Origin of the sequence: Rahnella bonaserana (genome assembly GCF_019049675.1) — a bacterium.
GTDB lineage: Bacteria > Pseudomonadota > Gammaproteobacteria > Enterobacterales > Enterobacteriaceae > Rahnella > Rahnella bonaserana.
The window spans coordinates 1-57,671 of the sequence record NZ_JAFMOW010000054.1; the positions used below are offsets into that span (position 1 = coordinate 1).

53 protein-coding genes (1 of these 53 running past the window's edge) are annotated in these 57,671 nt (G+C 50.5%); 24 read left to right on the top strand and 29 right to left on the bottom strand.

Translation table 11 applies throughout. The annotated features are described in order from the left end of the window. Positions 1-170: 170 nt before the first annotated feature. Together mobB and mobA are read right to left on the bottom strand one after the other, a co-directional pair. The gene (gene mobB, locus J1778_RS04845) at positions 171-701 is read right to left on the bottom strand and encodes a molybdopterin-guanine dinucleotide biosynthesis protein MobB (RefSeq protein ID WP_217172230.1); all 531 of its coding nucleotides are present in this window, start codon (positions 699-701) and stop codon (positions 171-173) included. Further along, a complete protein-coding gene (gene mobA / locus J1778_RS04850) occupies positions 698-1,285 on the bottom strand; it encodes a molybdenum cofactor guanylyltransferase MobA (RefSeq protein ID WP_217172311.1) in 588 nt (195 codons plus the stop codon). Before mobA ends, mobB begins: the two co-directional genes overlap by 4 nt. A gap of 153 nt (positions 1,286-1,438) precedes the next feature. On the opposite strand from mobA, the gene J1778_RS04855 reads away from it, so the two are divergent. From J1778_RS04855 to spfP, 5 genes are all read left to right on the top strand, one after another. Then, positions 1,439-1,708 (top strand): YihD family protein, encoded by a 270-nt coding sequence (locus J1778_RS04855; protein WP_217172231.1) that lies wholly within the window; start codon positions 1,439-1,441, stop codon positions 1,706-1,708. A 92-nt stretch (positions 1,709-1,800) separates the two neighbouring features. After that, positions 1,801-2,787 (top strand): serine/threonine protein kinase, encoded by a 987-nt coding sequence (locus J1778_RS04860; protein ID WP_217172232.1) that lies wholly within the window; start codon positions 1,801-1,803, stop codon positions 2,785-2,787. Positions 2,788-2,833: 46 nt separating this feature from the next. Continuing rightward, positions 2,834-3,457 carry a thiol:disulfide interchange protein DsbA gene (dsbA, locus tag J1778_RS04865; protein ID WP_217172233.1) on the top strand — a complete coding sequence of 208 codons (624 nt, stop codon included), beginning with the start codon at positions 2,834-2,836 and terminating at the stop codon, positions 3,455-3,457. A gap of 388 nt (positions 3,458-3,845) precedes the next feature. Then, positions 3,846-6,650, top strand: a complete 2,805-nt coding sequence (polA, locus tag J1778_RS04870) for a DNA polymerase I (RefSeq protein WP_217172234.1) — start codon at positions 3,846-3,848, stop codon at positions 6,648-6,650. A gap of 164 nt (positions 6,651-6,814) precedes the next feature. Next, the gene (gene spfP, locus J1778_RS24930; RefSeq protein ID WP_071892919.1) at positions 6,815-6,862 is read left to right on the top strand and encodes a small protein SpfP; all 48 of its coding nucleotides are present in this window, start codon (positions 6,815-6,817) and stop codon (positions 6,860-6,862) included. Between the two features lie 172 nt (positions 6,863-7,034). Here the strand turns inward: spfP and yihA are convergent, their stop codons facing one another. Next, entirely contained in the window at positions 7,035-7,685 is a 651-nt protein-coding gene (gene yihA, locus J1778_RS04875) for a ribosome biogenesis GTP-binding protein YihA/YsxC (RefSeq protein WP_112289285.1), read from the bottom strand. Between the two features lie 579 nt (positions 7,686-8,264). Between yihA and yihI the strand changes: the two genes are divergently transcribed. Together yihI and hemN are read left to right on the top strand one after the other, a co-directional pair. Continuing rightward, positions 8,265-8,825: a Der GTPase-activating protein YihI gene (gene yihI / locus J1778_RS04880; RefSeq protein WP_217172235.1), complete on the top strand. Its 561-nt coding sequence runs from the start codon at positions 8,265-8,267 to the stop codon at positions 8,823-8,825. 187 nt (positions 8,826-9,012) lie between these two features. Continuing rightward, a complete protein-coding gene (gene hemN, locus J1778_RS04885; RefSeq protein ID WP_217172236.1) occupies positions 9,013-10,386 on the top strand; it encodes an oxygen-independent coproporphyrinogen III oxidase in 1,374 nt (457 codons plus the stop codon). Positions 10,387-10,478: 92 nt separating this feature from the next. Here the strand turns inward: hemN and glnG are convergent, their stop codons facing one another. From glnG to glnA, 3 genes are all read right to left on the bottom strand, one after another. Further along, positions 10,479-11,891 (bottom strand): nitrogen regulation protein NR(I), encoded by a 1,413-nt coding sequence (glnG, locus tag J1778_RS04890; protein ID WP_217172237.1) that lies wholly within the window; start codon positions 11,889-11,891, stop codon positions 10,479-10,481. Between the two features lie 7 nt (positions 11,892-11,898). Then, entirely contained in the window at positions 11,899-12,948 is a 1,050-nt protein-coding gene (gene glnL / locus J1778_RS04895) for a nitrogen regulation protein NR(II) (RefSeq protein WP_112289289.1), read from the bottom strand. A gap of 250 nt (positions 12,949-13,198) precedes the next feature. Next, positions 13,199-14,608, bottom strand: a complete 1,410-nt coding sequence (gene glnA / locus J1778_RS04900; RefSeq protein ID WP_013577652.1) for a glutamate--ammonia ligase — start codon at positions 14,606-14,608, stop codon at positions 13,199-13,201. Between the two features lie 457 nt (positions 14,609-15,065). Here glnA and typA point away from each other — a divergent pair, with 457 nt between their 5' ends. The 5 genes from typA (at position 15,066) to fabY (ending at position 19,943) form a co-directional block, all read left to right on the top strand. After that, positions 15,066-16,889: a ribosome-dependent GTPase TypA gene (gene typA / locus J1778_RS04905; protein ID WP_217172238.1), complete on the top strand. Its 1,824-nt coding sequence runs from the start codon at positions 15,066-15,068 to the stop codon at positions 16,887-16,889. A gap of 163 nt (positions 16,890-17,052) precedes the next feature. Then, a complete protein-coding gene (yihX, locus tag J1778_RS04910) occupies positions 17,053-17,640 on the top strand; it encodes a glucose-1-phosphatase (RefSeq protein ID WP_217172239.1) in 588 nt (195 codons plus the stop codon). Positions 17,641-17,651: 11 nt separating this feature from the next. Further along, positions 17,652-18,521 carry a virulence factor BrkB family protein gene (locus J1778_RS04915; protein ID WP_112289292.1) on the top strand — a complete coding sequence of 290 codons (870 nt, stop codon included), beginning with the start codon at positions 17,652-17,654 and terminating at the stop codon, positions 18,519-18,521. 18 nt (positions 18,522-18,539) lie between these two features. Further along, complete coding sequence (gene dtd / locus J1778_RS04920; RefSeq protein WP_112289293.1) at positions 18,540-18,977, top strand: D-aminoacyl-tRNA deacylase; 438 nt, start codon at positions 18,540-18,542, stop codon at positions 18,975-18,977. Positions 18,978-19,010: 33 nt separating this feature from the next. After that, the gene (fabY, locus tag J1778_RS04925) at positions 19,011-19,943 is read left to right on the top strand and encodes a fatty acid biosynthesis protein FabY (protein WP_120509396.1); all 933 of its coding nucleotides are present in this window, start codon (positions 19,011-19,013) and stop codon (positions 19,941-19,943) included. Between the two features lie 67 nt (positions 19,944-20,010). On the opposite strand, the gene J1778_RS04930 is transcribed toward fabY, so the two are convergent. Together J1778_RS04930 and J1778_RS04935 are read right to left on the bottom strand one after the other, a co-directional pair. After that, entirely contained in the window at positions 20,011-21,705 is a 1,695-nt protein-coding gene (locus J1778_RS04930) for an AsmA family protein (protein ID WP_217172240.1), read from the bottom strand. A gap of 154 nt (positions 21,706-21,859) precedes the next feature. Next, a complete protein-coding gene (locus J1778_RS04935) occupies positions 21,860-23,251 on the bottom strand; it encodes a nucleobase:cation symporter-2 family protein (protein WP_217172241.1) in 1,392 nt (463 codons plus the stop codon). Between the two features lie 241 nt (positions 23,252-23,492). On the opposite strand from J1778_RS04935, the gene gltS reads away from it, so the two are divergent. Beyond that, positions 23,493-24,704, top strand: a complete 1,212-nt coding sequence (gltS, locus tag J1778_RS04940; protein WP_217172242.1) for a sodium/glutamate symporter — start codon at positions 23,493-23,495, stop codon at positions 24,702-24,704. Positions 24,705-24,760: 56 nt separating this feature from the next. On the opposite strand, the gene J1778_RS04945 is transcribed toward gltS, so the two are convergent. From J1778_RS04945 to gmk, 6 genes are all read right to left on the bottom strand, one after another. After that, on the bottom strand, positions 24,761-26,086 hold the full coding sequence (locus J1778_RS04945; RefSeq protein ID WP_217172243.1) for a PTS sugar transporter subunit IIC: 1,326 nt from the start codon (positions 26,084-26,086) through the stop codon (positions 24,761-24,763). A gap of 230 nt (positions 26,087-26,316) precedes the next feature. Then, the gene (recG, locus tag J1778_RS04950) at positions 26,317-28,398 is read right to left on the bottom strand and encodes an ATP-dependent DNA helicase RecG (protein WP_217172244.1); all 2,082 of its coding nucleotides are present in this window, start codon (positions 28,396-28,398) and stop codon (positions 26,317-26,319) included. Further along, the gene (trmH, locus tag J1778_RS04955) at positions 28,395-29,093 is read right to left on the bottom strand and encodes a tRNA (guanosine(18)-2'-O)-methyltransferase TrmH (protein WP_217172245.1); all 699 of its coding nucleotides are present in this window, start codon (positions 29,091-29,093) and stop codon (positions 28,395-28,397) included. The genes recG and trmH overlap by 4 nt, the downstream gene beginning before the upstream one ends. A 5-nt stretch (positions 29,094-29,098) precedes the next feature. Continuing rightward, the gene (gene spoT / locus J1778_RS04960; protein WP_112289300.1) at positions 29,099-31,207 is read right to left on the bottom strand and encodes a bifunctional GTP diphosphokinase/guanosine-3',5'-bis pyrophosphate 3'-pyrophosphohydrolase; all 2,109 of its coding nucleotides are present in this window, start codon (positions 31,205-31,207) and stop codon (positions 29,099-29,101) included. A 19-nt stretch (positions 31,208-31,226) separates the two neighbouring features. Continuing rightward, positions 31,227-31,502 carry a DNA-directed RNA polymerase subunit omega gene (gene rpoZ, locus J1778_RS04965; RefSeq protein ID WP_015699238.1) on the bottom strand — a complete coding sequence of 92 codons (276 nt, stop codon included), beginning with the start codon at positions 31,500-31,502 and terminating at the stop codon, positions 31,227-31,229. 54 nt (positions 31,503-31,556) lie between these two features. Beyond that, complete coding sequence (gene gmk, locus J1778_RS04970) at positions 31,557-32,180, bottom strand: guanylate kinase (RefSeq protein WP_217172246.1); 624 nt, start codon at positions 32,178-32,180, stop codon at positions 31,557-31,559. A gap of 278 nt (positions 32,181-32,458) precedes the next feature. On the opposite strand from gmk, the gene ligB reads away from it, so the two are divergent. Continuing rightward, entirely contained in the window at positions 32,459-34,153 is a 1,695-nt protein-coding gene (gene ligB, locus J1778_RS04975) for an NAD-dependent DNA ligase LigB (protein WP_217172247.1), read from the top strand. Between the two features lie 16 nt (positions 34,154-34,169). Here ligB and J1778_RS04980 read toward each other — a convergent pair whose 3' ends face one another. Then, on the bottom strand, positions 34,170-34,787 hold the full coding sequence (locus J1778_RS04980; protein WP_217172248.1) for a trimeric intracellular cation channel family protein: 618 nt from the start codon (positions 34,785-34,787) through the stop codon (positions 34,170-34,172). A 352-nt stretch (positions 34,788-35,139) separates the two neighbouring features. Here J1778_RS04980 and J1778_RS04985 point away from each other — a divergent pair, with 352 nt between their 5' ends. Then, complete coding sequence (locus J1778_RS04985) at positions 35,140-35,760, top strand: TetR/AcrR family transcriptional regulator (RefSeq protein WP_217172249.1); 621 nt, start codon at positions 35,140-35,142, stop codon at positions 35,758-35,760. Positions 35,761-35,903: 143 nt separating this feature from the next. Continuing rightward, complete coding sequence (fabF, locus tag J1778_RS04990; RefSeq protein ID WP_217172250.1) at positions 35,904-37,178, top strand: beta-ketoacyl-ACP synthase II; 1,275 nt, start codon at positions 35,904-35,906, stop codon at positions 37,176-37,178. Positions 37,179-37,261: 83 nt separating this feature from the next. Here the strand turns inward: fabF and J1778_RS04995 are convergent, their stop codons facing one another. Next, positions 37,262-38,125, bottom strand: a complete 864-nt coding sequence (locus tag J1778_RS04995) for a YicC/YloC family endoribonuclease (protein ID WP_217172251.1) — start codon at positions 38,123-38,125, stop codon at positions 37,262-37,264. Positions 38,126-38,251: 126 nt separating this feature from the next. Between J1778_RS04995 and rph the strand changes: the two genes are divergently transcribed. From rph to J1778_RS05015, 4 genes are all read left to right on the top strand, one after another. Continuing rightward, positions 38,252-38,968: a ribonuclease PH gene (rph, locus tag J1778_RS05000; RefSeq protein WP_217172252.1), complete on the top strand. Its 717-nt coding sequence runs from the start codon at positions 38,252-38,254 to the stop codon at positions 38,966-38,968. An 83-nt stretch (positions 38,969-39,051) separates the two neighbouring features. Further along, positions 39,052-39,693: an orotate phosphoribosyltransferase gene (pyrE, locus tag J1778_RS05005; protein WP_037035354.1), complete on the top strand. Its 642-nt coding sequence runs from the start codon at positions 39,052-39,054 to the stop codon at positions 39,691-39,693. 32 nt (positions 39,694-39,725) lie between these two features. Beyond that, entirely contained in the window at positions 39,726-41,933 is a 2,208-nt protein-coding gene (locus J1778_RS05010) for a DUF2157 domain-containing protein (protein ID WP_217172253.1), read from the top strand. After that, entirely contained in the window at positions 41,920-42,456 is a 537-nt protein-coding gene (locus J1778_RS05015) for a GDYXXLXY domain-containing protein (RefSeq protein WP_217172254.1), read from the top strand. The genes J1778_RS05010 and J1778_RS05015 overlap by 14 nt, the downstream gene beginning before the upstream one ends. A 64-nt stretch (positions 42,457-42,520) precedes the next feature. Here the strand turns inward: J1778_RS05015 and slmA are convergent, their stop codons facing one another. The 3 genes from slmA to coaBC all read right to left on the bottom strand — a co-directional run bounded on the left by slmA (position 42,521) and on the right by coaBC (position 44,942). Continuing rightward, positions 42,521-43,117, bottom strand: coding sequence for a nucleoid occlusion factor SlmA (gene slmA / locus J1778_RS05020; protein ID WP_013577628.1), 597 nt, complete (start codon positions 43,115-43,117; stop codon positions 42,521-42,523). A gap of 171 nt (positions 43,118-43,288) precedes the next feature. Beyond that, positions 43,289-43,747: a dUTP diphosphatase gene (gene dut / locus J1778_RS05025; protein WP_013577627.1), complete on the bottom strand. Its 459-nt coding sequence runs from the start codon at positions 43,745-43,747 to the stop codon at positions 43,289-43,291. Beyond that, entirely contained in the window at positions 43,725-44,942 is a 1,218-nt protein-coding gene (coaBC, locus tag J1778_RS05030) for a bifunctional phosphopantothenoylcysteine decarboxylase/phosphopantothenate--cysteine ligase CoaBC (RefSeq protein WP_217172255.1), read from the bottom strand. The genes dut and coaBC overlap by 23 nt, the downstream gene beginning before the upstream one ends. A 185-nt stretch (positions 44,943-45,127) precedes the next feature. Between coaBC and radC the strand changes: the two genes are divergently transcribed. From radC to mutM, 4 genes are all read left to right on the top strand, one after another. After that, positions 45,128-45,808, top strand: coding sequence for a RadC family protein (gene radC / locus J1778_RS05035; RefSeq protein ID WP_217172256.1), 681 nt, complete (start codon positions 45,128-45,130; stop codon positions 45,806-45,808). 265 nt (positions 45,809-46,073) lie between these two features. Beyond that, complete coding sequence (gene rpmB / locus J1778_RS05040) at positions 46,074-46,310, top strand: 50S ribosomal protein L28 (RefSeq protein ID WP_004931195.1); 237 nt, start codon at positions 46,074-46,076, stop codon at positions 46,308-46,310. Between the two features lie 11 nt (positions 46,311-46,321). Further along, positions 46,322-46,489 (top strand): 50S ribosomal protein L33, encoded by a 168-nt coding sequence (gene rpmG, locus J1778_RS05045; RefSeq protein WP_004392084.1) that lies wholly within the window; start codon positions 46,322-46,324, stop codon positions 46,487-46,489. Positions 46,490-46,630: 141 nt separating this feature from the next. Further along, entirely contained in the window at positions 46,631-47,440 is an 810-nt protein-coding gene (gene mutM, locus J1778_RS05050; protein WP_217172257.1) for a bifunctional DNA-formamidopyrimidine glycosylase/DNA-(apurinic or apyrimidinic site) lyase, read from the top strand. 8 nt (positions 47,441-47,448) lie between these two features. Here mutM and coaD read toward each other — a convergent pair whose 3' ends face one another. The 10 genes from coaD to rfaC all read right to left on the bottom strand — a co-directional run. Continuing rightward, positions 47,449-47,931: a pantetheine-phosphate adenylyltransferase gene (gene coaD / locus J1778_RS05055; protein ID WP_217172258.1), complete on the bottom strand. Its 483-nt coding sequence runs from the start codon at positions 47,929-47,931 to the stop codon at positions 47,449-47,451. Positions 47,932-47,937: 6 nt separating this feature from the next. Further along, positions 47,938-48,705 carry a glycosyltransferase family 2 protein gene (locus J1778_RS05060; protein ID WP_217172259.1) on the bottom strand — a complete coding sequence of 256 codons (768 nt, stop codon included), beginning with the start codon at positions 48,703-48,705 and terminating at the stop codon, positions 47,938-47,940. Continuing rightward, positions 48,705-49,979 carry a lipid IV(A) 3-deoxy-D-manno-octulosonic acid transferase gene (gene waaA / locus J1778_RS05065; protein WP_217172260.1) on the bottom strand — a complete coding sequence of 425 codons (1,275 nt, stop codon included), beginning with the start codon at positions 49,977-49,979 and terminating at the stop codon, positions 48,705-48,707. The genes J1778_RS05060 and waaA overlap by 1 nt, the downstream gene beginning before the upstream one ends. A 120-nt stretch (positions 49,980-50,099) precedes the next feature. Continuing rightward, the gene (locus J1778_RS05070; protein ID WP_217172261.1) at positions 50,100-51,248 is read right to left on the bottom strand and encodes a glycosyltransferase family 4 protein; all 1,149 of its coding nucleotides are present in this window, start codon (positions 51,246-51,248) and stop codon (positions 50,100-50,102) included. Next, the gene (rfaQ, locus tag J1778_RS05075) at positions 51,241-52,323 is read right to left on the bottom strand and encodes a putative lipopolysaccharide heptosyltransferase III (protein ID WP_217172262.1); all 1,083 of its coding nucleotides are present in this window, start codon (positions 52,321-52,323) and stop codon (positions 51,241-51,243) included. Before rfaQ ends, J1778_RS05070 begins: the two co-directional genes overlap by 8 nt. 151 nt (positions 52,324-52,474) lie before the next feature. Then, positions 52,475-53,491, bottom strand: coding sequence for a glycosyltransferase (locus J1778_RS05080; protein WP_217172263.1), 1,017 nt, complete (start codon positions 53,489-53,491; stop codon positions 52,475-52,477). Positions 53,492-53,557: 66 nt separating this feature from the next. Then, the gene (locus J1778_RS05085) at positions 53,558-54,844 is read right to left on the bottom strand and encodes an O-antigen ligase family protein (protein ID WP_217172264.1); all 1,287 of its coding nucleotides are present in this window, start codon (positions 54,842-54,844) and stop codon (positions 53,558-53,560) included. Beyond that, entirely contained in the window at positions 54,837-55,838 is a 1,002-nt protein-coding gene (locus J1778_RS05090; protein ID WP_217172265.1) for a glycosyltransferase family 8 protein, read from the bottom strand. The genes J1778_RS05085 and J1778_RS05090 overlap by 8 nt, the downstream gene beginning before the upstream one ends. After that, complete coding sequence (locus tag J1778_RS05095; protein ID WP_217172266.1) at positions 55,831-56,928, bottom strand: glycosyltransferase family 9 protein; 1,098 nt, start codon at positions 56,926-56,928, stop codon at positions 55,831-55,833. The genes J1778_RS05090 and J1778_RS05095 overlap by 8 nt, the downstream gene beginning before the upstream one ends. A gap of 2 nt (positions 56,929-56,930) precedes the next feature. After that, positions 56,931-57,671 carry the 3' portion of a lipopolysaccharide heptosyltransferase RfaC gene (gene rfaC, locus J1778_RS05100; protein ID WP_217172267.1) on the bottom strand. It continues 243 nt past the right edge of the window, so the window shows 741 of its 984 coding nt (coding positions 244-984); its start codon lies off the right edge, out of view — the gene reads right to left on this strand; it ends in the stop codon at positions 56,931-56,933.

Below are 57,671 nucleotides of genomic sequence, written 5' to 3' on the forward strand. Positions count from 1 at the left end.
AGAAGAGAGTAGGACAAAAGGCACAGCCTTTTGAACGTTGCGCAGCAACGACCCGAAGGGTGAGCCACGGAGTGGGTCATCAACTGCCAGGCATCAAATAAGTGGAAAGCCCTGTACTGACGTACAGGGCTTTTTGCTATGTGAAATTTGGGAAGAAAAAAAGAAAATCTCTAGTTTTGCTGACTTTCCAGCCACTTAATAACAAATTCACCCACGTTATCGACCTCATTTATATTTAGAATGCTGATAGCACGCGAAACCGGTGCGAACAGATTGTCACTTGCAATAGCAACAACATGAATATCAATCAGACTCTCCAGTGATTTCCCCGTTTCCTTTCTGTGCAGCACGATTTTATCGATCCCTCCATGCTTAAATCCTTCAACTAAAATCATATCCAGATTATTACTGTCGAAACGTGTCGCCAGATACTCAAGACTAAGCTCATCCTGCCCGGGAGTTTCAGTCATCAGCGCCCACCGGCTATTGCTGGCAACCATCGTCTGGTCTGCGCCAGCTTTACGTAGCTCAAAACTGTCCTTCCCCGGCGTATCTACATCCACATCATGATGGGTATGCTTTATCAGACCGGTCCGGATACCACGCTGGCGAAGCCAGGGGATGAGCTGTTTCAGCAATGTGGTTTTCCCCGTTCCGCTATAAGCGACGATCCCAAGTAATGGAGTTTGTTTGTTTATCATCTTGAGAGATCCAGGTTGTGGCTTTTCCAAAGAGCCACATCTTCAGGCGTGTTGAGATTGGAAAAGGCGGTGGGATCACTAAAAAATACTGATTTTGCCCCAATCTTATGAAGAAAAATCAGGAGCTTCCTGTCGCCGTTATCAAGGTACGCCGTCAGTGCCGGGATCAGACTCCGCTTTAACAGGCAAAGTGTTGGATGTTCACGCTCTGTATCTCGTGCATAAGCCGCTTCCTGTCCTGATAGCCCGTCAGATAATGTTTCACTGAGATCGTCTGGGAAAGCGGGTACGTCGCAGGGAACGAAAAGTACCCATTCGGTTTTACTCACCGATAACGCTGCAAGCATACCGGCCAGAGGACCTGAAAAATCTTGTTTGATGTCCGGAACGGTCTGAAAATTCTGCCCATAACGTTCTGAATTCCGATTACAACTGATCAGAATATCTCCGACTTGCGGACGTAATTTTTGGGCGATATGTTCAAATAAAGGCTGGCCATTAATATCAATCAACCCCTTATCTTCGCCCATCCTGCTCGAACGACCGCCTGCCAAAATAACGCCAGTGATGTTACTGCGATCCATAATATCCGCCCGTGAAAACCTCATTATTGCTGCCATTGTAGCGCCTTAATTTAGCCCCGGGCAGGTTAAACTTTCCAGCGGTGAGCTTGTACTTTCCCTGATGAAATAACCCTGTTATTTTTAAGGTCTGAAAACAAATGGAGAAGGATTATCATGAAAGAACATCGCGTAAACGAGTTGATCGAACTACTGCATCCGGCATGGAAAGAGGATTGCGATCTGAACCTGATGGAGTTTATCCAAAAGCTGGCCACAGAATGTGGATACCAGGGGCCTTTAGGCGAACTCAGTGATGACACATTGATTTATCACCTGAAAATGCGTGGTACTGACAGCACGACTGAAATCCCGGGTTTGAAGAAAGATTATGAGGATGACTTTAAAACTGCACTTTTGCGTGCCCGTGGTGTGATTAAAGATTGATGTAAACTTATGTGAACTTCATGCGAACCGCTAAAAATAGATGATACTATTTCCCATTGTCATTTTTCTGTGCGGCCAATCCGAATGAAGTTATGAACAATTCAGCTTTTAATTTTCAGGCATTGTCGCCGGATCTTATCCTTGATGCGTTAGAGAGTGTCGGTCTTATTGCTGAGTCCGGCCTCACTGCATTAAACAGTTATGAAAATCGCGTTTATCAGTTTCTCGGTGAAGACAGAAAACGCTATGTGGTGAAGTTTTACCGTCCTGAGCGATGGACAGAAGAACAAATCCATGAAGAGCATCGGTTTTCCCTTGATATGGCTGATGCTGAAATCCCTGCGGTTGCCCCTCTATCCATCAACGAAAACACACTGCATCACTATCAGGGATATATGTTTACCGTATTTCCCAGCGTAGGTGGTCGGCAGTACGAAATCGATAACCTCGACCAGCTGGAGTGGGTAGGACGTTTTCTCGGGCGGATTCATCAGGTGGGCAGTGAAAGCTTGTTTATCGCACGTCCTACTATCGGGCTTGACGAATATCTGGTCCGGCCGCGCGAAGTTCTCGCGCAATGTCCGCTGATCCCAAAGAGTTTGCGCGAACCTTTTTTATCCGCAACCGACCAGCTGATTCGCACTACAGGCGATTATTGGCATACTGACTGGCAACCTCTACGCTTACATGGCGATTGCCACCCGGGGAATATTCTCTGGCGTGACGGGCCGTTGTTTGTCGATATGGATGATGCCCGTAATGGTCCGGCAATTCAGGATCTCTGGATGCTCCTGCATGGGGATCAAAGTGAGCAAAGGCTCCAGTTAGATATCTTGCTGGAAGCTTACGGAGAGTTTGCTGATTTAGATACCCGCGAACTGTCCTTGATTGAACCACTGCGCGCTATGCGCATGGTTTACTATCTGGCCTGGGTTGCCCGCCGCTGGGAGGATCCTGCATTTCCCAGGAGTTTCCTCTGGATGCAGGATGAAGATTTCTGGCGTAGTCAGATAGCGGCTTTTAGTGAGCAAATAAAGAAATTACAGGCACCTCCTTTACAGCTGATGCCAATGTATTGAGTCATGATTAATGTTCGAATTTTAATTAAATGGAGATAGGCATTATATGAAAAAGATATTCCTGGCACTGATTGGTATGGTTATGGCCTTCAGTGTGTCTGCCGCGCAGTTTTCTGATGGCGCACAGTACGTTACTTTAGATAAAACTGTTGCTAATGAGCCACAGGTACTCGAGTTCTTCTCATTTTATTGCCCGCACTGCTACCAGTTTGAACAAGTCTGGCATGTCTCTGACAACATCCGTAAGAACCTGCCAAAAGATGTCAAATATGCCAAATATCACGTCGAATTCCTGGGGCCGTTGGGTAAACAATTAACTCAAGCCTGGGCTGTAGCCATTGCACTGGGTGTGGAAGACAAAGTGAGTCCGCTGATGTTTGATGCTGTGCAAAAACAGCAATCAGTTCAGAATGCCGATGATATCCGTAAAGTCTTTATTCAGGCGGGTGTGAAAGGCGAAGACTACGATGCTGCACTTAACAGCTTTGTCGTGAAATCTCTGGTTGTTCAACAGGAGAAAGCCGCTGCTGACATGGGCCTGCAAGGTGTTCCTTCTGTATTTGTGAACGGAAAATATATGGTTAAAAATGACGGGCTTGATACCAGCTCAATGGATATGTACGTCAAACAATATTCTGATGTGATCAACTTCTTAGCGACCAAAAAATAAGAATTTCTGAACTCAACGCCAGCTTTCGGGCTGGCGTTATATTTTCTAAGAATTGAGGGAAAGGAAATGTTTGCAGGTGTAAATATAAAAAATCTTCCGCAGAAACTTTTTCAGTAAATATTACTATCCACAATAGCTATTAAACTTCTATTACATCAATATTTCATTAGGCAATCCTATAACCTGATGAAACACGTAGCTAAAATTCTGGTTTGTTTTCGGATTAACATCCCGTATTAATTTCCTATTAAAACTATTCACAAAGTTATCCACAGGATGATCCTTCGAGATCCCTCGCAACTTCTCAATGAATTTCCTTCTCATGGTTCGTCTTTCCCGCTGGCTATGGCATCCTTAGAGCATGTCTGATCACGAATAAAGAAGAGTTATGGCCCAGATAGCAGAAAATCCATTAATCCTGGTGGACGGTTCGTCCTACCTTTATCGCGCTTATCATGCGTTCCCTCCGCTGACCAACTCTGCGGGCGAACCGACCGGTGCGATGTACGGTGTGCTGAATATGTTGCGCAGTCTTTTGCTGCAATACACACCAAGCCATGTTGCGGTGGTTTTTGACGCGAAAGGCAAAACCTTCCGTGATGAACTTTTCGAACAATATAAATCCCATCGTCCTCCGATGCCGGATGATCTGCGCTCTCAAATTGAGCCGCTTCATCAAATGGTGAAAGCGATGGGGCTGCCATTACTGGTGGTATCAGGTGTGGAAGCGGACGACGTGATCGGTACGCTGGCACTTGAAGCCGAGAAAGCGGGACATGCGGTTCTGATCAGCACCGGCGATAAAGACATGGCTCAGCTGGTGACGCCGGCTGTCACCCTTATCAACACCATGAACAATGCGATTCTGGGGCCGGATGAAGTTGTCGAAAAGTACGGTGTTCCACCAGAGCTGATCATCGATTTTCTTGCCCTGATGGGTGACTCCTCGGACAATATTCCGGGCGTACCGGGCGTAGGTGAGAAAACGGCACAGGCACTGTTACAAGGCATTGGTGGCCTTGATGCGTTATATGCCGATCTCGATAAAGTATCGACACTCAGTTTCCGTGGTTCAAAAACCATGGCGGCAAAACTGGCGGATAATAAAGAGGTTGCCTACCTCTCTTATCAGCTGGCGACCATTAAAACTGACGTCAAGCTGGATCTCACTTGTGCCGAGTTAACGGTTTCTGAACCCGATGCCGATGAACTCCACAAGCTGTTTGGCCGTTATGAATTCAAGCGCTGGCTTGCTGATGTTGAATCCGGCACCTGGCTGAGTGCCAAAAAATCTGCAGGTAAAGCAGCGGCAGCCGCGAAGAAAGGCGCTCAGGCAGAAGAAACGACGACAGTATCTGCTGTTGAACCTAACCAGCTTTCGCAGGAAGGATATGTCACCATTCTGGATCAGGCGACTCTCGATGAGTGGATCGGTTATCTGAAAGCATCGGATGTTTTTGCTTTCGATACCGAAACGGATGGTCTGGATACTCTGACCGCCAATCTGATCGGCTTATCTTTTGCTACAGAAGCAGGTAAAGCGGCTTATCTTCCCGTGGCACATGACTATCTGGATGCGCCGGCGCAGTTGGATCGCGATGATGTGCTTAAACAACTTAAGCCGTTACTTGAAGATGAAAAGCAGCTGAAAGTCGGGCAGAACCTCAAATTCGATCGTGGTGTTTTACTGCGTTACGACATTGAATTAAAAGGTATCGCCTTCGATACCATGCTTGAATCCTATGTGCTCGACAGTGTGTCTGGCCGTCATGACATGGACAGCCTGGCCGATCGCTATCTCGGCCATAAAACCGTGGGCTTTGAAGAGATAGCCGGCAAGGGTAAAAACCAGCTGACCTTCAACCAGATTGCGCTTGAGCAGGCAGCGCCTTACGCGGCTGAAGATGCCGATGTCACGCTGCAATTGCATCAGGCTCTCTGGCCACGTATTCAGGAAAGCGAATCCCTGACCAAAGTGTTCACGGATATTGAAATGCCGCTGGTGCCAGTTCTTTCTCATATCGAACGTACGGGGGTGCTGATTGATCAGAACATACTTGCGGCTCACTCGAAAGAGCTGGCGATTCGTCTGAATGAGCTGGAAAACAAAGCGCATGAACTGGCTGAAGAGCCTTTCAACCTCTCTTCGACAAAACAGCTACAAGCCATTCTGTATGAAAAACAGAAATTGCCGATCCTGAAGAAAACGCCGGGTGGTGCGCCATCAACTAACGAAGAGGTTCTGGCTGAGCTGGCACTGGATTACCCGTTGCCGAAAGTTATTCTGGAATATCGTGGTCTGGCAAAACTGAAATCGACTTACACCGACAAACTGCCATTGATGATAAACCCGCAGTCTGGCCGCGTGCATACGTCCTACCATCAGGCGGTGACCGCCACGGGGCGTCTGTCTTCCAGCGATCCCAACCTGCAAAATATTCCGGTGCGTAATGATGAAGGACGCCGTATCCGTCAGGCGTTTATTGCGCCAAAAGACTACATCATTCTGGCGGCAGACTACTCGCAGATTGAACTGCGCATCATGGCGCATTTATCTAAAGATGAAGGCTTGCTGAAAGCCTTTGCTGAAGGTCAGGATATTCACCGCGCTACCGCCGCAGAAGTTTTCGGTACGCCGCTGGAGAAAGTTTCCGGTGAACAACGCCGTAGTGCTAAAGCGATTAACTTTGGTCTGATTTACGGTATGAGCGCCTTTGGCTTGTCGCGTCAGCTCAATATTCCGCGCAAAGAATCCCAGCGTTATATGGATTTGTACTTCGAGCGTTATCCGGGCGTGCTGGAATATATGGAACGTACCCGCACTCAGGCTTCCGGGCAGGGTTATGTTGAAACGCTGGATGGTCGCCGCCTTTATCTGCCGGACATTAAATCCAGCAACGCGATGCGCCGTAAAGGTGCTGAGCGTGCCGCAATCAACGCCCCGATGCAGGGTACCGCGGCTGACATTATCAAACGCGCCATGATCAGCGTCGATGCCTGGCTGAAACAGTCAGACGCTCCGCGTGCCCGTATTATCATGCAGGTACACGATGAACTGGTGTTTGAAGTGCATAAAGATGATGTTGCTGTGGCCAGTGAAAAAATTCGCAACCTGATGGAAGCCAGTATGGCGCTGGCGGTGCCGCTGAAAGTGGACGTCGGTACGGGCGAGAACTGGGATCAGGCTCACTAAGTGAATAGTAATTAAGCTTTTTTTGTAATTAAGCTACAGGATTATGTGCTCAGACCATGAAGGTGATCGCATAATCCGCGATTTTTGTGTAAGTAAACTACAAAAAGTTCTTTTTCCCCGTCATGAAATAGGGTAAAGTTTCTCTCGTAGGGTACAGAGGTAAGATGTTCTATCTTTCAGACCTTTTACTTCACGTAATCGGATTTGGCTGAATATTTTAGCCGCCCCAGGCATTTATGTCTGGGGCGTTTTTTATTGGGTTTTTCACAGGATTACGCCTGTTTTCAGACTACCAGGGACAAAAACCGCCCAAAAAAAAGGGCAGCCTGTTGGCCACCCTCATATGTTCTTTACTTACAGACTTCTTCGTTAAAGCGCCGGGAATTACTCGCCTTCGTCAAAAAGCTCTTCTTCCAGCACTTCCGGTGGGATTTCACTGAACCAGGTGTTCAGTTTGTCACTCAGTTTATCGACGCCCATTTTCTTCGGCGAAGAGAAGGCTTCAACCTGAATATCGCCCATGAATTCTTTCACGGCTTCGCGGACCATTTTAATCTGCGCCTGACGCGCACCGGATGCCAGTTTGTCGGCCTTAGTCAGCAGCAACATCACCGGCGTACCGACATCGACAGCCCACTGAATCATTTGCTGATCGAGATCTTTCAGCGGATGACGGATATCCATCAACACCACCAGACCTTTCAGCGAGTTGCGCATTTGCAGATATTCGCCCAGCGCACGTTGCCACTTACGCTTCATTTCTTCCGGTACTTCAGCGTAGCCATAACCCGGCAAGTCGACCAGACGGATGCCCGGCTTCACTTCGAACAGGTTGATGAGCTGAGTACGTCCAGGCGTTTTACTGGTACGTGCGAGGCTTTTCTGCTGTGTCAGAGTATTCAATGCGCTGGATTTGCCGGCGTTTGAACGACCAGCAAATGCGACTTCAATGCCTGCGTCAGATGGCAAATGCCGGATATCCGGGGCGCTCATGACGAAATGGGTCATATGATAGTTGTAAGTTTGGCTGGTCAAAGCGTGCGTCTCCGTGAGGCATGAGTATCTGGCTGGCGATTATAACTGCAACAGAGCCGAGATGCGTTCGTGTTTTTAAAATCCGAATGATGAGGCGAAGGGACCACAGAGATGAAGGCGGGGGAAATTGCCTTCATGATGTAAGACATTTGCTATTCATGATGCGGGTTATTTCGCTTGTTTTGTCGCCGAATTTTTTAATGTTATTCAATTTCAATAAGATAAAATTAATGTCGTAATGAAATCTACAAGACGGCTGGCGTGTATCTTGAGCCTTTGTGTCAGTCGGGTAAAGTATTTCTTACGCGGTGAAGGCGAGAACGGAAACAAGGACGAATATTGCATTCAGGGATCACGGGAAATGCATCGCGATTTAAGGACGAACAGAGCCGGAGGCTCTGAAAGGCAAAGGAAAAACCGGGACGTTGACGCTATACAGGGAAAGTGTTTGAGGAATATCCTTCTTTTGAAGGAAAGAAAAAGGCAGCAAGGTTAACTTGCTGCCTTTTTTCTTTGTTCGCTTTCTGCTAGATTCCGGCGCAAATCTATACTAAATGTACACACCTAAGAGCAGATGCCATGAAACAGCCAGCGAAAGCCCCGCGCGCCAATACCGCGACAGCTAAAACGAAGAAGAAAAGTCGAGTAGAGCTTGATATCGAAGCGCGCGAACGCAAGCGTGACAATAAGCGCCGTGGCCATAAAGCAGGTTCACGCGCAAATCCGGACGCTGCCCAGAATCAAAGCGGTGCAGGCGCTAAAAAAACCGATCCGCGTATCGGCAGTAAGAAAGCGGTGCCATTGATCGTGGAAACCGTCACGAACAATGCGGCGAAAGCGAAGAAAGCCGCCCAGCCGAAGTCAGAGGCAAAACCAAAGATGTCTCCGCAAGAAGAACTGACATTACTGGAAAATGATGAGCGTCTGGATTCCCTTCTCGATCTTATCGATGACGGCAAAGCGCTGAGTGCAGAAGATCAGGCTTATGTTGATCAGACTCTGGATCGTATTGATGTTCTGATGGAAATCCTCGGCATCGAACTCGGCGACGACGAAGATGACGAAGATGACGAAGAAGAAGAGAAGAACGAAGATATGATGCAGTTGCTCAAACGCGGGAATCCAAAAGAAGGTTTCTAAGCGATGCGCTGGGTCATTCCGGCAATAGCCTTACTCTTTGCATGTTATCTCCTTTGGTTATTCGGTAAACTACGACGGTTATCGAAAACCAAAGCACGTTTGCGCAGAGCGACCTTTGTCAGGCAGGCCAAAAGCCTGCCTGTAAGGGAAACCGGCAGCATCCGACGCCGGAAGGAGTAAGTCACCCATGTCAGAACAGACAACCGTCTGGGATTTAGCGCTGATCCAGAAGTACAACTATTCAGGTCCGCGATACACATCCTATCCAACAGCACTCGAATTCAGCGAAAGCTACGACGATGCGGCTTTTAAAAAAGCGGCTTCCCGCTACCCTGAGCGCTCCCTTTCTCTGTATGTGCATATCCCTTTCTGCCATAAGCTCTGCTATTTCTGTGGCTGCAATAAACTGGTGACCCGTCAGCAGCATAAGGCCGAAGAATATCTCAATGTGCTGGAAAAAGAGATCAGTCACCGTGCGCCGCTCTTTAAGGGCCGTCAGGTCAGTCAGTTACACTGGGGCGGTGGTACTCCGACTTATCTCAATAAAGCGCAGATAAGCCGTCTGATGGGCCTTCTGCGGGCACACTTTGATATTCTCCCCGATGCAGAAATGTCACTGGAAGTGGATCCCCGCGAAATCGAGCTGGATGTGCTCGATCATCTGCGCAGCGAAGGCTTTAATCGTCTGAGCATGGGTGTGCAGGATTTCAATAAAGAAGTGCAGCGTCTGGTGAATCGCGAGCAGGATGAAGACTTCATCTTTGCGCTGATTGAACGTGCCCGGGCGCTGGGTTTCAACTCCACCAATATCGACCTGATTTACGGTCTGCCGAAGCAAACAGCGGAAAGTTTTGCTTATACGCTGCAACGCGTGGCGCAGCTGAATCCTGATCGCCTGAGCGTGTTTAATTACGCGCATATGCCAAAACTGTTTGCCGCTCAGCGCAAAATTAAAGACGCCGATTTGCCCGGCGCAGAAGAGAAACTGAAAATTCTGCAGGAAACTATCGCCTCGCTGACTGCGTCCGGTTACCGCTTTATCGGCATGGATCACTTTGCCCGACCTGACGACGAACTGGCGATTGCCCAGCGCGAAGGCAAACTGCACCGTAATTTCCAGGGTTATACCACGCAGGGCGACAGCGATTTACTGGGAATGGGCGTGTCAGCCATCAGCATGCTGGGCGATACCTACGGGCAAAACGAGAAAGATCTCAAAACCTATTACGCCAGAGTAGAAGAGCAGGGGAATGCGTTATGGCGCGGTCTGGAAATGACCGATGATGATTGCCTGCGCCGCGATGTCATAAAATCGCTGATCTGCCATTTCGAGCTGAATTTCGCGGATATCGAACAGCGTTATGGTATCCGCTTCACCGACTATTTTGCCGATGATCTGGCGCTGCTGAAGCCGCTGGCTGAAGACGGGCTGGTTGAGGTGAGCGATACGCATATACAGGTAACGCCACGCGGGCGATTGCTGATCCGTAATATCTGCATGTGCTTTGATATTTATCTGCGCCGGCAGGTACGTCAGCAGCAATTCTCCCGGGTGATCTGATTTCTTCGCAGTAAATCTATTCACAGCAAAATAAAACAGCCGCATGAGCGGCTGTTTTGTTTTCTGGCGCAGGGCTTTTATTTCAGGCCCGGTTATTCCATACCCAGTTCTTTCAGCTTGCGGGTCAGCGTATTGCGTCCCCAGCCCAGCAAGCGCGCCGCTTCCTGTTTATGTCCCTGCGTGTGACGCAATGCCGTGGTCAGCAAAGTGCGTTCCATTTCAGGCTGCGCTTCTGACAACAGGTTTTGATGACCGGAACGCAGGGCGCGATCGGCCCATTGTGCCAGCAGCGTCGCCCAGCTGTCCGGTAAGCTCTGACCACCGGTTTCCGGGGCAGAGGTTTCAAACAGTTCGCTCGGTAAATCCTGAATCAGTACTTCCTGACCGGCCGCCATCACCGTCAGCCAGCGACAGGTGTTTTCCAGCTGGCGCACGTTGCCCGGCCACGGCAGACGAGTCAGCGCGGTTTCTGTTTCCGGATGCAGGTTTTTCGCCTCCACACCCAGTTCTTTCGCCGCCACTTGCAGGAAATAACGTGCCAGCCGCGGAATATCTTCGCGACGTTCGCGCAGCGGGGGGAGATGGACGCGGATAACGTTCAGGCGGTGGAATAAATCCTCACGAAATTTCCCTTCCTGAACCCGTAATTCCAGATTCTGGTGAGTTGCGGCGATAATACGCACGTCCACTTTCACCGGCGCATAACCGCCCACACGATAGAACTGTCCGTCTGCCAGCACGCGCAGAAGACGGGTTTGCACATCGAGCGGCATATCACCGATTTCATCAAGGAACAGCGTGCCATTATCCGCCTGCTCAAAACGCCCCTGGCGGATGGTGTTTGCACCAGTAAACGCCCCTTTCTCGTGGCCGAATAATTCGGATTCGATCAGGTCTTTAGGGATTGCCGCCATGTTCAGCGCGATAAAAGGCGCTTTAGTGCGCGGGCTGTGGCGATGTAAAGCATGAGCCACAAGCTCTTTACCGGTTCCGGATTCCCCGTTAATCAGTACACTGATTGACGAGCGGGACAAACGACCGATGATGCGAAAGACGTCCTGCATGGCTGGCGCTTCGCCGATAATATCCGCCGTCGGGCCGCTCGCAGGCTGGCTGCGTGCCGGTTGCTGTTGTTCCTGATAATGACTGATGGCGCGTTCAACCAGAGCCACTGCTTCGTCAATGTCGAAAGGTTTTGGCAGATAATCAAATGCGCCTTGCTGATAGGCACTGACCGCCGCATCCAGATCGGAGTGCGCTGTCATTATGATGACCGGAAGCATTGGGTGGCGCTGTTTAATCTGCTTTAACAGCGCTAAACCGTCCATCCCCGGCATACGGATATCTGATAACAAAACGTCAGGGGTTTGAGTCGCAATGGCATCAAGCACTTCATTGCCGCTGTCAAACGTGGTGCAGGTCAAACCGGCTCCAGTGAGCGCACGTTCAAGTACCCAGCGGATGGAGCTATCGTCATCGACGATCCAGACTATCCCTCGTTGCATAAGAACCTCACTGGCGAATAGGCAGGAAAACCGAGAATTCGGTATGTCCTGGCCAACTGTTAAATTCAACTTTACCCGAATGCTGGTCAATCAAACTGCGCGCGATAGAAAGGCCCAGTCCGGTGCCCCCTTCGCGGCCACTGACCATGGGGTAAAAAAGAGTGTCCTGCAAATGTGCCGGTACGCCGGGGCCGTCATCTTCAATATCGATGCGTGCCGCCAGACGATAACGCACGCCGTGTAACGTAATCTGGAAAGCAGTCCGCGTACGCAATGTTATTGTGCCGCCTTCCTCCCCCAGCGCCTGCAAGGCATTGCGGGTGATATTCAATAAAATCTGTTCTATCTGATCGGGGTCGTGTGCCAGTTCTGGCAGGCTCGGGTCATAGTCCCGCACCAGCTGAACGTTATCGGGTTTTTCCATCGACACCAGCTGACAAACGCGCTCTGCAACCTGGTGAATACTTTGTGTCACATGCTGGCTCGGACGTTGCGGGCCCAGCAATCTGTCGACCAGATTACGCAGACGGTCAGCCTGCTCAATAATGACTTTGGTGTATTCCAGCAAGGCAGGATCAGGCAGTGCTCTGGATAACAACTGTGCCGCACCACGCAAACCGCCTAGCGGATTTTTAATTTCATGTGCGAGACCGCGGATTAAGTCGCGGGCTGCAACCTGTTGAGCATGCTGCAATTGTTCCTGGCTCAGACGTCGCTGATTATCCATCGGCGCCAGTTCGACCAGAATAAAACCTTCCGGCAGCATCTGTGCGGTCAGCGACAACACATGAGCGCGGCCATCGACGACTAAAGTCACTTCGCTGTCGGTAAAGCCCTGTCCGGCAGTCAGACTTTCACGCATTAACTCGATGTTCAGCGAAAAATATCCCACCAGCTCTGGCAAAGGGGTGCCAAAAAGTTTACGGGAACTTTGCGCCAGTAATTGCTGGGCCGCCGGATTGGCGTAATGCACAGCCAAATCGTCGTCCAACAGCAGAACGCTGTTGATTAAAGAATTCAGGATCTGCCCAGCATCGGGCAGCTTGCCAGTTGCCATACCGCAGTCTCCCGCACCTGATTGGTGCATTTTATCTCGCTACCCGGCGAAAACACGGGGCTGAGGGGTTAAGCAGGAAAGAGTGTGGAGAAAAAAGCCCATCCGGAGATGGGCTGAAAGTTTCCACGGCAACAAATAAAATCGTCTTACTTAATTTTGACGCTGAAGGGTTTGTTCATGCAGACCTCCAGTCGGGTATTTCTCTCAGCGCCCGTCTTCTGACTGGCGCTGAGTTCAGCAGCTAAATTTATTAGACGCTGTAGTACAGTTCGAACTCAACCGGATGCGGAGTCATACGCACGCGATCCATTTCTTCTTTACGCAGACCGATGTAAGCATCGATAGCGTCGTCAGTGAACACGCCGCCACGGGTCAGGAACTCGCGGTCTTCGTTCAGTGCGTTCAGCGCTTCTTCCAGTGAACCTGCAACTTTTGGAATTTCTGCTTCTTCTTCCGGTGGCAGGTCATACAGGTTTTTGTCCATCGCATCGCCAGGGTGGATCTTGTTGATGATACCGTCCAGGCCAGCCATCATCAGTGCAGCAAACGCCAGGTATGGGTTTGCCGCTGGGTCAGGGAAGCGTGCTTCGATACGCATCGCTTTAGGCGTTGATACGTGTGGAATACGGATGGATGCAGAACGGTTACGCGCAGAGTAAGCCAGCATAACTGGCGCTTCGTAGCCCGGGACCAAACGCTTGTAGGAGTTGGTAGTCGGGTTAGCGTAGGCGTTGATCGCTTTAGCGTGTTTGATGATACCGCCGATGTAGAACAGTGCCATTTCAGACAGGCCGCCGTATTTGTCGCCAGCGAACAGGTTGTTACCGTTCTTGGACAGAGACATGTGGCAGTGCATACCGGAACCGTTATCGCCAAACATTGGTTTTGGCATGAAGGTCGCAGTTTTGCCAAATGCGTGAGCCACGTTGTGAACCACGTATTTGTAGATTTGGATTTCGTCAGCTTTTTTGGTCAGGGTATTGAAGCGGGTTGCCACTTCGTTCTGACCAGCAGTTGCCACTTCGTGGTGGTGAGCTTCAACAACCAGACCCATTTCTTCCATGGTCAGACACATGGTAGAACGCAGATCCTGAGAGGAGTCGACCGGAGGAACCGGGAAGTAACCGCCTTTTACTGCAGGACGGTGGCCTTTGTTGCCGCCTTCGTATTTGGTGCTTGAGTTCCATGCGCCTTCGATATCATCGATAGCCACGTGAGAACCGGAGATGCTGCTGCCGAAGCGCACATCATCAAACAGGAAGAACTCTGGCTCTGGCCCGAACAGAACGGTGTCCGCGATACCGGAAGAGCGCAGGAAATCTTCTGCACGTTTTGCGGTAGAACGTGGGTCGCGGTCATAACCTTGCAGCGTAGTTGGCTCAAGGATGTCGCAACGAATGATCAGCGTGGTTTCTTCGTAGAACGGGTCAAGAACAGCAGTGCTCGCATCTGGCATCAAAACCATGTCAGATTCGTTAATGCCTTTCCAGCCACCGATTGAAGAGCCATCAAACATTTTGCCTTCTTCGAAGAAGTCAGCGCTAACCTGGTGTGCAGGAATGGTGACGTGCTGCTCTTTGCCTTTGGTATCTGTGAAACGTAAATCTACGAATTTCACTTCATGCTCATTCAGCATCGTCAAAACGTGTTCAGCGGACATACTAGTTCTCCCGAATTTCTCATTATCGTCGTGGAACGAATAACCATTTTTGGTCTTTAGTTGGAAATAACAGCTTTACTTGAACTGGCGTGTGGACTGAACAGCGCTATTATTTGACTGGTCAGACGCTTCACCCTGTAAAAACTTTTTTTTACCCTAAAAACTATTAGCGAAAAGTGTGCCAACTTTGAGAAAATGCAAACAACGCCATTTTACAGGGCTCTTGCACTCGATAAGTATGCACCATAACGTAATTTCTGCACTATAATGGTGCTAACTCTGAGATGCATGGCACCAAAACGGTGCGTCATAATGGTTCAGTGGTCTTTTTGCACCGTGAAAGGGATCACAAAGTAACCATCCACAAGTTGTTTCATCAAGATCCTTGTGATCTTGTTTAGAACCTCGCTTAATACGTGTACAATAGCGCGCTATTTCTAATGCCTGAGGCAAAGCTGTGATCGAAAATTTGCGTAACATCGCCATTATTGCCCACGTTGACCATGGTAAAACCACCCTGGTCGACAAGCTGCTGCAACAATCCGGTACTTTCGGAGAGCGTGTAGAAGCCACTGAACGCGTAATGGACTCCAACGATTTGGAGAAAGAGCGTGGGATTACCATCCTCGCAAAAAACACCGCCATTAATTGGAAAGACTACCGCATCAACATCGTGGATACCCCAGGACACGCCGACTTCGGCGGTGAGGTAGAGCGTGTGATGTCAATGGTCGACTCGGTGCTGCTGGTTGTGGATGCAATGGATGGCCCAATGCCGCAAACCCGTTTCGTGACCAAAAAAGCATTCGCTAATGGTCTGAAACCGATCGTGGTAATCAACAAGGTTGACCGCCCTGGCGCGCGTCCTGACTGGGTTGTTGATCAGGTCTTTGACCTGTTCGTAAACCTGGACGCAACCGACGAACAACTCGATTTCCCAATCATCTATGCATCAGCATTGATGGGTATCGCGGGTAACGACCATAACGATATGGCCGAAGACATGACCCCGCTGTACCAGGCGATCGTTGACCACGTATCTCCGCCACAAGTTGAGATGGATGCACCTTTCCAGATGCAGATCTCTCAACTGGACTACAACAACTATGTTGGCGTCATCGGCATCGGCCGCATCAAACGCGGTACCGTTAAGCCTAACCAGCAAATCACTGTCATCGACAGCGAAGGCAAAACCCGTAACGGTAAAGTCGGTAAAGTTCTGACCCACATGGGTCTTGAGCGTATCGAAGCCACCGTTGCTGAAGCGGGCGACATCATCGCAATCACCGGCCTGGGCGAACTGAACATCTCCGACACAATCTGTGATCCGGCGAATGTTGAAGCTCTGCCAGCGCTGAGCGTTGATGAACCAACAGTGACCATGTACTTCAACGTAAACACCTCTCCGTTCTGTGGTAAAGAAGGTAAGTATGTGACTTCACGTCAGATCCTTGACCGTCTGAACAAAGAACTGGTGCACAACGTTGCATTGCGTGTTGAAGAAACTGAAGATGCTGATGCATTCCGCGTTTCAGGCCGTGGTGAACTTCACCTGTCGGTTCTGATCGAAAACATGCGTCGTGAAGGTTTCGAGCTGGCGGTTTCCCGTCCTAAAGTAATCAACCGTAAAATCGATGGCCGCATGCAAGAGCCATTCGAGAACGTGACACTGGATATCGAAGAGCAACACCAGGGTTCTGTAATGCAGGCCATGGGTGAGCGTAAAGGCGATGTCAAAGACATGATCCCAGACGGCAAAGGTCGTATCCGTCTTGATTACCTGATCCCTGCACGTGGCCTGATCGGCTTCCGTACAGAATTCATGACCATGACTTCTGGTACCGGTCTGCTGTACTCCACGTTCAGCCATTACGATGACGTTCGTCCAGGCGAAATCGGCCAGCGTCAGAACGGCGTGCTGATCTCCAACGGTCAGGGTAAAGCAGTTGCGTTCGCACTGTTCAGCCTGCAAGACCGCGGTAAATTGTTCCTGGGCCACGGCGCAGAAGTGTATGAAGGCCAGATCATCGGTATTCACTCACGTTCTAACGACCTGACCGTGAACTGCCTGACCGGTAAGAAACTGACCAACATGCGTGCGTCCGGTACTGACGAAGCCACAACTCTGGTTCCTGCTATCAAAATGTCTCTGGAGCAAGCTCTGGAATTCATCGATGATGACGAACTGGTCGAAGTGACTCCTCTGTCCGTGCGTATCCGTAAACGTCACCTGACCGAGAACGATCGTAAACGTGCTATGCGTGGTCCTAAAGAAGGTTAATCTTCTTTAACGCTTGCCGTTACACAGAAACAGGGTGCCTTTGGGTACCCTGTTTTTTTTTGTCTTTTTTCTAACGCTGAGGTAAACGCCGCAACTCTGTCACTGTTCAGGTGTACGTTTTACCGCTAAAGTTAAAAGTCATCTTTGAAATCAGGAGCGTGCAATGCTGTACATTTTTGATATGGGAAACGTCATTATTGATATTGATTTCAAACGTGTCCTTGGCGTGTGGAGCCATCTCAGCGGAACGCCGCTGGCAACGCTGACCGAGCGTTTCAAAATGGGCGAGGTGTTCCAGCAGCACGAGCGGGGTGAAATCAGCGATGAGCAGTTTGCCGCCGATCTGTGTAATGAAATGGGCATAGCGCTCAGCTTTGAGCAGTTCAGTGCGGGCTGGCACGCCGTTTTCGTCGGTTTGCGTCCTGAAGTCATCACTTTATTCCAGAAGCTGCGCGAAGAAGGTCATCGCGTTGTCGTGCTCTCAAATACTAACCGCTTACATCTGGATTTCTGGCCGCAGCACTATCCGGAAATCGAAGCCAATACCGATGCGATGTATCTCTCGCAAAATCTGGGTATGCGCAAACCTGAACCGGAAATTTTCCAGCATGTACTGGAGAAAGAAGGATTCACCGCCGATCAGGCCGTGTTCTTTGATGATGTTGCCGAAAACATCGAGGCTGCCCGGGCTGCAGGCATAGAGTCTGTATGGGTGGAAGATAACCAGACGGTACCGAAATACTTTTCCTGAAGGATGTACGGATGCACAAAAGGGCATTGAGCCACTACCCAAAATCATTATGGAAATTCACAGTCCTGCTCTTAAAGCGCTCAGATAAGGATGGCCTGACGCTTCTGGCGGGCCATTTAGCCTATGTTTCTTTGCTTTCTCTGGTTCCGCTAATCGCCGTGGTATTTTCGCTGTTCGCGCTATTTCCGGTGTTTTCGGATATCAGTGCACAGCTGAAAACTTTCATTTTTTCTAACTTCATGCCGGCAACGGGCAATACCATTCAGCGCTATCTCGAACAGTTTGTTGCCAACTCCAGCAAAATGACGGCGGTGGGTACCTGTGGATTAATTGTCACCGCATTGCTCCTGATAGCGTCAGTGGACAGCGTGCTGAACAAAATTTGGGACAGTAAAACCAAGCGCCCGATTGTGTTCTCATTCGCGGTGTACTGGATGGTACTAACGCTCGGGCCCATTCTTCTGGTGGCCAGCGTGGCGGTCAGTTCTTATCTGCTCTCCCTGAACTGGCTTAACCTCAGCGGCGTGCATTCCCTCATCGACCATGCGCTGCGGATCCTGCCTTTGCTGATTTCCTGGGTGACGTTCTGGCTCTTATATCAGGTCGTGCCCACGGTGAGAGTTCCGGCAAAGGATGCACTGGTTGGCGCCCTGGTTTCCGGTGCCTTATTTGAGCTGAGTAAAAAAATCTTCACCTTGTATATTCAGCTTTTCCCATCGTATCAGTTGATTTACGGTGTACTGGCTGTGATCCCCATTTTATTTCTCTGGGTCTATGTCAGCTGGTGTATCGTGCTTCTTGGCGCAGAAATTACCGTCACGCTTGGCGAGTTTCGTTCTGTGAGAAAATTGCAGTCTGCTCAATACAAGGCAGAAGAATAATCAGTCCGAAGGATTTGTATGATTGCGTTAATTCAGCGGGTATTGAATGCCAGCGTGACTATCGATGGCGACGTTTGCGGCCAGATAGGGCCGGGATTACTGGTTTTACTGGGTGTTGAACAGGGCGATGACGAGCAAAAAGCCAAACGCCTTTGCGAACGGGTGATCGGGTACCGAATTTTCGGTGACGAAAATGACAAAATGAACCTTAACGTGCAGCAGGCTGGCGGCAGCCTGCTGGTTGTGTCGCAGTTCACACTGGCGGCTGATACACAAAAAGGCATGCGTCCGGGTTTTTCTCGTGGCGCTGAACCCCAGGAAGCCGACCGGTTGTATCAGTATTTTTGCGGGCAGTGTCGTGAGAAAGGCATTGTGACAGAAACCGGGCGTTTCGCTGCGGATATGAAAGTGGCACTGGTGAACGACGGACCGGTGACCTTCTGGCTACAAGTCTGATCGATAAGGCATAACGCCGGAGAGAAAGCATCTATGTATCACCTTAGAGTACCGACGACCGAAAAAGAGCTGGCCGCCTATTACCGATTCCGCTGGGAAATGCTGCGCAAACCACTGCGTCAGCCTGAAGGTTCAGAACGTGATGCCTACGATTCTATTGCGCATCATCAGATGGTCGTGGATGAAAGCGGCGAGCCGGTCGCTGTTGGCCGTTTATATATTAATGCCGATAATGAAGCCTCAATCCGCTTCCTGGCCGTTGACCCGAATGTACAGGACAAAGGGTTAGGAACGCTGGTGGCGATGACTCTGGAGTCTGTGGCGCGTCAGGAGGGGGTAAAGCGCGTGGTCTGTAGCGCCCGCGAAGACGCAGTGGAGTTTTTTGCCAAACTGGGCTTTGTGAATCAGGGTGAAATTACCACGCCGCAAACTACACCAGTTCGCCATTTCCTGATGATTAAACCGATCGAAACACTCGATGACATTCTTCATCGCCCCGACTGGTGCGGGCAACTGCAACAAGCCTGGTATGACCATATTCCACTGAGTGAGAAAATGGGTGTGCGGATCAGCCAGTATACCGGGCAGCGTTTTGTGACCACGATGCCGGAGACGGGTAACCAGAATCCGCACCATACGTTATTTGCCGGGAGTTTATTCTCGCTGGCAACGCTGACCGGCTGGGGTTTGATATGGTTGCTGTTGCGTGAACGGCATCTGGGCGGCACCATCGTGCTGGCGGATGCACATATCCGCTACAGTTCGCCGGTAACCGGCAGGCCGCGTGCGGTGGCTGATTTAGGCTCCGTCAGCGGTGACCTCGATCGACTGGCTCGCGGGCGTAAGGCGCGCGTGCAACTCGAAGTGAATTTATACGGTGATGAGGTAGACGGTGCGGTATTTGAAGGTACCTATCTGGTGCTTCCTGCCGCACCCGGTGCACCGCTGGAGCCTGAAATTAACTGATTTACTTCAGACCAAAACAAAAGACACCGCAATTGCGGTGTCTTTTTGCATTTAAGGGGCAGGGGGACTACGGGGCAGCAGGTGCTGGCGCGCCAGTTACCAGTCCGTTTACCATTCTCTGATCAATCGTCTGGCTGCCGTTTATCTGTAATGTGCCGTTCAGCGTTGGTTTGTAATCGACATTGGCCGGCATTTGCCCTTGCAGATTGAGCTGCATATTGGCGTTACCCTCCAGCGGCACATGTGGCCATCCCCAGTTTTCCAGCTGATTTGCCGGCACGGAACGACCGGTCATTTTCACAGAGAAATGGCGTTGCGGTTGCTGATCAACGGTCGCACTGGCTTCCAGTAAACCTTCTTTGGTAAAGGCGCTGAGCTCGGAAATATTCACCTGACTGTCGTTCGCATTCAGCGTAATAGAAGGACGACGCACATCATTGCGATTAAATGTGGCTTCGCTGGCATTCAGATTTAGCGTGCCGCTCCAGATCCCCCATTGATGATTACGTGCCAGCAAAAGGTTATTGCCCAGACCATCAAGCGCGGTCAGCTGGAACGGGAACTGCGGGTTAATATCAATAATCAGGTTTCGGTTGGCAATGAAGCGGCTGATAAAGACTTCAGAAAGCGAATCCGGCAGCGCCTGATCCCAGAGCTGTTTCCAGTTTTCCGGCAACGTATATTCCAGGCCAGCGACGGAAACTTCATCAAGTTGCAGGCGTTTGTTGGCGCGCAACCAGTTACCGGTGGTGCGTAGCAAACTACGCTCCCAGCGCGCCGTCGCCTGTTTGATGGCAATGCCCTGCGGCGAAAGGTCGAGACTGATAATAGGATCCTGAATATGCAGATTTCCATCAATCATATCGGTCGCATTGAGGGTGATTTCACCGTCATCGCTTTGCCAGTCGCCTTTTTCCAGGGTCAGATCTTGTACAGACAAATCAACGTCGCTGAATGCCCAGTCCGTTCCCTGCAAACGGGCGTCGATCAGGTCAAGACGCTGGATAGTCACTTTGGGCAATGTCTGGTAATCATCGAAGAAAGCCGAAAGTGATTTAGAGGTTTGCAGGCGTACATTGCTCAGGCGCAGGTTTTCAATGTTCCAGCTACCGTCAGCGGCCTGTGTGGCTTTACCGGTCAGCTGACCGCGCGCCATATCGCCGCCAAAATTACTCAGCGTCAGATTTTTATTATTGATATTGCCCTGAATCAGCACATTCTCGGTCGGCAGTCCGTTGACCGTCAGGCTGGCAGCGCTCAGCTGAAAATCGGCTTTATCGCCCAGAAGCTGATTAGGTTCTGGCTGCCACGGCGAAATACCGGCATTAATCTGCTGCCCCTGAATATCTAATCCGGCTGTATGCCCGGTGAGCGCCATTTTGCTCAGTTGCAGGGTATCGGCCTGTAACGGCAAATTGACAGAGGAAGGGCTGACGTTGAGGCGTCCGTTAGCCAGAACCACGCGATCGAAATAGCGCGGCTCGGTTATCTGACGCCAGCTTAAATCCAGATCGACTTCTCCGGCGTTCAGGATTTCCGGCTGATTCTTTTGCCCGAAAACGACGTTGTTTAATGTTATACGGCCCGGAGAAGACCAGTTATGGTCAATTTTCTCAACGGAGACGCGGTACTCGCTGTTATCGCTGATCCAGCGGCTGACCCAGCCAGCGGCCCAGCGGGTTTGTAATAGGACGTACACCAGCACGATCGCCAGCACCAGAAGTAAGGCGAACGTCAGCAAAATTTTACCGATAAATCTCATCGTCTGGAGCCCTGTAACGGGAAAGCGGAAAAAAGATTCTTTGTTTATGCCGCAAACAGCGACTTTTCTCAACATGTTAGCAGGATGGAGACAATAAAAAGCGGCAGGGGTTCCAGACCCACTGCCGCTGTTGCACGCCGATTACATCCGGTAATTACTTTTCGTGAGGGAATACCAGATTCAGAACAATCGCAGTAATACCACCGGCAGCAATTCCCGAAGACAGAAGGGTTTTCAGCCAGTCTGGCGCAAATTGCAGGATCAGCGGTTGCTGGGATACGCCCATCCCGACGGCCAGTGAAAGCGCCATGATCATGATTGCGCGGCGGTTAAGGCGTTCGCGGGAAACAATACGCACGCCGGAAGCCGCGATTGTACCGAACATCACGATGGTTGCGCCGCCCAGCACCGGCTCAGGAATATGCTGCACAAAACCCGCTACGGCAGGGAACAGGCCAAGGATGATCAGCATCAGTGCGACGACAAAACCGACGTAGCGGCTGGCAACCCCGGTCAGCTGAATGACGCCGTTGTTCTGTCCGAAGCAGGAGTTCGGGAAGGTGTTAAACACCGCAGACAGCATTGAGTTCAGACCATTAGCCAGTACACCGCCTTTGATGCGCTTCATATAGAGCGGGCCGCTGACCGGCTGCTCCGAAACGTCTGAGGTCGCGGTAATATCACCGATAGTTTCCAGCGACGTGACCATGAAAATCAGCATCAGCGGGATCAGCAGGTTCCAGTCGAAGCCCAGACCGTAATACAGCGGCGTAGGTAGGGTTATCCAGTTTGTCTGGGTGGCTGGCGCGACAGCGGGCAACATCCCCATCATCCAGGCTGCCAGGTAACCCACGGCCATAGCGATCACCAGAGATGCCACGCGCAGATAAGGGTTGCGCTGACGGTTCAGCAGAACAATCACCACCAGCACGACGGCGGCCAGCAACAGATTTTTCGGCGCGCCGAAAGTGTGATCACTCATGGCAGAGTAACCGCCGCCAATAGACGTCAGTCCGACCTGAATCAGTGACAGCCCGATAATCATCACCACGATGCCGGAAACCAGCGGTGTAATGATGCGGCGTGCGAGATGCAGGAAACGGGAAAGAATGATTTCAGTACAGGAAGCCAGCATCAGTGTGCCGAACAGCGCCGCCATCATGGTCGGTACATCGGCACCCCCATTTTTAAGCGCCATTCCGCCCATGATAAGCGGTGCCACAAAGTTAAAACTGGTGCCCTGAATGGAGAGTAAGCCTGAACCGACCGGTCCCCAGGTTTTAATCTGCAAAATGGAGGCGAGGCCAGAGGCGAACAGGGACATGCTGATGATGTGCTGCGTGTCCTGCGCGGGTAAACCCAGCGCCTGACAAATCAGCAATGCCGGTGTGATCACCGCAACAAACATCGCCAGCAAATGCTGACAGGCAGCAAATAATGTCTGAGGAAGGGGCGGACGGTCTTCGAGCCGGTAAATCAGTTCACTTTTTTGCTGGCGAGAGAGGTCAGGTTGTTGTGTTTCTTGTTCTGCTGTTTGCGAACTCATGTTGTGGCATTCCAATAAGCGGCAAAGCGGGCATTTTTATGGAAATCACTGATAAAAGCAATCGTTTGCTATCGGCAATATTTGACGGGATGTTTGGGTTAAGGAGAGGTTTACGAACTGTTTTTCTTGCTTATCGCAGCTTTAATGACTTCTAATTCAGCTTCTGGGGAAATGACACTTAAATGAGATGTTTATAACTCAATAATATTTCTGGATATTTTTTTAAAAATGGAGTTTTTCAATGATTCAACTCGATACCTACGGCACGCTCGTTGCCGCCACGTTGGTACTCCTTTTAGGACGAAAATGCGTCCAGTCGGTCAAATTTCTTAAGAAATACACCATTCCTGAACCCGTTGCCGGCGGGTTACTGGTCGCTTTGCTATTGCTGATCGCCAATCAGATGTTCGGCTGGGAAATCGGATTTGATATGTCCCTCAAAGAGCCCCTGATGCTGGCGTTCTTTGCGACAATTGGGTTGAACGCCAATCTTTCCAGCTTGCGTGCAGGCGGCAAGTCTCTGTTTCTTCTGGTCTTTGTCGTTATCGGCCTGTTGCTGATGCAAAACGCCATTGGTATCGGGATGGCGAAAATGCTGGGACTTGATCCGCTGATGGGGCTGCTGGCCGGTTCGATTACACTTTCTGGCGGCCACGGAACGGGTGCAGCCTGGAGTAAGTTGTTTATCGAGCGTTATGGCTTTGAAAATGCAACGGAAGTCGCGATGGCTTGCGCAACTTTCGGCCTGGTATTAGGCGGAATTATCGGCGGGCCGGTGGCGCGTTATCTGGTCAGCCATTCTTCTACGCCAAACGGCACGCCGGAAGATGCCGCCGATCCCAGCGCATTTGAAAAACCGACCATCGGGAGGATGATCACGCCGCTGGTGATGGTGGAAACTATCGCGCTGATCGCGATATGTCTGATGGCCGGAACTCACTTTGCCAGCCTGCTACAGGGTTCTGCTTTCGAAATTCCGACATTTGTCTGCGTTCTGTTCGTGGGTGTGATCCTGAGTAACGTCATGGCGTGGCTCGGTTTTTATCGTGTTTTTGACCGGGCCGTTTCAATACTGGGTAATGTCAGTCTGTCGTTGTTCCTGGCGATGGCACTGATGAGCCTCAGGCTCTGGGAAATGGCGTCACTGGCTTTGCCGATGATGGCAATTCTCATCGTACAGACCATTGCGATGGCACTTTATGCGATTTTCGTAACGTATCGCGTAATGGGCAAAAACTACGATGCCGCAGTACTGGCTGCCGGACATTGTGGTTTCGGACTGGGTGCAACGCCGACAGCGATTGCGAATATGCAGGCGATCACCAACCAGTTTGGTCCTTCGCATCTGGCCTTCCTGGTTGTGCCAATGGTCGGGGCATTCTTCATTGATATTGCCAATGCGATCGTCATTAAACTGTATCTGATGCTGCCAATATTTCCGGCTTTTAGTTAAAAAAACAGGCGCAGAAGTTTCGCTTCTGTGCCTGCCTTTCCCTTCTGATTTATCGCTTATTGTGCCGCATCAGCCTTTTCCGTAAATACCTCTTCTGGTTCAGCGGCTTTCTCCTGCGTGAGCAGCTGTTTTTCATAAACCTTGAAGAACGGATAGTAAATCACCATCGAAAGCGCCATCAGCATGACGACCAGAATCGACACTTTGAAATCCCAGCCCATTGCCCAGGCTGCGCCAATCGGTGCCGGGGATGTCCAGGGAACCAGTGAAATCATATGCGGCAGAAGATCGGTTTTTACCGCAGTGTAGGCAATGACGGCATTCACCATCGGTGCCAGAAGGAAGGGGATGAAAAATACCGGGTTCATAACAATTGGCGTGCCGAAGATCACCGGTTCATTGATGTTAAAGCAGCTGGGAACCAGACTGAGTTTACCCATTGTACGCAGATGCGCCGATTTGCTGCGACAGAACAGCAACACCAGTCCGATGGTTGCGCCAGAGCCGCCGATAACGATCAGGAAATTCCAGAAAGCCTCGGTCATGATGTGCGTCATCGGTAAACCTGCGGCGAGATCTGTCTGATTCAGGCCGAGGTTGGTTAACCAGAAAGCCTGCAACATGCCAGAAACGATGGCTGAGCCATGAATGCCCGCAAACCACAGCAGGTGGCAAATCAGCACGGCGAGAAGTACAGCGGGCAGTGAGTCAGCGGCGGAAATCAGCGGTTCGAACAACGCCATAATCGCCTGAGGGAGCAGCATGTCAAACCCTGACTGCACCAGCAAACTCAGCGGAAAAAGTGTCACAACCACCGCAATAATCGGGATCAGCAAATCGAATGAATGCTTGATGTTGGAAGGAACCTGTTCAGGTAAGCGTATGCCAATATTGTATTTTTTCAGCAGCCGCGTCAGTTCTGTCACATATATCGCCACCAAAATGGCGGTAAATATCCCTACGCCACCCAGCGCGACGGTCGACATTTTCTCATCAACCTGCGGTGCAGCCACCAGCAGGAAAGACATCAGCGCCAGCATCGCCGTCATGAACGGGTCAAGTTTGTAACTTCTTGCCAGATTGTAGGCAATCGATGCCGCGATGTAGATCGACATAATTCCCATCGTCATATTGAATGGCGTCAAAATCTGCACTTCATATTTGGCCGAAAGCGCCAGCCAGCTTCTGGCGAAACCCCACGAAGATTCAGGCGAGAATGGCGGGTGGACAAAAACCAGTAAAAATGAGCCGACAATCATAAACGGCATTGCTGAAATGAAACCGTCACGTACCGCCATGACGTGCCGTTGCGAGGAAAGCCGGGCAGCAAAAGGGCTGATTTTTTGTTCTATAAAGTTAAAGAGGGATTGGCTGATACTCATGATGATTTGACCTTATGGTGAGGACATCAGACAGGGTTGCCTTAATTATCATCAGTGTAGTGGCGGGGTGTGAAACCGGTTACCGACTTTGCCTCAGTCTGTGAAGGTCATCAAATAACCACCGAAGAAAGCGGTTATGCTGCGGTTACATTAAAATTCGCATGAATTCGAAGGCGCCAAAACATCATTTATAATAATGTTTCGACGATAGATAAGAGTGGTGAAGGGGGTCAGGCGTTGGTGTATCTGACTCTTTCCGGCAGCCAGCGTTCGATCAATGCTTTGGCGTGGTCCGGGAACTGCTGTTGCAGATAGCGCGCTATACGCTGAACGTCGGGGATCATCCCCTGGTCGCGCAGCAAGTCTGCAACTTTGAACTCGGCACTGCCGGTCTGACGGGTACCGAGCAACTCGCCCGGCCCGCGGATCTCTAAATCCTGCTGAGCAATGACAAAGCCATCGTTGCTGTCACGCAGTACCTGTAAACGCTTCTGTGCGGTTTTGCTCAGCGGAGTTTTGTAGAGCAGCACACAGTGCGAGGCCACTGCGCCACGTCCAACGCGTCCGCGCAACTGGTGTAATTGCGCCAGTCCTAAACGTTCCGGGTTTTCGATAATCATCAGGCTGGCATTGGGTACGTCAACACCGACTTCAATAACGGTCGTCGCGACCAGAAGTTGCACGTCGCCTTGTTTAAACGCCTGCATAACGGCCTGTTTTTCCTGCGCTTTCATTCGGCCATGCACCAGCCCGATATTGAGCGCCGGAAGTGCTTCTTTCAGTCCTTCCCAGGTCGCTTCTGCCGCCTGAGCTTCTAGCATTTCTGATTCTTCAATCAGCGTACAAACCCAATAGGCCTGACGATTTTCCTGCTCACAGGCACTTTTGACGCGGCTGATAATGTCACTGCGGCGGGTGTCAGGAATAGCAACAGTGGTCACTGGCGTACGGCCAGGCGGCAGTTCGTCGATCACTGACGTATCAAGATCCGCATAGGCAGTCATGGCCAGCGTACGCGGGATCGGCGTCGCCGTCATGATCAGCTGATGAGGATGGAACCCTTGTTGCAGGCCTTTTTCCCACAGCGCCAGACGCTGATGCACACCGAAACGGTGCTGCTCATCAATGATCACCAGAGACAGCGACGAGAACAAAACCTGCTCCTGGAAGATGGCATGTGTGCCTACCACCATTGAAACCTGACCGCTGGCAATCGCGTCTTGCTGCGCCAGACGGGCTTTACCTTTTTGTTTTCCGGCCAGCCAGCCGACCTGAATTCCCAGCGGCTCAAACCACTGCCGGAAATTATTGGCATGCTGTTCAGCCAGCAATTCTGTCGGCGCCATTAATCCGACCTGCTGCCCCTGAGCGATAGCGCAGAGTGCGGCGAGAGCTGCCACCAGTGTTTTGCCCGAACCCACATCGCCCTGAACCAGACGCATCATCGGGTAGCTTTTCGCTAAATCCTGTTCGATTTCAGCCACCACGCGCTGCTGCGCACCGGTAGGGCTGAAAGGAAGGGAGGCGAGAAATTGATTTTTCAGGCGCTCGTCACGGTGCAACGGCATTGCCTTATAGCTTTGTGTACCGGCGCGAACGGCCAGCATACTCAGATTGTGCGCCAGCAACTCTTCCATAATCAGACGTCTCTGAGCCGGATGATGGCCTTTTTCAAGATCGGCAAGCTGGATATCTGGCGGCGGGCGATGCAATAAATGCAGCGCCTGAGGAAGCGGGATCAGCGAACGGCTCAGTTCTTCCGGCAGCAATTCGGCGATAGGAACGGTATCGAGTAATTCCAGAGCCTGATCGGTCAGCTTGCGCAGTGTTGCCTGACGGATTCCTTCCGTTGTCGGATAGACCGGCGTCAGCGATTCCTGCAAAACCACTTCACTGTTTTCACCCTGAATGCGGTATTCGGGATGAATGATTTCTGCGCCGATGGTGCCACGTTTAATTTCACCATACGCGGTGACACGACGGCCTGCGGCCAGACTGTTTTTCATCGCGGCGTTAAAATTGAAGAAACGCAATGTCACCATGCCGGTACCGTCGCTTATCTGACAGGTCAGCATTCTGCGGCGGCCAAAACTGATATCACTGCGCAACACTTCGCCTTCTATGGTCGCGAAAATGCCGGGCTGTAAATCATTGATGGTATAAAGGCGGGTGCGGTCTTCATAACGCAAAGGCAGGTGAAGCAGTAAATCTTGAATAGTTTCAAGACCGAGTTTAGCGAGTTTGTCTGCCTGACTGGCTCCGACGCCGGAAAGCGACGTCAGCGGGATGGCGTCGAGCAGGCGGCCTTTCATCTTTTTTTAACCGTCATTTGCATAGCAGACCACCATTCGTCATCGGCTACAATCTGACCGTGATCGTCAATGAAAGGGCGTCGGAGTTTTTTTCGCTTCGCCACATTCGACAGTACCGGATAACCACCTTCAAACAGCAATCGCTGTTGCTCTTTTTCGCTCAACAGGCTGGTGTCTCGGCGATACATACCTGCGTTTTCCCGCTGGCGCTGCGCTTCGTACAGGATAAGCGCCGAGGCGACAGACACGTTCAGGGATTGCACCATACCGATCATCGGAATGATGATATCGCTGTCTGCGAGAGCTAAAGCTTCTGGAGTGATACCGGTTTTTTCTTGTCCGAGCAAGATACAGGTCGGACGGGTGTAATCAATGGCACGGAAATCAACGGCTTTTTCAGAAAGATTCGTAGCGAGTATTTGCATACCCTTCGCCTTCATTTTGGCGACAGCATCCTGAATGGTTTTGTGTGTTTTGACCTGAACCCAGCTGTTGCTGCCTGCCGCCGAAGAGACCAGCGTCTTCATTCGGGTGGTAGGCCAGACGGCGTGGATTTCATGAACGCCGACGGCGTCTGCTGTGCGAATGACGGCAGAAACGTTATGCGGTTTATGCACCTGTTCCATACAGACTGTCAGGTCTGGCTGTCGGGCCGCAAGCATTTCGCGGATACGCGCATAACGTTCTGGGGTCATAACAATCAGTTTCGGTTACGGGTAACTTTAATGACGTCCGGCATGATACGAATTTTACGCATGATATTCGCCAGATGAACGCGGTCGCGAGTCGTCAGGCGGATAAAGGCGCTGTAGACGCGACCGTCTTTTTCTTCGGTGCTCAGACTCTGAATGTTCGACTGAGCAGCATTAATTGCTGCTGTCAGGTTCGCCAGCGCGCCCTGATGGTTGAACATATCGACTTTGATTTCGGCGATAAATTCCTGATCCGTTTCCTGATGGTCATCCCAGTCAACGGCCATGAATTTCTCAGGCTCTTTCTGATAGCCACGAATATTACGGCAAGATTCATGGTGGATAACCAGGCCTTTGCCCGGACTGACGTGCGCAATAATCGGGTCACCCGGGATCGGACGGCAGCATTTTGCGAACGTGATCAGCACACCGTCTGCGCCTTTAATCGGCAGATTACGCGTGCCTGACGATGCCATTGATGACTGATCGCCCATCAGATTTTTAGCTACCACAACGCTCATCGCGTTGCCGAGACCAATTTCAGCCAGCAGATCATCCATAGCCACGAGCTTCATGCGATCCAGCTCGTTTTTAATATTTTCTGGCGGAATATCTGACAGTTTTTTACCGGCACCCAGCGCGTGATTCAGCAGACGACGACCCAGCGAAACGGAATCATCACGTTTCAGATTTTTAAGCATCTGGCGGATTTTGGCGCGAGCGCGTGAGCTGACGACAAAGTTCAGCCAGGCAGCATTCGGGCGGGCACCCGGTGCGGTAATGATTTCGATAGTCTGGCCGCTGGTCAGCGGCTGTGAAAGCGGATAAGGCTGGCGGTCAACGCGGGCACCGACACAGGCATGGCCGATATCGGTATGCACGGCGTAAGCAAAGTCGACCGGTGTCGCGCCCGCAGGCAATTCGACGATACGGCCTTCCGGCGTAAAGACATAAATCTCATCCGGGAACAGATCCGATTTCACGCTTTCGATGAATTCAAAGGAGTTGCCTGCGCTTTGTTGCAACTCGAGCAAACTCTGTAACCAGCGTTGTGCGCGGATCTGCGCCGTGGTGCTGGTTTCACTGTTCTCTTTATAAGCCCAGTGAGCCGCAACCCCCATCTCTGCCATCTGATCCATATCTTCTGTACGGATCTGCACTTCAACCGGTACGCCATGCGGGCCGATAAGCGAGGTATGCAAAGATTGATAGCCGTTGGCTTTTGGGATTGCGATGTAATCTTTGACCCGACCCGGACGCGGTTTGTACAGGCTGTGAGCCTGCCCTAACACGCGATAACAGGTATCGAGGTCTTTAACGATCACCCGGAAGGCGTAGATATCCATAATGGAATGGAAACGCTGTTCCTTGAGGTGCATTTTGCAATAGATAGAATACAGGTGTTTCTCACGACCACTCACGCGGCACTGAATACCGGCTTCGGTTAAACGGCCTTCTATCTCAGAAAGGATTTTTTGAATCATCTCTTTACGGTTACCACGCGCGGCTTTCACCACTTCTTTAATGACGCGATAACGGTTTGGATAGAGTGCTTCGAAGCCCAGCTCTTCGAGCTCGGTTTTCAGATGGTGAATACCCAAACGGTGTGCCAGCGGACTGTAGATTTCCAGTGTTTCGCGGGCAATACGGCGACGTTTATCCGGGCGCAAAGAGCCCAGTGTGCGCATGTTGTGGGTACGGTCAGCGAGTTTGATCAAGATGACGCGGATGTCTTGCACCATCGCCATGACCATTTTGCGGAAGTTTTCCGCCTGCGCTTCTTTCTTATCGCGGAACTTCAGCTTGTCTAACTTTGAAACGCCTTCAACCAGCTCAGCAACGCTCTTGCCAAACAGTTGTTCCATATCCTGGTAAGTTGCAGGCGTGTCTTCGATAACGTCGTGTAATAACGCCGCCATCAGAGTCTCATGATCGAGCCTCATTTCAGCCAAAATACATGCCACGGCCACCGGGTGAGTGATATAAGGCTCACCGCTGGAACGTGTTTGCCCCTCGTGCGCATCCCGCGCCACGAGGTAAGCCTGCACGAGGCGCTTAATTTGCTCCTCCGGCAGGTATTTTTGAATCAGTTGATTCAGGCTTTCAAAGATATACAAGTGAGATCCGTTTCGTTAATTAACGACGGCCTTCAGCGATGGCAGTCACTGCCTGAATCTCTGCGGCTTCCTGCTCTTGTTGCTCCTGACGGTCACGAACGTCGAGGATCTGATTAGTGATCAGGCCTTCTTCGATTTCGCGCAGGGCAATAACGGTGAATTTATCGTTTTCTTCAGCGACCAGTGGATCTTTACCACCAGATTGCAGCTGGCGTGCGCGACGAGCAGCCACCAACACCAGGTCAAAACGGTTACCAATTTTCTCAACAGCGTCTTGAACAGTTACGCGTGCCATATATGTGCTACTCCACAGGGTGACGAAAGACTGGGCATAATACTGAAAGTGACTTCAGTCTGCCAATAGTTTGGTGATTAATCCGTCATGACGGAGCCGCTGACGGCTCAGACGCAGACGTTCGGCGCGAATAATGGTTTTTAAATCCGATAACGCCAGATCAAAATCATCATTCACAATTAAATAGTCGTATTCAGCAAAGTGCGTCATTTCAGCCACGGCTTGGGCCATACGCTTTGCAATAACTTCTTCACTGTCCTGACCACGGCCACGCAGGCGGCGGTCAAGTTCATCTTTTGATGGCGGCAATACAAAAATACTGCGTGCCTGAGGCATTTTTTTCCGGATTTGCTGAGCGCCCTGCCAGTCGATATCCAGGAAAACATCCACCCCAGAAGCTAAAACCTGCTCAATGGTTTCACGTGAAGTGCCGTAGTAATTACCGAAAACTTCTGCGTGTTCTAAAAAGGCATCACGTTCAATCATCTCGCGAAACTCTTCTTTAGAGACAAAGAAGTAATGTTCGCTGTGTTTCTCGCCCGGACGCATTGAACGGGTGGTATGAGAAATAGAAACCTGTGTGTCGTAGAGCGGTTGTGTTTTAAGTAAAGCCTGAATCAGACTTGATTTACCTGCTCCACTAGGGGCGGAGACAATATATAGCGTGCCTTGAACCATGATGACGTTTCAACTGAATGGGTTGATAGGAAGTATGCGAAGAGTGATCTCTCGCACAGTATACACGCTCGCCGCATTCGGTGCAGCGCCCAGACGTATTTCATCGCAACTTCGTACGGGAAAATAGCCTTTCTTTGTAGATTTACGTGCTGCCTTCCAAAATTTCTTTTCGTTACAGCAACTCACTAAATAACGGTGAAGGCATCTCGCAGCAATCAAAAATGAGACTGGCGGAAGCTATCCCCGCGGCGTTTACTGGCGTCCACAAGGAGGTGCTTATGCGCCAGTTAATCATTATCAGTCTGTTATTTATCCATTTTTCTTCTCTGAGCGCCGCGTTGCCTGAGCGCACATGTCCTGCCTGGCCGGCGACATATCTGGAAAAGGAAACGCGTCAGCTCACTGCCCAACTCGCGCAATGGGACAGTGCTTATCATCAGTCAGGCATCAGTCCGATAGAAGATTCGGTCTATGACAATTTACGGCAGAAACAGAGTTTTTGGCTGAAATGTGCCGGTCAGCCCTTGTCCGCACCGCTTATTCCCCGCGCGGATGATGCCATTTCTGTTCATCCTGTTTCTCATACCGGGCTGAATAAAATGAGAGATAAACAAGCTGTTGCAGACTGGATGAAGGGGCGTAAAAACCTTTGGGTGCAGCCCAAAATAGATGGCGTAGCGGTGACGCTGATTTACCGGTACGGGAAATTCGCTGCGTTGTTAAGCCGCGGTGATGGTGAAAAAGGACAAAGCTGGACAGCAAAAGCGGCATTGATTCCGGCTATACCTCTCACTATTCCTGATATGGCGCCCCAACGGGTATTACAGGGCGAGCTTTATCTGAAGATGACCGGTCATCAGCAAAGTACGGATGGCGGCGTGAATGCGCGATCGAAAGTTGCGGGTGCAATGTTACGCACTTCCGCCTCTGACATATTGAAACAGGTGGGTATTTTCATCTGGTCGTGGCCAGATGGTCCTCTCAGTATGCCCTCTCATCTCGAGAAACTCAGCCAGTTCGGCTTTCCTGTGGTTTCTCAATACACCTTGCCCGTGAAATCTGTTGATGAAGTCGCTAAATGGCGTGATACCTGGTTTCTCCGGCCACTGCCTTTTGCGACCGACGGCGTCGTCATCCGTCAGGAAGAGGAACCTGCGGGAAAGTACTGGAAAAATAAGCCCGCGAACTGGGCCGTGGCGTGGAAATATCCTCCGGCCAAACAACTCACAGAAGTCTCTGGCATCACGACGACTATCGGGAGAAGCGGTAAAGTCACCGTCATTCTGAATCTGAAAAGTCTCAGGCTTGATGATAAATGGGTGAATAAGGTGAGTGTGGGGTCCGTGAGTCGTTTCAGAAAATGGGATGTGCTCCCCGGCGATCAGGTAGCCATTACACTGGCCGGGCAGGGGATACCGCGTCTTGATGAAGTCGTGTGGCGCGTGAGTAAGCGCACGGAGCCGCAACTGCCAGACCCGCAGCAATACAACGCGCTTTCTTGCTTCACGCCTGAGCCCGGCTGCGCGCAGCAGTTCCTTTCCCGTCTCGTCTGGCTAAGCGGCCCGGAAGGACTGGATATGGCCGGCTTTGGCGGGGCAACGTGGCAAAAGTTACTCGATGCTCTTCCTGCTGATTCACTGGTCGGCTGGTTAAATATCACCGAAAAAGAAATGGGCGCTATTCCGGGGATCGGTGCCAAACAGGCTCAGAAACTGTTGGCCCAGATTTCCCTCACGCGGGAAAAAGATTTTCGCCACTGGCTCTCTGCAATCGGCTTTCCTTCATTTGCACTGAAATTTGCAGAGCGCCAGCATTCCTGGAACCAGTTGAAAGCACTGACCTCGCAGGAGTGGGAGGCGACGGCAGGAATAGGAAAAATGCGGGCGGATAAGATCGTTGAATTTATTCATCATCCGCAGGTGATGGCAATCGCTGGGGCATTAAGGCAGGCGCAGTTGCCTGCCTTTCAGTGACGGATTAAAGCCAGGACTAATGGTCTGAATGTGGATAATTGAAGACAGGCAATCCAAGACGGAACCGCAGCGCGATCAAGCGGGCAATAAAACCGACCAGCAGGGTAATGATGACCACCAGATTGTGCGGCAACGAGAAATATTGCAGGCCGATATACACCCAGGCAGAGGCAAATGAGACGCCTGCATATATCTCTTTCTGGAAGACCAGTGGGATCTGATTACACATCATGTCCCTCAGGACGCCCCCGAAAACGCCGGTGATAACTGCGCATACGGAAGCGATGATAGGGCCATGTCCCATATCGAGCGCCACTTGTGTCCCGATAATAGAAAACACCACCAATCCCAACGCATCAAGCACTAAAAAGAGCCGGCGCAGGTGTAGCATCAGCGGTGCGAGCCAGGTGGTCATTAGTGCGGCGACGGCCACAATGACAATGTATTCCGGGTGTTTAACCCACCCCAAAGGATAGTGCCCCAGCAGCATATCGCGGACAGAGCCACCACCAATTGCTGTGGCTGCTGCGATAATAATGACGCCAAAGGAGTCCATTTTACGCCGGCCGGCAGCAAGAGCACCTGTCATGGCCTCTGCGGTGATCCCAATAATATAAAGAACAGTGAGTAACATCGATGTGCGCCAGACGAATCAGTAATGAGAAAGCGGTAGCCGCGTAGAGTAATGAGTTTCCCATTGTCTCTCGACTGAGTTTTTCTTTTACATTGATTTTGAAATTACTAAATCTAATGCGAATACCCCTGAAACTTGCCTGTGTAAAAGGGTAGGTAAGAATATTGGGGCATTTTAGATTAGAAAAATCGCAATTGCTCGTTACTTTAGCCCTCCTCTTACTCTTTATGTACACCCAGGACATCCCCTTTTTCTGATCAAAGGTGAATTTTCACTGTTTATAAGTTACGATTATTTAAAATCGTCACTTAATGACGAACTGCATAATAGTTTTATTTGCCCGGAGGCGTGTATGAAACCCGATATTCCGGTTGCGTTAACACAGCGTGGACCTGCCGGGCACGAACGGCGTGAGCAAATCATTGATGCTGCTTTCGAGCACTTTCGCCTTTATGGGTTTGCCAAAACCTCGGTTGCCGATCTGGCAAAATCGATTGGCGTTTCAAGTGCTTATATTTATAAGTTTTTTGAGTCTAAACAGGCTATTGGCGAAGCCATTTGCTCGCAACGTGTTGGGCAGATAGATGAAGCACTCATGCTGATTGCACAAAGTGACCAAAGTGCGACTCTGCGCTTGAGATCTATTTTTAAAACCTTGCTGACACGTAGTCTGGATCTCTTTTTTCAGGACCGGAAATTACATGATCTGGCCGCGACAGCTGCGGCTCAGCAATGGAAATCGACACTAAATCACCGGGCTATGATGTACAGCATTATTGAGAAAGTGGTTACAGACGGGCGTGAATCTGGTGAGTTTGAGCGTAAAACCCCACTGGATGAGGTTTGCATGGCGATTACCAGCGTGACCACGCCGTTTTCCCACCCGTTGTTGCTGGAGCAAAAAACGCCGGAACAGCTGGAAGAGCGCGTCCAGGCTATTACCAGCCTGGTTCTGCGCAGTCTGGCAAAATAGTCATAACGAAATTTTTGGTTACGGGTTTACAAAACCGTAATTCGTCACATACTGTCAGCCTTATTATCAGAAACCCGTTTCTGGCCGGTTCATCAAAGCGCCCGCAGAAACTTAAGTCCTAAACAGACAGAGAGGAATGTTTTATGTCTCATCGTCGAGTAGTTATAACCGGCATGGGGGCTGTGAGTCCTCTGGGCTGTGATATCGAAACGATCTGGAAGCGCCTGCTGGCCGGTCAGTCCGGTATCCGTGTTTTACCGGAAGAGATTGTTGAAACCCTGTCCGTGAAAATTGGTGGTCAGGTACAAACCAAAGAACAGGACCCTGAGTCAGGATTCGATCCGGATCAGTTCGTGGTGCCTAAAGACCAGAAAAAAATGGACCGTTTCATTCTTTTCGCAATGGCTGCTGCGGATATGGCCGTTGCTGATGCGGGCTGGAAAGCAGAAACGCAGGAACAGCAGGAACGTACCGCTACCGTAATCGGTTCTGGTATTGGTGGTTTCCCGGCGATTGCCCATGCTGTACGTACTAACGACAGCCGTGGCGCTAAACGTTTGTCCCCGTTTACGATCCCTTCATTCCTGGTGAATCTGGCATCTGGTCAGGTTTCCATTAAACACCAGTTCAAAGGTCCGATTGGGGCGCCGGTCACGGCTTGCGCGGCAGGTGTTCAGGCGATTGGCGATGCGGTTCGTCTCATTCGTAATGACGAAGCGGATGTTGCGCTTTGTGGCGGTGCAGAAGCGGCTATCGATACCGTCAGTCTGGGTGGTTTTGCTGCGGCGAAAGCCATGTCTACCGGTCATGAAGATCATCCGGAAAAAGCCTCCCGCCCGTTCGACAGCGCACGTGATGGTTTCATCATGGGCGAAGGCGCCGGTATGCTGGTGATTGAAGAACTGGAACACGCGAAGGCTCGTGGCGCCAAAATCCTGGCTGAGATTGTCGGTTACGGTACCAGCGGTGACGCTTATCATATGACTTCCGGTGCCGAAGATGGCAACGGTGCCGGACGTGCGATGAAAATCGCTTTGCGTCAGGCGGGTATCCAGCCTTCAGATGTGCAGCACCTGAATGCTCATGCCACCTCTACGCCGGTGGGTGACCTGGGGGAAATCAATGCGATTAAAACCCTGTTCGGCACTGACGGTAAGCTGGCGGTGACTTCCACCAAATCTGCGACCGGGCACTTACTGGGCGCTGCAGGCGGTCTGGAAACCATCTTCACCATTCTGGCCGTACGCGACCAGATTGTTCCTCCGACGCTGAATCTGGAAAACAAAGATGAAGCGGCAGCAGGTCTTAATATCGTTGGTAATACCGCGCAGAAACATGACATTACCTATGCCCTGTCAAACGGCTTCGGTTTTGGTGGCGTGAATGCCTGCGTACTGCTGAAACGCTGGGAAAATTAATTTCTCTTCTCCGTAAAGCATAAAAAAACGCCTCCGGTTGTAATGACCTGAGGCGTTTTTTATTGTGCGGGAGAGAAGAAAATTTACTCGATATTCTGGATCTGCTCGCGCATTTGCTCGATCAGCACTTTCAGCTCGATGGCGGAAGTAGTGACATCGGCGTTGATGGATTTAGACGCCAGCGTATTCGACTCGCGGTTAAATTCCTGCATCATGAAGTCAAGACGACGGCCAACGGCTTCTTCTTTCTTCATGATTTTGTGTGTTTCTTTGACGTGCGCTTCCAGACGGTCCAGCTCTTCTGCAACATCAACACGCTGCGCCATCAGCACCAGTTCCTGCTCGAGACGGGTGTTTTCCAGCTGTACCTGGGCATCTTCCAGCTTGCTGACCAGACGCTCGCGCTGCCATTGCAAAATGTTTGGCATCTGGGCACGGACCTTGATCACTTCAGCACTGACGCCGTCGAGACGTTGTTCGATCATGGCTTTCAGCGCGGCACCCTCGCTTTCACGGGCGCTGATGAAATCGTCCAGCGCAGTGTCCAGAGCCAGCAACAATTCGTTGCTGATAGCGTCCAGATCCTGTTCTTCGGCCAGCATGACACCCGGCCAGCGCAGAACTTCCAGCGGATTAATTTCGCCTTCATCACTTTGCATTTTTACCCATTGCGCTGCTTCAACCAGCTGTTTCGCCAGTTTTTCATTGAGCTGAAGGGTGCTCTGTGCGCCCGGATCGAGATCGAAGCGCAGATTACATTCGACTTTACCGCGGGTCAGCCGGGCGCGAATGCGCTCACGAACAACCGGCTCCAGGCTGCGGAATTGCTCTGGCAGACGGATGTAAGTTTCGAGATAACGTTGGTTTACCGAGCGGAGTTCCCACGCTGCGCTGCCCCAGTCACCCTTAATTTCGCGTCGGGCATAAGCGGTCATACTACGGATCATGTATGCGTACCTGTTAATGTAAAGATGCAGCGATTATAGCCTCCACGCGCGGGTCATGATAGGCATTACCTCGCGAAGTCCGTATAATGCGCAGCCAAACATGATTCGCGACCCGGAGAACTATCCATGCGTCCAGCAGGCCGAAATGCACAACAAGTGCGCCCCGTAACACTGACCCGCCATTACACTAAACACGCTGAAGGTTCCGTGCTGGTGGAGTTTGGTGATACCAAAGTGCTGTGTACCGCAACGGTGGAAGAGGGTGTTCCGCGTTTTCTGAAAGGTCAGGGACAAGGTTGGATCACCGCAGAGTACGGCATGTTGCCGCGATCTACCCACACGCGTAATGCGCGTGAAGCCGCAAAAGGCAAGCAAGGCGGCCGTACGCTGGAGATTCAGCGTCTGATTGCCCGCTCCCTGCGTGCTGCTGTGGATCTGAAAAAGCTGGGTGAGTTCACCATTACCCTCGACTGCGATGTGTTGCAGGCTGACGGTGGCACGCGTACAGCGTCTATTTCCGGTGCTTGTGTGGCTCTGGCCGATGCGCTGAATGCGCTGGTGGCAGCGGGCAAACTGAAAGCTAACCCGATGAAAGGCATGGTGGCCGCGGTTTCTGTCGGTATTGTTAAAGGCGAAGCGCTGTGTGACCTTGAGTATGTCGAGGACTCTGCAGCTGAAACCGATATGAACGTCGTGATGATGGAAGATGGCCGCATGATTGAGGTGCAGGGCACCGCAGAAGGTGAGCCGTTCAGTCATGAGGAGTTGCTCGGTTTACTTGCCCTCGCCAGAGGGGGCATCGACACTATCTTCCAGGCGCAGAAAGAGGCGCTGGCGGAATAATTTTTTAAGGCGACTGAAAAGTCGCCTTTTTTATGGCCTGCGGGCCGACAATTAGAAATAAGACATTATCGAGGAGACCATCAATGAAAGCCTATCAGCGCCAGTTTATTGAGTTCGCACTGAACAAACAGGTTTTGAAATTCGGCGAATTTACCCTGAAGTCTGGACGCATCAGCCCTTACTTCTTCAATGCCGGTTTGTTTAATACCGGCCGTGATCTGGCGTTACTGGGACGTTTTTATGCCGAAGCATTGGTGGATTCTAAAATTGATTTCGATTTAGTGTTTGGCCCGGCTTATAAAGGGATCCCAATCGCGACGACCACTGCGGTAGCACTGGCTGAGCATCATGAGCGCGATGTGCCATACTGCTTTAACCGCAAAGAAGCCAAAGACCACGGTGAAGGCGGTTTGCTGGTCGGCAGTCCGTTGCAGGGGCGCGTCATGCTGGTGGATGATGTGATCACTGCCGGTACCGCCATCCGTGAATCGATGGAAATCATCAATGCCAATAAAGCCACTCTGGCTGGTGTGCTGATTTCACTGGATCGTCAGGAACGTGGGCGTGCAGATATCTCTGCTATTCAGGAAGTTGAACGCGACTATCATTGCAAAGTGATTTCAATTATTACGCTGGCTGACCTTATTGAGTATCTGGAAGAAAAAGCGGAAATGGCTGACCATCTGGCTGCTGTGCGGGCTTACCGGCAGGAGTATGGCGTTTAATATCGGGTAAAACTTCATAAGGCAGGGATGTCATGACACAAATTGAAGCGGGCAGCAAAGAATGGATGCCTTCCCGGGCGGCAGAGTTTCTCTGTCGCCAGACGGAGCGGTTGGTTAAAGGCCGAAGCCTGACACCAGCGGAATGCCAGCGTATTTATGATTTTTGTGGTGTCCGGCCGGGCTATTTGCAATGGCAGAAGTTTCTTGTCCCCTTACTTTCGTTACTGGGTTTGTTGTCGCTGGTCGCGGGTGCCGTATTTTTTGTCGCCTGGAACTGGGCAAATATGCCGAAGATGGCAAAATTTGCGCTGGCAGAGTTGTTGGTCGTTGCGCTTGCCGTCTTAGTCTGGTGGCGCTGGTATGACGGACTTGCGCGCAGTGCCTTACTGGCGACAGGTCTAAGCTTTGGTGCGCTGTTTGCCCTGTATGGACAGATTTATCAGACGGGCGCCGACAGCTGGGAGCTGTTCAGAGCCTGGTTGTTTGTTTTCCTGCCTTTAGCCCTTATCGCCCGTCAGAACAGCCTGTGGTTCTGCACCTGGCTGCTTGCCAGCCTTACATTTCAGCTTTATTACGCCACGGTGTCTATGTCCATGCTGGACAGCACGGTATTTGATGGTCTCGACTATTTTCCCACAACGGCTCTCTATGGTTACCTGATTGTGCAGGTGCTGTGTCTGGTCACGCGTGAAGTTCTTGCCCTGCGTGCAATTAAACACAATCCGCAGTCCTGGCTTGCCAGTCGCTGGTTTTCGCGTGTGATGGCCGCTTTCCTGTTATTGATGCTGACTTCCATCGTCGCCGGAAATGTGTCCGGCTGGCGCTACGGTAACCCTCATCCCTTTGTTACCGCGTTATGGCTGGTGGTTTTACTGGCGGGTTACTTCTTCTACCGCTATCGCCATCCTGACCTTTGCATGCTGACACTGGGGACAGTCAGTTTAGCCGCCGTTGGATGCGTGCTAATCATGCAGATGTTCGACAGCTCTTATGATTTGGGCGGCCTCTTTATGCTGGGCTGCCTGATGGCCTTATGGCTGGCAGGATGTGGCGCCCTGATGCTCTACTGGCGGCGTAAACTCTATGAACGCCAGCCGGTCGAGGTTTCTTCCACGGAAATGGCAGTGCTGACGGAACAGTTACGTCGGCATAATTTGCTTACTCAGACGCAAACTGAAGAGATTCAGCAATTCGACCATTCCTCTCATCTTCCCTGGTACTTGCGGCTGACGTTGGGTATCGGTGGCTGGGTCGCGGCGATGATTATTTTACTTCTGCTGGTTCTGGTGCTTTATGTTATCGGCCTGCTCAATGATCCCAGCGCTGCTACGGTGATTATCCCAGCGCTAATCCTTGCCTTTATTGCGGGCGGACTTTTGCGCGTGCAGGGCGTGAGTAAGCATCATATCGGACTCGCATGGGCGATAGCGGCAACCTGTGGCCTGTGTTTTGGTTTCTATATTCTCTTTGATCCTGGTTGGGAAATGTCTTTCCTGGTGGGCTCGCTCTGTTCATTGCCGGTTCTTGCAGTGATGGCGCTGGCAATGCCTGATCGTACTTTTCGTTTTATGGCGATAACGGCGCTGACATTTTTGCTGATCCTTTCCGGTAATTTGCTGGCCGGGATGTATTTACCACCGGTCATCCGTTTTTGGGCGGTATCAGCGCTGGTTGCTGTCATTGTGATTTTCTGGCTATGGATTATCAGAGAACAAATTAACTTAAAAGCCACGTCATGGGCTGAGGCTGTTTTCCCTCTCCTCTGGGGTATTCCTTCCGGCCTGATATTGCAGTGTTTTTCTGGTATTAACACCGCGCTTCTCTTTGATTTCTTCTGGCGGCCAGAAGGATATTTCACTCTTTCGCTGGGAACTGGCGCAGGTATCGCCGCAGGTTTAATGCTGGGATGTCTGTATCAGACTGTGGTGAAAAAGACGGCAACAGCTTCGCTGTTTCTGGTGGCGGCGGTTTTGTGTGGCGCAGCAGCCTTCTATGCACCGGGAATCGGTCTGGGCATGTGGTTGTTACTGATGGCACGTTATCAGGGAAGTCAGGGAGTTTTAGCCGCGAGCGGCTGTTTTTTAGCACTGTATGTCATCGACTGGTATTACTTCCTCGGCGTCAGCTTATTGCATAAATCCCTTCTGATGTTTGTCACTGGCCTGGTGTTGCTGGCGCTGGCATTTACAGCCAAAAAACTGATCCCCGCGCATAAGGAGGACGCTTATGCAAACCGGTAACCTGAGAAAATGGCTGGCAGGAGTCGTGATACTGCTGGCGCTGATCGCAGTGAATGCGGGTATCTGGCAAAAAGAACAAATGCTTAACCAGGGCGCAGTAATGATATTGGAGCTTGCGCCGGTTGATCCGCGATCTTTGATGCAGGGGGATTATATGGCGCTCAATTATGCCATCACGCGATCTTTACAAGAGCAGTTATACCAGCAACGTCAGGGTTGTCATTCTGTTCCAGAGACGCCATGTTTTCCTGTCCGTGGCAACATTATTGTGGCAGTGAATGAACACCGGCTGGTCACTCAGGCACGGTTTGACAGCGGTGAGCCGCTGAAGCCCGATGAATTGCGGGTTAACTATCATATGAAGGCCGGAACGCTGACAGTGGGAACGGATGCTTACTTTTTCCAGGAAGATCACGGTGAGCGTTTCGCCAGCGCACGTTATGGAGCATTTCGTGTAGGGGAAGACGGTACGGCATTACTGACCGCTATGCTGGATGAAAATGGGAAAGTGATTCAGCCGTAGCGGAAAAAACAAAAGGGCCTTTCGGCCCTTTTTGATATCTGACGTTTGTCACTGCTTCGTGTTTCTATTGTAACTGAGCGGAGATAAGCGGCCAGCGGGTATCGAAGTCCTGCGTCGGCTTGTACTTGAATTCGGAGCGTACAAAGCGTGACAGCATCCCTTCGCAAAAGGCCAGTAGCTGGCTGGCAAGCAGGGTTTCATCACTGATAAACCCGCTGCCTTCGCGCATTTTCTTTTCCCGCAAAACCTGACGCAATTGCGCTTCGATTCGCTCGAACAGCTGGTTGATGCGACCTTGCAGACGGTCCTGTTCAAACATCAGGGCATGACCGGTCATGATGCGGGTTAGCCCCGGATTCCGTTCGGCAAAACCTAAAATCAGCAGCAGAATCAGACGTATTCTGTTTAGCGTATCTTTTTCATCCTGCAGGATGAGATTGATACGAGTGATCAGACTGTCTTCGATAAACTCAATTAAGCTGTCAAACATCCGCGTTTTACTGGGAAAATGACGATAAAGAGCTGCTTCTGAAACACCTACACTGGCGGCAAGCTTTGCCGTTGTGATCCGCTGGCTGCCATCGCTGGACTGAAGCATTTGCGCTAACGCCTGCAAAATCTCTTCGCGCCTGTTCCTTTTTGTCGTTTCTTTCTCTGCCATGTCTGAATAGACCCTTGCTAAAAAACGGCTAAAACCATGGAGAAACCGCACAACTGCCGCATGAATCGCTGTGATCCTGCGGCTTATTTCGTTCCCTTCGCGTTGTTACGGTCTGATAGTGATAAGGATCTGTTCAATATCGCGTCAAAATCTGCGGTGCTGAACAGGTTCTTATTGGCGACCTGAGTGGCCAAAGCCCCCTTCGCCGCGTTCACTGGCGTCGAAATCTTCCACCAGATTGAATTCTGCCTGAACGACGGGTACAAACACCATCTGAGCAATGCGCTCGCCCGGTTCGATTACAAATGTCGTCTGACCGCGGTTCCATACAGACACCATCAGCTGGCCCTGATAATCAGAGTCGATAAGACCGACCAGATTCCCCAGCACGACGCCGTGTTTATGGCCCAGACCGGAGCGCGGCAAAATCACCGCCGCCAGATTAGCATCACCAATATGGATAGCCAGACCGGTTGGCAGCAGCGTAGTTTCGCCCGGTTTCAGTTCTACGGACGCGTCCAGACAGGCGCGTAAATCCAGACCCGCAGACCCTGGTGTCGCGTAAGCCGGTAAAGGGAAAGTCGAACCGATGCGCGGGTCGAGAATTTTAATGTCGATTTTTTTCATCATAACGGCTGACAATCTCTTCTAATAAACGTTGACCAAGCAGGGACTTATCGCTGAGCGGTAAGATTTTATCCCCGTCCTGCCAAAAAAGATGCAGAGCATTGGAATCACTGTTGAAACCCTGCCCGGCAAGTGAAACATCGTTAGCGCAGATCAGATCCAGATTCTTGCGGATCCTTTTTTGCCGCGCGTATTCTTCCACATTCTGGGTTTCAGCAGCAAACCCCACGACGTAAGGCCGGTTTTCTGTCATGGCCGCAACGCCCGCGACAATGTCGGGGTTTTTCACCATTTTTACAGTGATTTCATCGCCTTGCTTTTTGATTTTCTCATCAGCAATATTTTCAGCGCGGTAATCAGCCACGGCAGCGCAGGAAATAAAAATATGCTGAGAACCCGCAGACAGTTGCACCGCTTTCTGCATTTCCAGCGCACTTTCCACATCAATCCGGCGGACGTCAGGCGGCGTCGGCTGGGTGACCGGTCCGGCGATCAGCGTAACCTGCGCGCCACGTTCTGCGGCGGCTTTAGCAATGGCAAAGCCCATTTTGCCGGAACTGTGATTACTGATGAAGCGGACAGGATCCAGCGGCTCACGGGTCGGACCTGCGGTCACCATAATGTTCAGATGCGCCAGATCGTTGCGCGAAGAGAAGTGCGCGTTTGCCATATCAACAATCACCAGCGGATCGAGCATGCGTCCCGGACCTACGTCGCCACAAGCCTGACTGCCGCTGTCAGGGCCCCACAACAACGTGCCCCGTGCCGCCAGGCTTTGCAGATTTTCCTGCGTGACGGCAGCGCGATACATTTGCTGATTCATCGCCGGCAGCACCGCGACCGGCGCGGCGGTCGCCAGACATACCGTTGTCAGCAGATCATTCGCCATACCGGCATTCATGCGGGCCAGCAAATCCGCCGTGGCGGGGGCGATAATCACTAAATCAGCCCATTTGCCTAACTCAATATGGCCCATTGCCGCTTCAGCGGCGGGATCAAGCAGGTCGTCAGAAACCTGATAGCCAGAAACAGCCTGCAGGCTCAGCGGAGTCACAAAGGATTTCGCCGCTTCTGTCATGACGACGCGAACTTCAGCGCCTCTTTCACGTAAGCGACGTACCAGTTCTGGTGCTTTATAGGCAGCGATACCACCGCTGATACCGAGCACAATATGTTTGCCGGAAAGTCCCGTCATCATCATTGTCCGATTGGTTGAAAGCTGGAAGAAGCGACATTTTAGCATAACGCGCAATGATGACAGCTATTGGCGATGCTCCCTTACCGGAGCAATAAAAATTCTGCGTAATGTCTCGCAAGCTGACCAGGTGAAGATCACGACGGCGATGCCCTTATGCGACAATCTTTGTCAATTAAGGAGTCAGGATGACGAAACGACAAGACCTCTGGCCGGGCGTGACGCCGCCACGGGAGAAATTATTGCAGCAAGGGGCAAAAGAGTTGTCGGATCAGGAGCTGCTGGCTATTTACCTGCGCACAGGATGCCGGGGATTGCATGTCATGGAACTGGCAAAGAACCTGCTGGATGAGTTCGGTTCATTGCATCAGTTGCTGATGGCAGATTTTGACGCGATGGCTCGCACGAAAGGAATGGGCGTCGCCAAGTTTTCCCAGCTGGTCGCTGTGTCCGAATTATCACGCCGTGCCTATTTGCGTCACTTAAGCGCTGAAAATGCGATGCTCAGTCCGCAGGTTATCAGAGAATATTTGCAGAATTTGCTCGTTTTTCGGGAAAGAGAGGTTTTTCTGGTACTTTTTCTCGACAACCAGCATCGCGTTATTCGCCATGAGGAGATGTTTGCTGGTACTATTGGGCACGTAGAAGTGTATCCCCGCGAAATTGTTCGTGGTGCGATGAAGGTTAATGCGGCAGCCCTAATTCTGGCGCATAATCACCCATCCGGTCGGGCTGAGCCCAGCCTGATGGACAGAAAAGTGACTGAACAGATTATTCGAGCGTGCCAGCTGCTTGAGATTCGTGTCCTTGACCATTTGGTCGTAGGTCACGGAGAAACGGTATCTTTTGCCGAGCGCGGTTGGATTTAGCCTCGTTTTTTGAAGATCCTTTGGGATCTTTAGCTGTTCGGGACTTGAGCACTTACGCTACAGAGCGTATACTACGCCACCTTTGAGAATCTTGGGTTTGGCGATAAGAGCCTATCTCAGCAGGTTTCTGACCTGATGAATTGGTTTTTACCCGACGACAGTGAGTCGGTTCTCAGTGGAGTTTGCTGAGATGGGCTCTAAAAGCCTGACGAGGCGGCCATACCCTATACGAAGCTCGAGCTGATTTGATTTTTGGAGAATAGACATGTCCCGAGTCTGCCAAGTTACTGGCAAGCGCCCGGTGAGCGGTAACAACCGTTCCCACGCAATGAACGCGACCAAACGCCGTTTTCTGCCGAACCTGCACTCCCACCGTTTTTGGGTTGAGGCTGAGAAGCGCTTTGTAACTCTGCGTGTATCTGCTAAAGGTATGCGTGTTATTGATAAGAAGGGTATTGAGACGGTCTTGGCCGATCTGCGTGCCCGCGGTGAGAAGTATTAAGGAACTGCATCATGGCTAAAGGTGTTCGCGAGAAGATCAAGCTGGTTTCTTCTGCTGGTACTGGTCACTTCTATACCACCACGAAGAACAAGCGTACTAAGCCGGAAAAATTGGAACTGAAGAAATTCGATCCAGTTGTCCGTCAACACGTGATCTACAAAGAAGCTAAAATTAAATAATTTTAGTGGATTGCTAAAAACCCGGCTCCGGCCGGGTTTTTTATTGCCTGAATTTCACGATTTTCATTCTCAGCGACTTTTATTTGCCTGATGTCGGTGTCTGCGACACACTCTGAACACGATTCTGCTAAGGGAGAAATTATGCCGGAATTACCTGAGGTTGAAACCAGCCGCAGAGGGATTGAACCCTATTTGAAAGGTCACACCATACTCCATGCTGTCGTACGCAATCCGCGTTTACGCTGGCCTGTCTCGGCGGAGATCTTAGCGTTAAGCGATCAGCCTGTTCTGAGTGTTCAGCGCCGCGCAAAATATCTTCTGGTGGAGCTGAAAACCGGCTGGATTATCATTCATCTGGGCATGTCTGGCAGCCTGCGGGTATTGCCGGAAGAAACAGAGCCGGGCAAACATGATCACGTCGATCTGGTCATGGATACCGGCCATGTGCTGCGTTATACCGATCCGCGCCGTTTTGGCGCCTGGTTATGGTCTTCTGATCTGGCAGCCAGCAATGTCCTGGCCCATCTCGGCCCTGAACCGCTGAGCGAAGATTTCACGGCGGATTACCTGTTTGAGAAATGCCGCACGAAGAAATCACCGATCAAACCCTGGCTGATGGACAACAAACTGGTGGTCGGCGTGGGGAATATCTATGCCAGCGAATCCTTGTTTGTTGCCGGCATTTCACCTGACAGACCCGCCCATTCGCTCAAACGTGATGAAGCGGAGTTGCTGGTCAGAACCATCAAAGCAGTATTATTGCGTTCTATTGAACAGGGCGGGACGACGCTGAAGGACTTTTTACAGTCAGACGGAAAACCGGGATATTTCGCGCAGGAATTGCAAGTCTATGGAAGGGCTGGTGAGCCTTGCCGGGCATGTGGTACGCCCATTGAGAGTAAGAAACACGCTCAGCGCACCACGTTTTTCTGCCCGAACTGCCAGCGCTAACGCGTGATTCAGGCGCTGATTTTTTCCATCAGTGCCTGAGTGATAACCTGTGGCAGGAAAGGCGTGATGTCGCCACCGTGGCGCGCCACTTCTTTGACCAGAGAAGATGAGATAAACGACCATTCTTTCGATGGCATCATGAATACGCTTTCCAGCGTTGGCAGCAAATGCCGGTTCATGTTCGCCAGTTGCATCTCATATTCAAAATCAGACACAGCACGTAATCCGCGAACCAGCACGTTAGCCCCCTGTGCTTTAGCGAAATTCGCCATCAGATCGCTGAAACCAATGACTTCAACATTATCCAGATGCGACGTCACTTGTGTCGCCAGCGCCACGCGCTCATCCAGCGAGAACATCGGTTTTTTGCCTGGGCTGGCCGCAATCGCAAGAATAACATGGTCAAACATCAGCGCCGCACGGGTGACGATATCGAGATGCCCGTTGGTCATCGGGTCGAACGTACCTGGATAAATTGCTTTAGTGCTCATGACGTCTCACTTTTGCAGTTGATGGCTGAGCGCCCACAGGGCGGCATACTTATTGAAGGTATATTGTGCATTGACGCCTGCCAGGATCAACCCCTGCTTACCATCCAGAAAGCCAGCGCGGAGGATCCAGGTTTTAATGAATGCACCCAGTGTATGCGAAATAATCGAGAAGAAACTGCACTTACGCCCTTGCTGATGGCGTTGTTCTGCCCATGCCTGCGCATAGCTGAGCTGTTTTCGCTGGAAAGCGAAAAGGTCACGACAAGTGAGATGCTGGAGATCGCCTTGTAACGGCACCAACGCGGCATTACCGGTGTTCAGTGATTCATGAACCAGATCGTCGTTATAACTGAATGTGGAAGGGTACAACCGGTTGACGCGATCGGGATACCAGCCGCTGTGGCGCATGAATCTGCCGAGAAAAAGATTACTTCGCCCGAGGCTATAAACGGCGTTTTCCTGAGGAGTATTCAAAACGTTTTCAATAGACTTGCGCAGTTCTGGCGTCACACGCTCGTCGGCATCGATCATCAAAATATAGTCGCCGGTAGCATAGCTTTGTGCCAGCTGGCGTTGTTTGCCGAATCCCGGCCAGTCTTTATTTTGAAATACTTTAGCGCCATAGCTTCGGGCAACGTCAGCGGTGGCATCTTTGCTGCCGGAGTCGAGCAGAATAATTTCATCTGCCCATGCAACTGATTCAAGGCATTCCGGCAATAAATCGGCTTCATTACGTGCAATCAGTACAACGGATAAACGTTTTTTATCAGCCATCAATGACTCCGCACAGGCAGATAAGGCTCCAGTAAATGCAGCAGACGTTGTAACGCCCCCTGATTTTGATGCAGAACTTCGACGGCATGACGCCCGTAATACAAACGATAGTCTTCGTCAGTCAGCAGTGTGGAAATTTCTTTCACCAGCGATGCAGTATCCGTCACAGTAATGAGACCGTCGTCCTGAGCCAGCTTGGCGCAGATGTCTTTGAAATTGAAGGTGTGCGGCCCCATCAGTACCGGGATGGCGTGTGCGGCGGCTTCAAGCGGGTTATGACCACCGCGATCGACCAGACTGCCGCCGACAAATGCCAGATCGGCAATGCCGTACAGCAGCATTAATTCGCCCATGGTATCGCCGATCACCACCTGAGTGGTCGAGGACGGCACTTCCCCTGAGCTACGCTGAATGAATGAAAGTCCTGCTTTACGCGTCAGTTCACATGCCACCGGGAAACGTTCCGGATGACGGGGAACCAGAATCAGCAGCAAGTTCGGATGTGCTTTCAGCAGCTCTTTATGTGCTTCCAGCAACAGAGTTTCTTCACCCTCATGCGTGCTGGTGGCTATCCAGACCTGACGGCGTGATGCCCACTGACTGCGTAACGCAATGGCTTTTGCCGCCAGTTCGGGTGTCACGGAGATATCGAATTTCAGGCTACCGGTGACCGCGAGCTGATTTCGTTTCAGGCCTAACGAGAGGAAACGTTCACCATCCTCCTGGTTTTGCGCGGCAATCAGCGTGATACGCTGCAAAATGGTACGAATGAATTTACCCAGTTTCTGATATCCCTTCGCCGAACGGGCTGAAAGGCGCGCATTGGCGATGACCAGAGGGATCTGGCGACGGTGCAGGGCACTGATCAGATTCGGCCACAATTCGGTTTCCATGATGATAACCAGCTTAGGGTTTACCTCATCAAGAAAGCGATTTACTGATCCTGCCAGATCATAAGGCAGATAGACGTGATGCACGCCTTTGCCGAAAGCCGACTGAACGCGCTCAGAACCTGTAGGTGTCATTGTGGTGACGGTAATCGGCAAGGAAGGATAACGATGACGTAAAGCGCGGACTAAAGGAATGGCTGCCAGTGTTTCACCCACGGAAACGGAATGGAGCATAATGCCACCGGAGACAACCTTCCCTTTGCAGAAGCCATAACGTTCAGCCCAGCGTTTACGGTATGCAGGAGACTTCCGGCTGCGCAACAGTAAACGGATCCAAATCAATGGCTGAATTAAATATATGATTATATTATAAAAAATATTCATCTTTTATCAGGCGTTGCATTAGGGAAAGTCAATTTCATATAGCGAAAATAGTCCCGGCGGATAGATGGGCACATGTTATCAGATAAGTGTGATCGACTCATCATGTCAGCGCGAATGGCATCAGGCCAGCAACGAGTAATAAAGTGCAACTAATTGTTGTGAAAGGTTTTTGGGACTGCAGGGGAGAATACGCTCTCTGGCGGCATTTCCCATCTCAGCATTTTCCAACCGGGAAGGGATTTTCTTCACGAATTCACTGAGTTTTGCCACATCCAGCGCATCACAAACAAACCCTTCACGTCCTTCCCGGATAAATTCAGCGCCGCCACATGTCTGGCTGGTGATCACCGGAAGGCCGCAGGCCATCGCTTCAAGAATGACATTAGGAAACGGGTCATACAACGTCGGTAAAATCATTCCATCAGCCGCGTGATAGAAAGGCAGAACATTGTTTTGTACGCCAGCGAAACGGACTCTTTCCAGGCAGCCAGCCTGCTTTGCCAGTGATTCATACTTCTTCTGGTCTTTATCTTGTCCGACAACGATGAGATAGCGGTCACTGGATGCAATGGCTTCTATCGCGGGTTTAAGCCCTTTACGCTCAAAACCTGAGCCCACGTAAATCAGTGCAACAGCGCCGGCTGGAATAGAAAGCGTTTCGCGCGAGGCATGGCGTTGTTCGTCAGTTGCCGGAGTAAATTTTTGCGAGTCGATCGCATTATAAATAACCGCGAACCGGCTCTCATCGACCCCGTAACAACGCATGATGTCGCGTTTTACCATCTCAGAATTACAGATGATTTTTTTCAATTCCGGCGAATGGAACATCGCTTCTTCGGCTTGCAGGACATAACGGTGGTAGGGACTGATTTGGGTAAGCAAACGCTGAAAAGGGGAAATAACGCGTGCCCGTTGTTCCAGCCAGACGCGATGTGCGCCGTCTCCTGCACGGAAAATATCGCAACCCGGGATGCGCTCATGACTTTGAACTATATCGAAATGTTCCTGCTTCCAGCATTGCTGCGCGGCTGCGGCAAAGCCTTTTTCCCTTGAAACCCGACCGTATTTAGCCGGATTACAAAGATGAATTTTCCATTTCGGATTAGGCTTGCCTTCCCACTGACGGGTGATGATGTTCAGGTCGATATTCTGATCGTCCAGTGCTTCCAGGGCGCGGGATATAAAACGTTCTGCGCCGCCATCCGGGCGATACTTTTGTCTGACAATCGCTAAACGAATACTTTTTGCCTGATCAGCAGAATTAGTCATGCAGATAACTCCTGGCGGCATCAATGACATCGCTGACCGGAATGGCATGCAAATAACGCTGTTGGGTTTTTGTGTCGATAGAATCCGGGGCAGGCAGCGGAGCGTAATCTCCGGCCCAGAGGGTCGTATTGTTATTGCCCCATGGACGCCAGTGCTGCATTTTTGTCGGGCCAAATAAAGCCACGCAAGGCGTATTCAGGGCAGCTGCCATGTGCATGGGCGCGGAATCAACACCGATAAAAAGTTTTGCGCCGTCAATCATGGCGGCCAGTTGCGTTAGCGACAATTGCCCCGCCACCGAAATAACCTGTGGATTGTGAGTGAGATCCTGGATTTTACGCACCATGTCCCGCTCTTTTTTATCAGGACCCGCGGTCATAACGATCGTCAGCCCTGTATCTGCGAGGCCATCAATGACGCTGGCAAATTTGTCATCATCCCAGCATTTGAAGGTCCAGCGTGAGGTCGGCTGAATCGCAATGTATCCGCCTGTCACCTGATGTTTGAGAAGCAATTGCTGGCAAAAAGCCTTATCACTTTCTGAATAATGCATCGAGGTTTGGGCATTCTCCACTGGGATCCCCAGCGGAGACAAAATCGACATATTCTGTTCCACGGTATGCAAAACACCGTGATTTTCAGTCGTCACTAACTCTGTATGGCCAGCCCGCCAGACCGGAGAACGGCGTTTTTTATAGTCAAAACCCAGCCGGACTTTTGCCCCGGAGAACAACGAAAGTAGCGCACTGCGCCACTGATCAGCCAGGTTGATCACCAGATCATAATGCCGTGCGCGAACGGCTTTCAGCAGCCGATATTCTTGTTGTAACTGATAGCGGATCCCTTGCTTTTTCCATGTTCTGTCAATGACATGGATATGGGAAAGTGCCGGATGCTCGCTCAGAATCGGGCGGGTTTCTTTATAGAGAAGCACATCAATTTCAGCATCAGGGTAATGCTGGCGCAGTCTGTTTATCACTGGTGTTGTGAGCACCATATCTCCGTGATGACGGAGTTTCACCAGCAAAATTCGTCTGGGGATAAAGGCTGCGTACTTGGCTTCTGAGTTAGGCATTCTATTATCTGATATTAGAATATAGTGAATTGATTTTAGGTGAAGAATCCTAAGCTGTGAAGTTATTTATCTGCCTGATATAGAAAGGTAAATAACTTCGTTTAGGAAATAGTTATAAAGGAATTATGTGGGTAATAAAATCATCTCTTTCTTAAAGGTCTCGGGCGAGTTTTTTGCGTAAGTTATGCAGGCGCTTTAACCACAATAATAGCTGCCACCATTGCTTCGGACCGCGGGCATTTCGGAGCATTATTTTGCGTGTGCCGGAGGTATAAATATCCTCAATCATGGCTTTTTGAGCGGCAGGATCAGGCTCACGACGAACAGAGTGGCATACCGTCAGCGCTTCACGTGTAACCTGCCGTGGAAACTCAGGATAAATTTTTATCCGGTCTTTATATCGCTCATTCAGCTCATCAAGCATTTTGGCAATTTTCAGATAATGTCTTTGATATTCAACGTTCTTCATTCCGGTACGTTTTTGATTACTGATTGACTGACCGTGAATGTAGTAGCGGTAAAGGATCGTTTGGGTGTATCTCACACGGCGGGCATTGAACATGAATTCGGTCGTCCAGGGAATATCCTGATGATGTAAACCAGGTTCAAAATACAGCCCCTGTTTTTTAATCAACTCGAGACGATAAACGCCAAGCCAGACAACATGCAAATACCGGTTCGTCGCCAGTGCCGTTTTCAACCACACCGGTCCATCCAGTACACCCGTTGAGGTTAAACGATCCTCAGGAATGAGCGGTTTTACTTTTTCTGAGCCGACAAAATAGCGTTCGCCATTGCACTGGGCGGCATCCAGATCATCCTGCTCACACATCTCTATCAGCGTTTTGTACATATCCGCAGAGACAATGTCATCGGCATCCGGAAAGGTCACATACTTGCCCCGGGCAATATTCAGACCGGCATTACGCGCGCGCGAAACGCCGCCGTTTTCCTGAGTAATCACATGAATATGGGGATATTTTGCGGCGTACTCTTGTGCAGTCTGCTCTGACCCGTCCGTAGAGCCATCGTTAACAATGATAATTTCGAGGCTATCCAGCGTTTGCGCGACGAGTGAATCCATAAAATTTCGGAACATCGCCCCTGCGTTGTACATAGGGATGATTGCGCTGAGCTTAATGGTTTCGGATGGTGTTGTTAGGGTCATGACACAAAATTTCCACGGATAAGGAGAGCAGACAACCGGGCCGGGCGCTGTGCCCGGTCCGTAAAATCATTGTTTTTCAGTGACTGAAGGGGTCTTCATCCGCAGCATCAGCAGATAACCCACTATCAGAACGACAAAATACGGCGTCTCGCGATTATAGAACTGAGAATCGCCCTGACTGAAATAAATGACTGGCACTGAAAGCAGCAGGAATTCGTAGCCTTTAGGGACGAGTTTAAAGGGATATAACAATAATACGGCGAAGAACATTACGATAATAATCCCGCCGAAAATGCCCTGTAATGACAAGGTATCAATAATGTCATTGTGCAAATGGAAAGGCAGATTACGTAAGGCTTCCGGATTTCCTCCTTCATGCTGATTGATGAAGGCTGTCGCCAGCGCATTACGGCTGTCTGCTGACTGTCCGAAAGGGTGCTGTTCAAAAGCATCGATACCCGCGCGCCACATTGAGAACCGTGCGCCTACGGAAGTATTACGGTTTCCGGCATCGTAGGATGCGACTTCATTGTGCAGATTCTCGATCCGGTCGACGACTTTGTTGTAATAAGGGTGGCCGGATAAAACAGTCGCAATGATTAGCCCTGAAATGGCAAAGCCATAAATCATTTTTGATGTATGTGAACTCTTCACGAAATCATAGAGCACGCTGCATGCGCTGATTAAGGTAAAAAGCATTACCGCTGACCGGGTTTCTGTTGCTGCCAGCACGCCAAATGTCATGGTCATGACCATCAGACAAATGAACCTGTAATGTTTTAGTCCGTGAAATTTCAGGCTATACATCAACAGTAACGAGAAAATAGTAAATGTGTAAGCACCGGAAGTCGGGGCATCGGAGTTAATTCGGATACGCTCGCCAGTCTTCAGGTAAAACGCGATATGCATGATGGAAATAATCATAAATAACAATGTCATAATCGCAATGCCCGTGCGGACAGTCACTGTCGATATCTTCCATCTGTGCAAATTATGCTCTATGGCATAAAGAATAAAGGCCGCCAGGATAAGTCGCTTGCCGCTTATCTGATAATGGTAAGCAATCAGCGGATATTGATCATTGGTCGTCAATGCGACCCACAGTACTTTGCTAATACCGAGCAGCAATACAATCCATGAAAAAACGTAAAAATGGACTTTCTTATCTTTTTTAAACGTGATGTACACGAAATAGATAACAGCGATATATGTCGTGATATAGAAAAAGTTTCGGGTGACTTCTCCGGACAGCATAAAAAAAGAAATCGAGAGGGTGGTGAATAAGAAAAATAGTGCAGCAAGCTTATCGTCAAATGACGATTTTTTGATTGCGGTTAACCAAGGGTTAATCATGTGTTCTTTTCCTGAATACTTTTGTGTTCATATATTTCGCCATCCATTTCACGCTGCTTAAATAGTCTCCTTTGAACCACAGGACACGAGCATAGCGTTTCATTTCTTTATAACTTACTGGCATGTCGAGCGAAATGCCTCTCCATGGAGAGCGCTCGTAATATGAGTAATAGAGATCAGCCACTTTACTTCCTCCCCACGAATGCCAGGGTTTACATTTTCCTGTGTAATGAATCAGGATCACACCGCCAGGAAGTGTTTTCTCATGGCCTACACGTTTGTAAATAATATCAACGATATAGTTATATTCTTTAGGGAGTAGCAGGGTTTCATGTTCCAGCACGACATTCAGGGCTTCCTGATCCGGGAATTTAAATTTATCTCCGTTTTCGCGAAGCTCATTAATCACCCGGTTGGTGGTGTCTCTGGCAACCCATTTTTCGATATTGATGTAAAGAAATCCGGAGTTGAAGTAATTACCGGAGGTCAGTTTAAGCACCGGACAAAGTTTAGCTCGCGCCCGTTTTTCATCGTTCACTGCACATAACGTATATTGACTGATATCCAGTTTGATCAGGTCATTGTAGCGGCCGACGCATAACGTATCAGCATCCAGATAAATCACTTTATCGGTGATATCAGCGAGGATGAGCGGAATAAATAACCGGTAATAGATGGCGTGTGTGTAACGGCCAACCATCGGCAATCCCTGGAATGCCTCATCCTTGAAGGTATAGGTGGTGACGGCAAGGGGAAACATCTTCGCTAACTCAATGATTCGGCTGATGCTCTCATTGCTTAGTGCGGTACCGAATAAATGAACATGAAAGCGCAGATCGGGGTTGTTTTCCAGAACGGAGAACACAGCAATGCCCATTCCCCGAGCATAACTGTCATTGATACCGAAAGAGAGATGCACCACATCTTTTTCAGTTCCCAGAGAGTTAACAATCTCTTCCCTATTCTTAATCGATGAATGCAAGATATTAGCCATAATGGCGCTCCTGACCTCTGCTGTCAGTAATGAACTCGTGAATCGCTTTTAATTTATGTTCGTTTAGCGCAAACAATTGTTCTGGCGTCAGGCTAAAACGGGTTCTGGTTTCAAAAACAAACGAAGCAGGTTCAAAGTTTTCAGGCTCTATAAACAGCACCTTACCTAACGGACGCTGTTCTTCCTTACAACATGGGCCGGTAAAGCAGATGATAGGCGTTTTTTGTGAATCTGCTATATAGGCATTTCCTGAATCTGAGGCGATATAAGCATCAAGTTGACCTAGCGCAAAAGGCACATCTTCTAACGGCATCTGACCGATGAGGCTCACGACGCGTGATTTTTCCTCTTCACTTAAAATTTCAAGTAAAGCATCAAGATAAGGCTGCTCATTGGCCGGACCGAACACGATGAACTGACAGTTCAGATTCGACAGATTTTGTATGATCTGCTGCCAGACTTCACGGGGGATAGTTTTTGCACGATTACCTGCAGAAATACTGATCCCAATTTTGATTTCACCGGTTTTATCCAGCACAGGGTAATGGGTTTTCGGGATCCATAACGGCAGAGTGGCATGCGAGTGATAACTGTCAGCCGTCAGAGCCGGATCAGCCAGTTTCAGGTAATTCTCTAACGCGAGATCATACTTACCGTGCTGCCGGACCACGTTGGCTGTGGCAAAGAAAATCCGGTGATACCACTTGCGCACATAGGTTTCTAAAAAGGCTTTGTAATTCGCATTACAAAACGCAGCGTAGAAAGCATTAATGCTGTTAGGTTGCAGCAAATAGACATTGTCGTAGTGGTTAAGCAGCCTGAACGCCAGACGGATTTTGCTGAAGAGAGACTTTTTGTGTTCTTCAATCAGGAAGATCGACTCAATCGTTGTATCGCGCCCGGCCAGTGGCAGCACCGTTTTACTGATTAACACATCCGATTTTTTCAGATGTTTGAGTAACGGCGTAATGTTAACAAAATCGCCAATTTTGGCGGTCTGGATGACCAGATTTCGTCCTTTGCCCTGATGAAAAGGTTTCATCAGCATTTTGAATGGCCACAGCAAAATGAAAATAATCACATAGCTCATGGTCAGTTCATTCCCTTATTCGCAGAAATTACATCGTTGAGTTGCTCAAAAACGCGTTCCGCCGGCAGAGTCTCAAGCGAGTTGTTCTCTGCTTTCAGGACAAACTGATTCTTCCCGTATCCGCCAATCAAACCCGGATCGGTCGGGCCATAAAGGGTGATATTCGGGCGATCCAGCGCCGCAGTCAGATGACTGAGTCCGGTATCTACCGAAATCACGGCTTCAGCACCGGCTAAAACCTCAGCCACTTCCCCGAGACTCAATTTAGGCAAGACTTCCACATAAGGAAAACCTTCAGCCAGGCGCATTGCGCGCTGATATTCATGTTCGGCGCCCCACGGCAGTTTGATGCGAAGATTGGCAGCACTCAGCATCCCGAGCAGTTCACGCCACTTTTCTTCCGGCCAGTGTTTGTCTGCACGGGTGGTTGCATGAAGAAAGACCAGATACTGACCGGCATCGGCAGGCAGATGTGAAAGGAAACGCGCCGCAATGGCGTAGTCGCCCCGGGCCGCAGGTTTTTCATAGCCGAGACTTTTGGCAAACAGTTCCCGGGTGCGTTCCACGGCATGCTGTTTTTTATCAATTTCGTGGCGCTGATTGTAGAACCAGCTGGCGAAAGGTTCACGGGCGCTTTTGCAGTCTTGCCCATGTTTTTCACCTTTGGCAACACGGGTGATCAGCGCTGCACTTTTGATTAATCCCTGAGCGTCAATGATGGCGTCATAGGAGGTGGACTGAAC

Coding starts and splice junctions, on each gene's coding strand:
- mobB (WP_217172230.1), bottom strand. CDS start 701: ATGATAAACAAACAAACTCCATTACTTGGGATCGTCGCTTATAGCGGA.
- mobA (WP_217172311.1), bottom strand. CDS start 1,285: ATGGATCGCAGTAACATCACTGGCGTTATTTTGGCAGGCGGTCGTTCG.
- J1778_RS04855 (WP_217172231.1), top strand. CDS start 1,439: ATGAAAGAACATCGCGTAAACGAGTTGATCGAACTACTGCATCCGGCA.
- J1778_RS04860 (WP_217172232.1), top strand. CDS start 1,801: ATGAACAATTCAGCTTTTAATTTTCAGGCATTGTCGCCGGATCTTATC.
- dsbA (WP_217172233.1), top strand. CDS start 2,834: ATGAAAAAGATATTCCTGGCACTGATTGGTATGGTTATGGCCTTCAGT.
- polA (WP_217172234.1), top strand. CDS start 3,846: ATGGCCCAGATAGCAGAAAATCCATTAATCCTGGTGGACGGTTCGTCC.
- yihI (WP_217172235.1), top strand. CDS start 8,265: ATGAAACAGCCAGCGAAAGCCCCGCGCGCCAATACCGCGACAGCTAAA.
- hemN (WP_217172236.1), top strand. CDS start 9,013: ATGTCAGAACAGACAACCGTCTGGGATTTAGCGCTGATCCAGAAGTAC.
- glnG (WP_217172237.1), bottom strand. CDS start 11,891: ATGCAACGAGGGATAGTCTGGATCGTCGATGACGATAGCTCCATCCGC.
- glnL (WP_112289289.1), bottom strand. CDS start 12,948: ATGGCAACTGGCAAGCTGCCCGATGCTGGGCAGATCCTGAATTCTTTA.
- glnA (WP_013577652.1), bottom strand. CDS start 14,608: ATGTCCGCTGAACACGTTTTGACGATGCTGAATGAGCATGAAGTGAAA.
- yihX (WP_217172239.1), top strand. CDS start 17,053: ATGCTGTACATTTTTGATATGGGAAACGTCATTATTGATATTGATTTC.
- J1778_RS04915 (WP_112289292.1), top strand. CDS start 17,652: ATGCACAAAAGGGCATTGAGCCACTACCCAAAATCATTATGGAAATTC.
- dtd (WP_112289293.1), top strand. CDS start 18,540: ATGATTGCGTTAATTCAGCGGGTATTGAATGCCAGCGTGACTATCGAT.
- fabY (WP_120509396.1), top strand. CDS start 19,011: ATGTATCACCTTAGAGTACCGACGACCGAAAAAGAGCTGGCCGCCTAT.
- J1778_RS04930 (WP_217172240.1), bottom strand. CDS start 21,705: ATGAGATTTATCGGTAAAATTTTGCTGACGTTCGCCTTACTTCTGGTG.
- J1778_RS04935 (WP_217172241.1), bottom strand. CDS start 23,251: ATGAGTTCGCAAACAGCAGAACAAGAAACACAACAACCTGACCTCTCT.
- gltS (WP_217172242.1), top strand. CDS start 23,493: ATGATTCAACTCGATACCTACGGCACGCTCGTTGCCGCCACGTTGGTA.
- J1778_RS04945 (WP_217172243.1), bottom strand. CDS start 26,086: ATGAGTATCAGCCAATCCCTCTTTAACTTTATAGAACAAAAAATCAGC.
- recG (WP_217172244.1), bottom strand. CDS start 28,398: ATGAAAGGCCGCCTGCTCGACGCCATCCCGCTGACGTCGCTTTCCGGC.
- trmH (WP_217172245.1), bottom strand. CDS start 29,093: ATGACCCCAGAACGTTATGCGCGTATCCGCGAAATGCTTGCGGCCCGA.
- rpoZ (WP_015699238.1), bottom strand. CDS start 31,502: ATGGCACGCGTAACTGTTCAAGACGCTGTTGAGAAAATTGGTAACCGT.
- gmk (WP_217172246.1), bottom strand. CDS start 32,180: ATGGTTCAAGGCACGCTATATATTGTCTCCGCCCCTAGTGGAGCAGGT.
- ligB (WP_217172247.1), top strand. CDS start 32,459: ATGCGCCAGTTAATCATTATCAGTCTGTTATTTATCCATTTTTCTTCT.
- J1778_RS04980 (WP_217172248.1), bottom strand. CDS start 34,787: ATGTTACTCACTGTTCTTTATATTATTGGGATCACCGCAGAGGCCATG.
- J1778_RS04985 (WP_217172249.1), top strand. CDS start 35,140: ATGAAACCCGATATTCCGGTTGCGTTAACACAGCGTGGACCTGCCGGG.
- fabF (WP_217172250.1), top strand. CDS start 35,904: ATGTCTCATCGTCGAGTAGTTATAACCGGCATGGGGGCTGTGAGTCCT.
- J1778_RS04995 (WP_217172251.1), bottom strand. CDS start 38,125: ATGATCCGTAGTATGACCGCTTATGCCCGACGCGAAATTAAGGGTGAC.
- rph (WP_217172252.1), top strand. CDS start 38,252: ATGCGTCCAGCAGGCCGAAATGCACAACAAGTGCGCCCCGTAACACTG.
- pyrE (WP_037035354.1), top strand. CDS start 39,052: ATGAAAGCCTATCAGCGCCAGTTTATTGAGTTCGCACTGAACAAACAG.
- J1778_RS05010 (WP_217172253.1), top strand. CDS start 39,726: ATGACACAAATTGAAGCGGGCAGCAAAGAATGGATGCCTTCCCGGGCG.
- J1778_RS05015 (WP_217172254.1), top strand. CDS start 41,920: ATGCAAACCGGTAACCTGAGAAAATGGCTGGCAGGAGTCGTGATACTG.
- slmA (WP_013577628.1), bottom strand. CDS start 43,117: ATGGCAGAGAAAGAAACGACAAAAAGGAACAGGCGCGAAGAGATTTTG.
- dut (WP_013577627.1), bottom strand. CDS start 43,747: ATGATGAAAAAAATCGACATTAAAATTCTCGACCCGCGCATCGGTTCG.
- coaBC (WP_217172255.1), bottom strand. CDS start 44,942: ATGATGACGGGACTTTCCGGCAAACATATTGTGCTCGGTATCAGCGGT.
- radC (WP_217172256.1), top strand. CDS start 45,128: ATGACGAAACGACAAGACCTCTGGCCGGGCGTGACGCCGCCACGGGAG.
- rpmB (WP_004931195.1), top strand. CDS start 46,074: ATGTCCCGAGTCTGCCAAGTTACTGGCAAGCGCCCGGTGAGCGGTAAC.
- rpmG (WP_004392084.1), top strand. CDS start 46,322: ATGGCTAAAGGTGTTCGCGAGAAGATCAAGCTGGTTTCTTCTGCTGGT.
- mutM (WP_217172257.1), top strand. CDS start 46,631: ATGCCGGAATTACCTGAGGTTGAAACCAGCCGCAGAGGGATTGAACCC.
- coaD (WP_217172258.1), bottom strand. CDS start 47,931: ATGAGCACTAAAGCAATTTATCCAGGTACGTTCGACCCGATGACCAAC.
- J1778_RS05060 (WP_217172259.1), bottom strand. CDS start 48,705: ATGGCTGATAAAAAACGTTTATCCGTTGTACTGATTGCACGTAATGAA.
- waaA (WP_217172260.1), bottom strand. CDS start 49,979: ATGAATATTTTTTATAATATAATCATATATTTAATTCAGCCATTGATT.
- J1778_RS05070 (WP_217172261.1), bottom strand. CDS start 51,248: ATGACTAATTCTGCTGATCAGGCAAAAAGTATTCGTTTAGCGATTGTC.
- rfaQ (WP_217172262.1), bottom strand. CDS start 52,323: ATGCCTAACTCAGAAGCCAAGTACGCAGCCTTTATCCCCAGACGAATT.
- J1778_RS05080 (WP_217172263.1), bottom strand. CDS start 53,491: ATGACCCTAACAACACCATCCGAAACCATTAAGCTCAGCGCAATCATC.
- J1778_RS05085 (WP_217172264.1), bottom strand. CDS start 54,844: ATGATTAACCCTTGGTTAACCGCAATCAAAAAATCGTCATTTGACGAT.
- J1778_RS05090 (WP_217172265.1), bottom strand. CDS start 55,838: ATGGCTAATATCTTGCATTCATCGATTAAGAATAGGGAAGAGATTGTT.
- J1778_RS05095 (WP_217172266.1), bottom strand. CDS start 56,928: ATGAGCTATGTGATTATTTTCATTTTGCTGTGGCCATTCAAAATGCTG.